Origin of the sequence: Streptomyces ortus (genome assembly GCF_026341275.1) — a bacterium.
Lineage (GTDB): Bacteria > Actinomycetota > Actinomycetes > Streptomycetales > Streptomycetaceae > Streptomyces > Streptomyces ortus.
The window spans coordinates 8,140,047-8,197,717 of sequence record NZ_JAIFZO010000002.1 but is presented as its reverse complement, the minus strand read 5'-3'; the positions used below and the strand labels follow the sequence as shown (position 1 = coordinate 8,197,717).

Annotated in this window: 21 protein-coding genes (2 of these 21 cut by a window edge); 8 read left to right on the top strand and 13 right to left on the bottom strand. The window is 73.8% G+C overall.

The genetic code is table 11. The features are described from left to right. The 4 genes from K3769_RS38810 to K3769_RS38795 all read right to left on the bottom strand — a co-directional run. Positions 1-14,955: the 5' portion of a non-ribosomal peptide synthase/polyketide synthase gene (locus K3769_RS38810; RefSeq protein ID WP_267030900.1), read on the bottom strand. 5,469 nt of this gene lie to the left of the window's left edge; only the first 14,955 of its 20,424 coding nucleotides appear in the window; it begins with the start codon at positions 14,953-14,955; the stop codon falls past the left edge of the window. 13 nt (positions 14,956-14,968) lie between these two features. Continuing rightward, positions 14,969-33,997, bottom strand: a complete 19,029-nt coding sequence (locus K3769_RS38805; RefSeq protein WP_267030899.1) for a non-ribosomal peptide synthetase — start codon at positions 33,995-33,997, stop codon at positions 14,969-14,971. A gap of 124 nt (positions 33,998-34,121) precedes the next feature. Further along, positions 34,122-35,468 carry a serine hydrolase domain-containing protein gene (locus K3769_RS38800; protein ID WP_267030898.1) on the bottom strand — a complete coding sequence of 449 codons (1,347 nt, stop codon included), beginning with the start codon at positions 35,466-35,468 and terminating at the stop codon, positions 34,122-34,124. Positions 35,469-35,574: 106 nt separating this feature from the next. After that, entirely contained in the window at positions 35,575-36,783 is a 1,209-nt protein-coding gene (locus K3769_RS38795; protein WP_267030897.1) for a cytochrome P450, read from the bottom strand. Positions 36,784-37,406: 623 nt separating this feature from the next. Between K3769_RS38795 and K3769_RS38790 the strand changes: the two genes are divergently transcribed. Both K3769_RS38790 and K3769_RS38785 read left to right on the top strand, forming a co-directional pair. After that, on the top strand, positions 37,407-37,976 hold the full coding sequence (locus K3769_RS38790; protein WP_267030896.1) for a hypothetical protein: 570 nt from the start codon (positions 37,407-37,409) through the stop codon (positions 37,974-37,976). A 66-nt stretch (positions 37,977-38,042) separates the two neighbouring features. Beyond that, on the top strand, positions 38,043-38,267 hold the full coding sequence (locus K3769_RS38785; protein WP_267030895.1) for a response regulator transcription factor: 225 nt from the start codon (positions 38,043-38,045) through the stop codon (positions 38,265-38,267). Between the two features lie 36 nt (positions 38,268-38,303). Here the strand turns inward: K3769_RS38785 and K3769_RS38780 are convergent, their stop codons facing one another. Beyond that, the gene (locus K3769_RS38780; protein WP_267030894.1) at positions 38,304-40,769 is read right to left on the bottom strand and encodes an NACHT domain-containing protein; all 2,466 of its coding nucleotides are present in this window, start codon (positions 40,767-40,769) and stop codon (positions 38,304-38,306) included. Positions 40,770-40,959: 190 nt separating this feature from the next. Next, positions 40,960-41,562, bottom strand: a complete 603-nt coding sequence (locus K3769_RS38775) for a TetR/AcrR family transcriptional regulator (RefSeq protein ID WP_267030893.1) — start codon at positions 41,560-41,562, stop codon at positions 40,960-40,962. Between the two features lie 113 nt (positions 41,563-41,675). On the opposite strand from K3769_RS38775, the gene K3769_RS38770 reads away from it, so the two are divergent. Further along, positions 41,676-42,269, top strand: coding sequence for a TetR family transcriptional regulator (locus tag K3769_RS38770; RefSeq protein WP_267030892.1), 594 nt, complete (start codon positions 41,676-41,678; stop codon positions 42,267-42,269). A gap of 15 nt (positions 42,270-42,284) precedes the next feature. Here K3769_RS38770 and K3769_RS38765 read toward each other — a convergent pair whose 3' ends face one another. Continuing rightward, on the bottom strand, positions 42,285-42,755 hold the full coding sequence (locus K3769_RS38765; RefSeq protein ID WP_267030891.1) for an MSMEG_6728 family protein: 471 nt from the start codon (positions 42,753-42,755) through the stop codon (positions 42,285-42,287). 396 nt (positions 42,756-43,151) lie between these two features. Here K3769_RS38765 and K3769_RS38760 point away from each other — a divergent pair, with 396 nt between their 5' ends. Further along, positions 43,152-44,426, top strand: coding sequence for an NAD(P)/FAD-dependent oxidoreductase (locus K3769_RS38760; RefSeq protein ID WP_267030890.1), 1,275 nt, complete (start codon positions 43,152-43,154; stop codon positions 44,424-44,426). A 42-nt stretch (positions 44,427-44,468) separates the two neighbouring features. On the opposite strand, the gene K3769_RS38755 is transcribed toward K3769_RS38760, so the two are convergent. Then, the gene (locus tag K3769_RS38755; protein WP_267030889.1) at positions 44,469-46,496 is read right to left on the bottom strand and encodes an ATP-binding protein; all 2,028 of its coding nucleotides are present in this window, start codon (positions 46,494-46,496) and stop codon (positions 44,469-44,471) included. 553 nt (positions 46,497-47,049) lie between these two features. Between K3769_RS38755 and K3769_RS38750 the strand changes: the two genes are divergently transcribed. Beyond that, entirely contained in the window at positions 47,050-48,174 is a 1,125-nt protein-coding gene (locus tag K3769_RS38750) for a P1 family peptidase (protein ID WP_267030888.1), read from the top strand. A gap of 40 nt (positions 48,175-48,214) precedes the next feature. Here K3769_RS38750 and K3769_RS38745 read toward each other — a convergent pair whose 3' ends face one another. Continuing rightward, positions 48,215-50,191 carry an FHA domain-containing protein gene (locus K3769_RS38745; RefSeq protein ID WP_267030887.1) on the bottom strand — a complete coding sequence of 659 codons (1,977 nt, stop codon included), beginning with the start codon at positions 50,189-50,191 and terminating at the stop codon, positions 48,215-48,217. A gap of 171 nt (positions 50,192-50,362) precedes the next feature. Then, positions 50,363-52,387 carry a serine/threonine-protein kinase gene (locus tag K3769_RS38740; RefSeq protein WP_267030886.1) on the bottom strand — a complete coding sequence of 675 codons (2,025 nt, stop codon included), beginning with the start codon at positions 52,385-52,387 and terminating at the stop codon, positions 50,363-50,365. A 516-nt stretch (positions 52,388-52,903) separates the two neighbouring features. On the opposite strand from K3769_RS38740, the gene K3769_RS38735 reads away from it, so the two are divergent. Continuing rightward, entirely contained in the window at positions 52,904-54,130 is a 1,227-nt protein-coding gene (locus K3769_RS38735; protein WP_267030885.1) for an MFS transporter, read from the top strand. A 142-nt stretch (positions 54,131-54,272) separates the two neighbouring features. Further along, positions 54,273-55,247, top strand: a complete 975-nt coding sequence (locus K3769_RS38730) for an aldo/keto reductase (protein WP_267030884.1) — start codon at positions 54,273-54,275, stop codon at positions 55,245-55,247. Positions 55,248-55,368: 121 nt separating this feature from the next. Here K3769_RS38730 and K3769_RS38725 read toward each other — a convergent pair whose 3' ends face one another. The 3 genes from K3769_RS38725 to K3769_RS38715 form a co-directional block, all read right to left on the bottom strand. Continuing rightward, positions 55,369-55,572 (bottom strand): cold-shock protein, encoded by a 204-nt coding sequence (locus K3769_RS38725; RefSeq protein WP_107014587.1) that lies wholly within the window; start codon positions 55,570-55,572, stop codon positions 55,369-55,371. 200 nt (positions 55,573-55,772) lie between these two features. Next, complete coding sequence (locus K3769_RS38720; RefSeq protein ID WP_267030883.1) at positions 55,773-56,138, bottom strand: hypothetical protein; 366 nt, start codon at positions 56,136-56,138, stop codon at positions 55,773-55,775. A 299-nt stretch (positions 56,139-56,437) separates the two neighbouring features. Next, positions 56,438-57,433 (bottom strand): aldo/keto reductase, encoded by a 996-nt coding sequence (locus tag K3769_RS38715; RefSeq protein WP_267031736.1) that lies wholly within the window; start codon positions 57,431-57,433, stop codon positions 56,438-56,440. Positions 57,434-57,649: 216 nt separating this feature from the next. On the opposite strand from K3769_RS38715, the gene K3769_RS38710 reads away from it, so the two are divergent. Further along, on the top strand, positions 57,650-57,671 hold the beginning of the coding sequence (locus K3769_RS38710; protein ID WP_267030882.1) for a helix-turn-helix transcriptional regulator. The gene runs 839 nt beyond the window's last position; only the first 22 of its 861 coding nucleotides appear in the window; it begins with the start codon at positions 57,650-57,652; its stop codon lies beyond the right edge, outside the window.

The window sequence follows — 57,671 nt, the reverse complement described above, 5'->3', positions numbered from 1 at the left end:
GAGCGGCCTGCCGACGGGGACGGTGTCGGGGACGGCCGCCGGGTCGTCGAGGGCGTGGGAGGTGGCGAAGGTGGTGGTCTCGGTCGGTCCGTAGCCGTCCACCACGATCAGGCCGGGGCAGGCGGCCAGTACGCGTCGTACGGCCGCCGCGGGGACGACGTCGCCGCCGGTCCACACCTGGCGAAGACCCGCGAAGGAGTCGGGCGCGTCCTGCGCCAGCAGCCGGAAGAGCCCGGCCGTCAGCCACAGGGAGGTCAGACCGGCGCCGCCGGGGCGCCCGACGGTCTCGGCGTGCCCGCCTGCACCGTCCGGTCGGACCGGCCCGCCCGGCCCAACCGGTTCGCCCGGCCCAACCGGTTCGTCACCCGCGGCGCGCGCACCCGTGCCGATGAGCCGCCGCAGCAGCGCAGCGTCCACCGTCTCCCCGGGGGCCACGACCACGCAGCCGCCGGTCAGCAGGGGCGCCCACACCTCGAACGTGGCGGCGTCGAACGCGACCGGGGAGTGCAGCGGCACGCGGGCGCACACGCCGTCGCCGAAACGGCTGTCGGTGGCCAGCGACGCCACGTCACGGTGACGTACCGCCACGGCCTTGGGCAGGCCGGTGGATCCGGAGGTGAACATGACGTAGGCCAGCCGGTCGGGATCGGCGGGCACCGCGGCCGCGCCCGTCAGGGGGGTGTGGCGTGCCGCGGCGACGTCCTCGGCGGTGAGGCGGGCCCTGACGTTCGCCTGCGTGAGCATGGTCCGGCGCCGCTCCTCGGGGGCGCGGCCGTCGACGGGCACGTAGGCGCCGCCCGCCTTGAGGACCGCGAGCTGGGCGACGACGAGTTCGGCGCGGCGGTCCATGAGCAGGGCCACCCCGTCCTCGGCGCCGAGGCCGTCGAGGAGCAGCCGGGCCGCCACCCGGTCGGACCAGTCGGCGAGTTCACGGTAGGTGAGCCGCAGGTCGCCGTCCTCCAGGGCGGGCGCGTCCGGGGTGCGGCGGACCTGCTCGGCGAACAGGTCCACCGGACTGCGCGGTTCGGTGCGGCGGTCGGTGGTGTTCCACTCCGCCAGCAGGCGCCGGTCCCCGGGGGTGAGCGGGTCGAGCGCGCCGGCCTCGCCGTCGATGCGGTCGATCCCGTCGGCGAACCGGGTCAGCAGGGTGGCCAGGCGGGCCGTCGCCTGTTCCACCGTCACGCGGTCGAAGAAGGCCGGATCGTAGGCCAGGTCGAAGCCGAGCCGGTCACTCAGATGGGCGCGCAGGCACAGCGGGAAGGTGGTCGCGTCGTCGGCGCGTACCTCGGCGACGCCCACCCCGGTCCGGGCGGTGGCCGACTCGTCGACCGGATAGTTCTCGAACACCACCATGCTGTCGAACAGCGCCTGCCCCGCGGGGACTTCGGTCAGGCCCTGGATACGGGCCAGGGAGAGGAAGTCGAAGCGCCGGTCCTCGCTCTGCGCCTCCTGGAGGTTGCGCAGCCAGGGCAGGACACCGTCGCCCGCGACCCGTACCCGGGTGGGCACGGTGTTGATGAACATGCCGATCATCGTGTCGACGCCGGGCAGTTCGGCGGGCCGGCCGGAGACGGTCGTACCGAACACGACGTCGTCACGCCCGCTGTAACGGGCCAGCAGCAGCGCCCAGGCCCCCTGCACGACGGTGTTGACGGTCAGTCCGGCGCGGGCCGCCGTGTCGCGCAGCCGCCGTGACACGTCCCCGTCCAGCTCGTGGTGGACGGACGCGGCGGAACGGGCCCGGTGCGCCTCGGCGGGGGTGCGGTCGTACGGCAGCGGGGTGCGCTCGGTGACACCGGTGAGAGTGGCGGCCCAGTGGCGCTCGGCCGCGTCCTCGTCCTGTTCCCGCAGCCAGCGCACGAAGTCCGCGAACGGCCGCCGCACGGGCGGGGCGGCGTCCTGGCCGCCGGTGAGGGCGGCATACCGCTCGCACACCTCGGTGAGCAGTTGCCCGGTGCTCCAGCCGTCGAGGATCAGGTGGTGCGAGGACCACAGCAGCAGTACCTCGTCACCGGGCAGCGCGGCCAGCGTGATCCGGGTGAGCGGCGCGGCCGTCAGGTCCATGCCCGCCGCGCGGTCCGCGGCGAGCAGCCGCTCCGTCGCGGCGGCGCGCTCCTCGCGGGTCAGGGTCCGCCAGTCCAGGTGGGTGACGGGCAGTTCCACCTGGTCGTGGACGACCTGGACGGGATGCGGCAGGCCCCGCCAGTGGACGTCCGTGCGCAGGACCGGGGTGCGGTCGACGGCCTCCTGCCAGGCCGCCGCGAACGCCCTCGGGTCACCGACTCCTGTCAGCCGTACGGCCGTACGGTCGAAGTAGGCCCCGGCGGTGTCGACCAGTCCGTGGAAGAGCATGCCGGACTGCAGGGGCGTCAGCGGCAGGACGTCGGCGACGTGCCGTCCGTCACCGACCAGCCGGTCGAGCTGCTGCTGGGAGAGGCCGGCGAGGGGGAAGTCGGAGGGGGTACGGCCGCCCGCGTCCGGCCGCGCGCAGTGGGCCACGATGTCGCGGAGCGCCGCGCACATCCGCTCGGCCAGGTGCCGGACGGTGGACTCGTCGTAGACGGCCGCCGGGTAGGTCCAGCCGAGTTCGAGGCATCCTTCCTGGACCACGCCCGTGATGTCCAGCAGGTAGGGGCGGGTCTCGTCCGGGTCGGCGTCGCGGCCGGCCGGCGGGAGCGCCGTCGCCCGGTACAGGCCGTCCCCGGCGCCGCTGCCCGTGTCCCAGCGGCCGTGGTAGTTGAAGCCGACCCGCGGGTGGGGCGTGTCGGCGAGCGGGCTGTCCGGCAGGAGGTGGCGCAGGGCGCCGTGGCTGAGACCGTGCAGCGGCACCGTCCGCAGTTGTTCCTTGACCGAGCGCAGGGTGGTGCGCCAGTCGGCGTCGGGCGCGACGGTCAGGGCGAGGGGGAACTCGGCGGTGAACCAGCCGACGGTCCGGGACAGGTCCACGTCGTCGAACAGGTCCTCCCGGCCGTGTCCCTCCACCCCGACCAGGACCGTGTCCCGGCCGCACCAGTGGGCCAGCGTCCGGCCGAGCGCGCTGAGCAGTACGTCGTTGACCTGGGTGCGGTAGACCTCGGGGACCCGGCGCAGCAGGGCCTCGGTCTCCTCTTCCGCCAGCGTCACGGTGACGGTGGCGGCGGTGCCGTGGGTGTTGGGGCCCGGCCGCCCGGCGGGCAGGTCGGCGGGAGCGTCGGCGGTGCGGCTCCAGTGCGCCAGGTCGGCGTCCAGAGCGCCGGATCGCGTGTGCCTCTCCAGCCGCCGCGCCCAGCGTCCGTACGAGGTGCCCGCCGGGGCGAGTTCGACGGGACGCCCTGCCTCGGTGGCGCGGTGCGCGGTCTCCAGGTCGGCGAGCAGGATGCGCCAGGAGACGCCGTCGACGGCCACATGGTGCACGGTGAAGAGGAGTTGGGCGGGGTGCTGCGGGCCACGGTCGAAGAGCAGCACGCGTACGACCCGGCCCTCGGTGGGATCGAGCGTCCCCTGTGCGGCGTCCGCGGCGCGCTGCACCCGCGCCTCCAGCTCGGGGGCGTCCAGGTGGGAGGTGTCGTGGCGCGTGCACACGGTGTGCGGCGCCTGCGGCAGCACCTGCTGTCGCCAGCCGTCCCCGGTGTGCCGGAAGCGGGTCCGCAGGGCCGGATGACGGCTGACGACGGCGTCGACCGCCCGCTCCAGCGCCGCCAGGTCGGTGCCGACGGCGAGTTCCAGCCGCTGGGTCATGGTGAACCGCAGCGGGTCACCGGGCCGCCGGCGGTCGAGGTACCAGTGCTGGATGGGTGTCAGCGGGGCCTCGGCGGGCTCGGTGTCGTCCGTACCGGACGTCGGCCGGGGCGCCGATTCGGCGACGCGCAGGGCGAGTTCGGCGACGGTCTGGTGGCGGAAGACGTCCTTGGTGGTCAGGGCGAGGCCCGTCCGGCGGGCCCGGGAGACGATCTGGATGCTGAGGATGGAGTCGCCGCCGAGCGCGAAGAAGTTGTCCCGCGCGCCGACCCGCTCCACGCCGAGCACCTCGGCCCAGATGGCGGCCAGCCGTTCCTCGGTACCGGGGCGGGGTGCCACGTACGGGGTGCCGCTGTCGGGCCGGGCCGGCGGCGCGGGCAGCGCGCGGCGGTCGGTCTTGCCGCCGCTGGTGCGCGGGATGCGGGTCAGCGGCACGAACGCGGTGGGCACCATGTGGTCCGGCAGGGTCCGCCGCAGCCGCACCCGCAGCTCGTCGGCTGAGAGGGCCTGCTCCCCGGCAGGCACGACGTACGCCACGAGCAGCACGCGCCCGGCGTGTTCGCGGGCGGCCACGGCGGCGTCGGTGACGTCCGGCAGCGCGAGCAGCGCGGCCTCCACCTCGCCGGGCTCGATACGGAACCCGCGGATCTTCACCTGCTCGTCGACCCGCCCCAGGAACTCCAGCGCCCCCGACGCGGTCCACCGGGCCCGGTCGCCGGTGCGGTACATCCGCTCCCCCGGCGCCGAAACCGTGCCGGGCGCCCCGAACGGGTCGGCGAGGAAGCGGGCGGCGGTCAGACCGGGCCGGTTCAGGTAGCCGCGTGCGACCTGCGCCCCGGCGAGATACAGCTCGCCGGGTACTCCGGGCGGCACCGGGCGCAGGGCGCGGTCGAGGACGTACGCGCGCAGGTTGCGGCCCGGCCGGCCGATGACGGGACGTTCGCGGTGGTCGGCGGAGCGGCCGTAGACGGCGTCGACGGTCGTCTCCGTGGGACCGTACATGTTGTACGCGGTGACGCCGAAGTCGGCCTGGGCCGCGCACAGTTCGGCCCAGGTGTCGGGGCCGACCGCCTCGCCGCCCACCAGCAGCAGACGGGGATGGTGGCGGCCGGGGGCGAGGAGTCCGGCGGCGGTGAGCTCGCGGAGGAAGGACGGGGTGACGTTCACGAGGTCCAGTTCCCGCGCGTCGACCTGGGCGCAGAACGCCTCCGGGTCCAGGCGTACGTCCTCGTCGACGAGGTGGACCTCCTGGCCGAGGGCGAGCAGCAGCGGCCCCTCCCAGGAGGTGTCGAAGGAGAAGGAGGCGCTGAGCGCGGCCTTGAGGCGTCGCCCGTCGGCGGTGTGCGGGGCGACGAGTCCTTCCCGGTGGTCGTGGCAGAGGTTGACCAGGTGGCGGTGTTCCACCGTGACGCCCTTGGGGCGGCCGGTGGAGCCGGAGGTGTAGATGATGTACGCGGCGTTGTCGGGGCGCAGCGCGGCGAGCCGGTCGGCGTCGGTGGGGTCGTGGGAGGGCAGTTCGTCCCAGGGCGTCCCGCGCAGGGTGTCGGCCGTCAGCATGGTGTGCGGCGCGGCGTCCGCCACGAGGAACGCGACACGCTCCTCGGGCAGGTCCGGGTCGAGGCAGAGCAGGGTGCCGCCCGCCTTGAGCACGGCGAACACGGCCACCGGCAGCTCCGAGGTACGCAGCAGCCGCACGGCGACCACGCGCTCCGGGCCGACGCCCAGCGTGATCAGGTGGTGGGCCAGCCGGTTGGCCCGCTCGTTCAGGGCCGCGAAGGTGAGTGTGCCGTCCCGGGCCACCAGAGCGGTGGCGTGCGGGGCGCGGTCCGCCTGGGCCTCGAACAGGGCGGCGAAGTCGCTGTCCGGCACGGGCAGCCGGTCGCCCTGCCACTCGTCCAGGACCTGCCGCTGCTCGGCGGCCGTCAGCAGCGGCAGCACGCGGGCGTCCAGGTCCGGTTGCGAGACCGCCGCTTCCAGCAGCAACCGCAGCCGTACGGCGAGTCGTTCGGCGGTGTCCGCGTCGAACAGACCGGTGTCGTACTCCAGATAGCCGGTCACGCCACCGTCGCTCGCGTCGTTCTCGACGAAGTCGAAGGCGAGGTCGTAGGCGGCGTGCCGGATCGGGGGCGTGAGCGGTTCGACGTCCAGGCCCGGCAGGTCGAGGGAGTCGGCGCCCAGGTTGTGCAGCGCCACCATCGCCTGGAACAGCGGGGTGCGGCTGGTGTCCCGTTCGGGCCGGAGGGCGTCCACCAGTTTCTCGAAGGGCACGTCCTGGTGGGCGAACGCGTCCAGGACGTCGGCGCGGACCCGTCCCAGCAGCGTACGGAAGGACAGTCCGGGCTCCACCCTGTTGCGCAGCACCAGCGTGTTGACGAACATGCCGACCACGTCGTGGAGTTCGGGCCGTTCACGGCCCGCCGTGACCGTGCCGACGGTGATGTCCTCCTGGTCGGTCCAGCGTGAGAGCAGGATCGTGCAGGCGGTCAGCAGTGTCATGTAGAGGGTGGCGTCGGCCGCCCGGCCCGTCTCCCGCAGCCGCTCGGTGAGCGCGGCGGGGAGCGTGAAGGTCACCAGGGCGCCCTGCCCGCCGCGCACGGCCGGCCGCGGCCGGTCGGTGGGCGGCTCCAGCGGGGTGATTCCGGCCAACGCCGCCCGCCAGTAGTCGAGTTGTTCTTCCAGCTCGTCGGTGCGGGCACGTTGCCAGGCCGCGAAGTCCGCGTACCGCACGGGCAGGTCGGGCAGCCGGGGCGCGCGGCCCTCTTGGGCGGCCGTGTACAGCTCGCCCAGGTCCCGGCCCAGCACACCGGCCGACCAGCCGTCCGTGACGATGTGGTGGACGGCCAGGACGAGGACGTGCTCGTCCTCGGCCAGGCGCACGAGGCGGGCCCGCAGCAGAGGTCCGGCGCCCAGGTCGAAGGGGACGGACGCCTCGCGGGCGACGAGGGCGTCCAGGCGGTCGCGGGCGCCGGTGAGGTCGTCCAGCGGCAGGTCCACCGGGTGGGGCGGGTGCACGATCTGCCGGGCGTGGCCGTCCTGGCGGCCGTTCTGCCTGCGGTCCTGCCTGCCGTCCTGTCCGGCTTCGGTGAATGTGGTGCGCAGGGCCTCGTGCCGGGCGACCAGTCCGTCGAGGGCGGCCCGCAGGGCGTCGGCGTCGAGCGAACCGCGCAGGCGCAGCACGGACAGGGTGGTGTACTCGGTGCTGCCCGGCTCGAAGCGGTCGAGGAACCACAGCCGCTGCTGCGCGTACGACAGCGGTGCCGGGGTGTCCGGGTCCACGGCGGGGATGACGTCGGCCGGCTTGGTCCCGTGCGGCGCCGGGTCGCCGAGTTCGGCGGCCAGGGCGGACAGCGTCGCGTGGGTGAACAGCAGCCGGGGCGAGATCTCCGTACCGAAGGCGGCGCGCAGCCGGGAGACGACCCGGACGGCGAGGATCGAGTCGCCGCCGAGCGCGAAGAAGTCGTCGTCGGCTCCCACCTCGTCGGTGTCGAGGACGTCCGCCCAGGCGGCGGCGACCGCACGTTCGGCGGGTGTGCGGGGCGCGACGCGCTCGGTGTCCGTGGCGAAGCCGTCCGGTCCGGGTGCGGGCAGGGCCCGCCGGTCGAGTTTGCCGTTGACGGTCAGCGGCAGGGCCGCCATGGACACGTAGGCGGCGGGCACCATGTGCGCGGGCAGCAACCGCTCCAGGTGGGCGCGGAGTTCGGCGGCGGACGGCGGTTCGGCGGCGGGCGACTCGGTGGTGTCCCTCGGCTCTCCGCCGCTCCGGCCGACGACGTGGGCCACCAGCCGGCGTGTCCCGGAGCCGTCCTCGTACACGCCCACGGCCGCGTCGCCGACGCCCCCGTGGGTGTGCAGGGCGGCCTCGATCTCGCCGGGCTCGATGCGGTAGCCGCGGATCTTCACCTGCTGGTCGGCGCGGCCCAGGTACTCCAGCGTGCCGTCGGCCCGCCGGCGGGCCCGGTCGCCGGTGCGGTACATCCGCCGCCCCGGCACCCCGGACGCGTCGGACGCCGCGAACGGGTCGGCGAGGAAGCGGGTGGCGGTCAGTCCCGGCCTTCCCAGGTAGCCGCGGGCCAGGCCCTCCCCCGCCACGTACATCTCGCCCACGGCGCCTGGCGGTACGGGGGCCAGGTCGTCGTCGAGGACGTAGATCCGCAGGTCGGGTATGCCGGTGCCGATGGGGCTCGCGGCGCCTGTGCGGGCCGTGGTGCGGTCCAGCGGCTCGTAGGTGACGTGCACGGTGGTCTCGGTGATGCCGTACATGTTGACCAGGCGTGGCGCGGTGTCGGGGTGGTGCGCGTACCACTCGGCGAGCCGGTCGACGTCCAGGGCCTCACCGCCGAACACGACGGTACGCAAGGCGAGTCGGGCCCTGAGTTCGGGGTGCTCGGCGTCGGCGCGGGCCAGGGGGTAGAAGGCGGACGGGGTCTGGTTGAGGACGGTGACCCGTTCGTCGGCGAGCAGCCGCAGGAAGTCCTCCGGGGAGCGGGCGGTGTCGTCGGGGACGACGACGAGCCGGCCGCCGTGCAACAGGGCGCCCCACAGTTCCCAGACGGAGAAGTCGAAGGCGTAGGAGTGGAACAGGGTCCATACGTCGTTCTCGTCGAAGCCGAACCAGTGGCGGGTGCTGCTGAACAAACGCACGACGTTCGCGTGCGGCACGACCACGCCCTTGGGGCGACCGGTGGAGCCGGAGGTGTGGATGGCGTAGGCGGGGCTCTCCGGCAGGGGGCGCCGGGCCTGCACGGGTCCGGTGACGGGGCGGCGGGCGAGGTCGGCACGCACGTCGGGGCTGTCCAGTACGAGGAGGGGGACATCGGTGCCACGCACACGTCCGGCGGCCTCCGTGGTCGTCACCAGCGTCACCGGGGCGGCGTCGTCCAGCAGGTGGGCGACGCGTTCGGCGGGCAGCTTCGGGTCGATGGGCAGATAGGCGGCGCCCGTCTTGAGGACGGCGAGGACCGCCACGACGAGGTCGGTGGAGCGGGGCAGGGCGAGGGCCACGAACCGCTCGGGGCCGGCGCCGGCCTCGGCCAGCAGGTGGGCGAGGCGGCCGGCCGCCGCGTCGAGCGTGGCGTAGTCGAGGCGGTCGGTGCCGCAGGTGACGGCGGTGGCGTCGGGGGTGCGGGCGGCCTGGGCCTCGAACAGGTCCACCAGGGTCTCCGCCGGCCTGCCGTGCTCGGTGCCGTTGAAGTCGACGAGCATGCGCCGCCGTTCCTCGGCGGTCGTCCAGGCCAGGGCGCGCAGGGGCCGGCCGGGATGCCCGGCGATCTCCGCGAGGAGCAGGCGGAGTCGGTCGGCGAGCGCCCGGACCGTTGCGGCGTCGAAGAGTTCCGGGTCGTAGGCCAGGTCGAAGCCGAGCCGTTCACCCTGGTAGGCGCGGAGCACCAGCGGGTAGTTGGTGGCGTCCCGGGAGCTGACGTCCACCAGCCGCACTCCGGAGCCCGAGGTGCGGGCCGCGTCGAAGGGGTAGTTCTCGAAGGCGACCATGCTGTGGAAGAGGGGGGTGCCGGACGGCACATCGCTCAGGGCGGTCAGCTCGGCCAGGGAGGCGGCGGCGAACCGCCGTGACTCGGCCTGTACGTCCTGGAGTTCGCGCAGCCAGTCGGCGGCCGGGCGGTGGCCGTCGACGCGGACGCGGGTGGGCACGGTGTTGATGAACATGCCCACCATCGACTCCACGCCCGGCAGTTCGTCGGGGCGCCCGGAGACGGTGGTGCCGAACACCACGTCCGGCTCGGCGCTGTGGCGGGCCAGCAGCAGCGCCCAGGCGCCCTGCACCACGGTGTTCACGGTCAGCCCCGCGTCGCGCGCGGTGCGGGCCAGCGTCGCGGACACCGCGTCGGACAGTCCGGCCGTGTGGACGTCCGCCGACCGGCTCTCGTGCGTGCCGGTCAGGGGCCGGTCGACGGGCAGCGGCGTCGGAGAGGCGAAGCCGCCGAGGGTCTTGTGCCAGTGCGCCCGCGCGGCCTCGGTGTCCTGCTCGGCCAGCCAGCGCACGTAGTCGGCGAAGGGCCGGCGCACGGGCGGGCTCGGCTCGCCGCCGACGGTGAGTGCCGCGTACTCCTCGCACACCTCCGTCAGCACCTGGGCCAGGCTCCAGCCGTCGAGGATCAGGTGGTGCGAGGTCCACAGCAACTGCAGCCGGGCGTCGGGCAGCCGGACCAGCGTGAGCCGCATCAGCGGTGCCGAGGCGAGGTCGATGCCGCGCGCGAGGTCGTCGGCGCGGAGCCGGTCGAAGCGGTCGGCGCGCTCGCGCGGGTCCAGGTCCCGCCAGTCGAGGTGGGTGAGGGGCAGCCTCACCTCCCGGTGCACGATCTGGAGGGGTACGGGCACGTCCTGCCACACGACCGAGGTCCGCAGCGCGGGTGTGCGGTCGGTGACCCGCTGCCAGGCCAGGCCGAACGTCCGCGGGTCGGCCACCCCGTCCAGCAGGAGAGCGGCCTGGTCCACGTACACGTCGTCGGCGCCGCCGACCAGGCGGTGGAAGAGCATGCCCTCCTGGAGCGGGGTGAGCGGCAGCAGGTCCGCCACCGCGCGGCCGTCGCCGGCGAGCCGGTCAACGGCGGCCTGGTCGAGGCGGGCGAGGGGGAAGTCGGAGGGGGTACGGCCGCCCGCGCCGGGACGGGCGCAGTGCTCCGCGATCGCGGCCAGCGCCGCCACCATGCCCCGCGCCAACTCCCGTACCGTGTCCGCTTCATGGACCTGGTCGCTGTAGTGCCAGGTGATCTCCAGCTCGCCGTCGGCGACCACGGCGGAGATGTCGAGCAGGTGGTCGAGGGGTTCGTCGGCGGCCATGTCCCGGCCGGGCACCTCGGCGGCCGGCGCGAAGTCCGCTCCGCCGGTCGTGTCCCACTGCCCGTGGTAGTTGAAGCACACCTGGGGCAGCGGCGGTTCGCGCAGGGAACGGGCGGCCGGGTCGGGCGAGCCGAGTCGTGCGAGCGCCTCATAGCTCAGCCCCCGCCTCGGCACGGCCCGCAGCCGTTCCTTGACGGCCTTCAGGGTGCCGCCCCAGTCGGGTGCGGCGGGCGTTCCGGCCGGGGTGAGGGTGACCGGGTACTGGGAGGTGAACCAGCCCACCGTGCGGGACAGGTCCACGTCGCCCGGGATCAGGTCCTCACGCCCATGGCCCTCCAGGGCGACGGTCACCCGCTCGGTGCCCGTCCAGTCGGCGAGGACTCGGCTCAGCGCGCCGAGCAGGACGTCGTTGACCTGGGTGCGGTAGGCGGCGGGCACCCCGCGCAGCAACGCCTCGGTGGTGGCGCGGTCCACTCGGGTGCGGACGGTGCGTACGGTTCCGGCGAGCGGGGTTCCCCGGCGGTCCACCGGCAGCGGAGTACGGCTCCTGGCGGCCTCCGCCGTCCAGTACGGCAGGTCGTCGTCCAGGTCACCGGCCCGTACCAGGCGGGAGAGGTGCGCGGCCCAGTCGGCGAACGGGGTCGTCACGGGCTCCAGTTGGATCTCCTCGCCCGCTGACGCCTGACGGTAGGCCTGCCGCAGATCGGTGAGCAGGATCCGCCAGGACACGCTGTCGACGGCCAAATGGTGGGCGGTGACGAACAGTTGAGGGCGTCCGTCGGGTAGGGGCAGGAGCAGGGTGGCGCGCAGCAGGGCACCGGTCGCCGGGTCGAGGGCGGCGCGGGCGGTGTCGGCGGCGGCGAGGGCGGCCTCGGCGGGGTCGGCGGCGGCGGAGAGGTCGTAACGGGTCAGCAACCCCGTGGCCGGCCCTTCACCGGGGTGCTGCCGCCAGGCGCCGCCGATCCGGCCGATGTCACCGATCCGGTCGGTGTCGGTGCCGGTATCTGTGTCGCGGGCGAAGCGGGTGCGCAGGGCCGGGTGGTGGGTGGCGAGCGCTTCCACGGCGCGTTCCAGCGCGGGTTCGTCGACGCCGTACGGCAGGTCGAGCAGCATCGACATGCTGAAGGGCCGCAGGCGGCCGTCCCGGTCGCCGTGGGTGGCGGCGTACCACTCCTGGACCGGGGTCAGCGGGGCGGGCCCTTCCTCGCCCGGCCGGCGGGGCGCGGGTCCGGTGGTGCGCGGGGACGCGGCGGCGGCCAGGTCGGCGACGGTCTGGTGGCGGAAGACGTCCCGTGAGGTCAGGTGCAGGCCGGCCGCGCGGGCCCGGGAGACGGCCTGGATGCTGAGGATGGAGTCGCCGCCGAGTTCGAAGAAGTTGTCGGTGACGCCGACCCGGGTGACGCCCAGGACCTCCGCCCAGACACCGGCCAGCGTCTCCTCCTCGGGAGTGCGCGGTGCCACGAACTCCCGCTCGCACGGCGCCGCTTCGAGGTCGGGAGCGGGCAGGGCGCGGCGGTCCAGCTTGCCGCTGGTGGTCAGCGGCAGCGCGTCGAGCAGGGTGAACGACGAGGGCACCATGGGGGCGGGCAGCACCCGCCGGCAGGCGTCCCGCAGTCGTGCGGCGGTCGGCGGTCCGGCGTCCGCGGCCGGTACGACGTAGGCGGCGAGCCGCAGTTGGCCGTGGGGGCCGGGGTGCGCGGCGACCGCGGCGCCGGTGAGGTCCGGCAGGTCCAGGAGGGCCGCCTCGATCTCGCCCGGTTCGATGCGGTGGCCTCGTACCTTCACCTGGTCGTCGGCCCGTCCGAGGTAGTCGAGACGTCCGTCGGCGGTCCAGCGGGCCAGGTCGCCCGTGCGGTACATGCGGGTTCCGGGCGGGCCGAACGGGTCGGCGAGGAAGCGCGCGGCGGTCAGTCCGGGCCGGCCGGTGTATCCGCGGGCCACCTGCTCGCCGGCCAGGTACAGCTCGCCGCCGACGCCGGGCGGCACGGGCCGGCGGCGGTCGTCGAGGACGTACGCGCGGACGTTGGGCAGCGGCCTGCCCACCAGGGGGCGCCCCTCGCCCTCGATACGGCAGGCCAGGGCGTCCACCGTGCACTCGGTGGGCCCGTAGAAGTTGTACGCGGCCACGCCCCGGTGGCCGGCCAGTTCGCGCCACAGGCCGGGGTCGATCGCCTCGCCGCCGAGCATCAGGACGCGCGGGTGGTGGCGCGGATCGGTGAGCAGTCCGGCGGGGAGGAGTTGGCGCAGGTAGGAGGGGGTCAGGTCGAGGAAGTCGATACGGTGCTCGACGACGTACTCGACCAGCGCGGCGGCGTCGAGGCGGGTCGTCTCGTCGACCAGGTGCAGCGGGTGGCCGTCGGCCATCAGCAGCACACCTTCCAGCGAGGTGTCGAAGGAGAACGACGCGGTCAGCGCCACCCGCAGCGGACCGCCCCCGGCGTCGGCCACGAACCCTTCGCGGTGCGCGGCCAGCAGATGCGCGAGCGACCGATGCGTGACGGCGACACCCTTGGGCCGCCCGGTGGAGCCGGAGGTGTAGATGACGTAGGCGGTGCTGTCCGGGTCGGGGAATGCGGCGGCGAGGGGCGCTTCCGCGTGGCCGGGCCCGGGGTCGGCCCCGGTCCTGGTCCCCGACGCCGCCCTCAACAGCGCCTCGTCCAGCACCACGGCGGGCCGGGCGTCGTCCAGAAGGAAGCGGACGCGTTCCTCCGGGAGGGCGAGGTCCAGGGGGAGGTAGGCCGCGCCGGACTTCCAGACGGCGAGGATCGCCACGATCATGTCGGCGGTACGCGGCAGCCGCAGCGCGACCAGGCGTTCGGGGCCGGCGCCCCGCGCGACGAGGTGGCGGGCCAGCCGGTCGGCCCGGGCGTCGAGCGTCGCGTGGTCGAGGCGGTCCTCCCCCGCGACCAGCGCGGCGGCGTACGGCTTGCGCTCCGCCTGCCGGGAGAGGAGTTCGGGGCAGGTGGCGGCGGGGACGGCCGGCGCGGTGCCGCTCCACTCCTCCGTGATCCGCCGGGCCTCGTCCGGGCCGAGCAGGGGCAGCGAACCCAGTGGCCGGTCCGGCGCCGTCGCCGCGCCCTCCAGCGTGCGTACGAGCTGGTCGGTCAGCCGTTCCGCGGTGGCCGTGTCGAAGAGGTCGGTGCGGTACTCCAGCAGGCCGGTCAGCCCGTCCCCGTCGGGGACGAACTCGACGCTGAGGTCGAAGGTGGCCGCCTGCCGCGGCACGGCGACCGGCGAGGCGGTCAGGTCGCGGAGGGTGGGGGCGGCGGGCGGCGCCGGGTGGAGGAGGACCATCACGTCGAAGAGGGGGTTGCGGCCCGCCTCGCGGGTCACCCCCACCGCCTCCACCAGGCGTTCGAACGGCGTGTCGCCGTGCGCGAAGGCGTCGTTGACGGTGGCCGCGGCGGCCCCGAGCAGGTCGCGGAAGGAGCCGTCCGTGTCCACGGGGGTGCGCAGGACGACGGTGTTGGCGAAGAAGCCGACGGTACGTTCCAGGTCGGTGCGGGACCGGCCGGGGGTGAGCGAGCCGACGGTGATGTCGTCCTGCCCTGACCAGCGGGCCAGCAGGGCCTGGCAGGCGGCGACCAGGGAGGTGAACAGCGTGGTGTGCCGCTCGGCCGCCAGCTCCCGCAGCCGTGCGGTGGTCTGCGCGGGCACGGCGAAGGTGCGTACGGCGCCCGCGCCGGACTCCTCACCGTCCCGGGGGTGGTCCAGCGGCAGCCGGGAGGCGACGGCCCCCGCCAACCGGGTCTTCCAGTACTCCAGTTGGCGCTCCAGCCGGGGGCCGGAGACCTGATCCCGCTGCCATGCCGCGAAGTCCGGGTACTGCGTCGCCACCGGTCCCAGCTCCGGCGACGCGCCCTGCGCGAAGGCGTCGTACGCGGTGCACAGTTCCTCCAGTACGACCCCCATCGACCAGCCGTCGGTGATGATGTGATGGGCCGTCAGCAGCAGGGTGTGCACGGTGTCCGACTCACGCAGGAGCAGGGCCCGCAGCAGCGGACCCGCGCCCAGGTCGAAGGGACGCTCGTACTCCGCGAGCAGCGCCGCCTCCAGGGCGTACGACGGCGTGTCGGTGACCGGGAGCGGCACCGGGGCCGCCGGCCGTACCGTCTGCGCGGGCCGTCCGTCCCTCTCCTCGAAGGTGGTGCGCAGCGCCTCGTGCCGCTCGACGACGGTGTCCAGGGCGCGGGAGAGGGCGGTGCGGTCCAGCGGACCCGTCAGACGCAGGGCGACGGCGCTGTTGTAGCGGGCGTCGCCGGGGCGCAGCCGGTCCAGGAACCACAGCCGCTGCTGGGCGAAGGACAGGGGCAGCGGCCGGATGCGGCCGGCGTGCGGGATGCCCTGGCGGGCGGTGGCGGCCCGGCCGGCGAGGCGGCGACGCATCGCCTCCTGGAGGTCCTGGGGCAGGGCTTTGGCTCGGTCGCGCTTCGAAGACGTCATGGTCTGCAGGTCCTCACCGTTCGTCGTGGTCGCTGTCGCCGCGTACGGCGTCTTCGAGTTCGCTGAGCACCTGTTCCTCCACCAGGTCGGCCAGGGCGGCGACCGTGCGGTGGACCAGGACGTCACGGGGTGTGAGGTGCGTGCCGAAGGCGTCGTTGGCCCGTGAGGAGATGTGGAGGGCGCGCAGGGAGTCGCCGCCCAGATCGAAGTAGTCGTCCTCGGCGCCGACGCGCGTGTCCAGCACCTCTTCCCACAGTGCGGCGAGGATCTCCTCGGTGGGGGTCCGGGGGGCGACATGCTCCGCGGTCCGCGGCGCGTCGGGCGCGGGCAGGGCGGCCCGGTCGGTCTTGCCGTTCTCGGTGAGCGGGAACCGGTCGAGTACGACGTACGCGGTCGGCACCATCGGGCCCGGCAGGGTCGCGGCGGCCAGCGCCCGCAGTTCGGCGGCGGTGGGGATCTCCGCGTCGGGCGCGCGCACCAGGTGGGCGACCAGCCGCGGCAGGCCGGGGTCGTCCTGCCGTACGCTCACCAGGGCGTCCAGCACGGCCGGGTGGCGTACGAGGGTGGCCTCGACCTCGCCCGCCTCGATGCGGTGGCCGCGCAGCTTGAGCTGGTGGTCGGTGCGGCCCAGGTAGTGCAGCTCGCCGCGGGTGTCGCGTCGTACGAGGTCCCCGGTGCGGTACATCCGGGTGCCGGGCGGCCCGAACGGGTCGGCGGTGAAGCGGGTCGCGGTCAGACCGGGCCGGCCCAGGTAGCCGCGGGCCAGCGCCGGTCCGCTCAGCCACAGTTCGCCCGGCACGCCGTCGGGGACCGGCCGCCGTCGGGCGTCCAGGACGTATGCCCCGGTGGCGGGCAGCGGGCGGCCGATGGGCGGGGCGCTGCCGTTGGCCTCCAGCGCGTCCGACCAGGTGGCGACGACGGTCGCCTCGGTCGGGCCGTAGGAGTTGACCAGGCGGTGGTGCGGGGCCCAGCGGGCGACCAGGTCGGCGCCGCACGCGTCGGCTCCCACGGTCAGGGTCTTGAGGTCGGGCAGGGTGCCGGGGGTGTCCGGCGGCAGGGTGCCGAGCGCGGCCGGGGGCAGCAGGGTGTGGGTGATGCGGCCGGTGCGCAGCACGTCGGCGAGTTCGGCCCCGAGGAGCGGGCCGGGGGGCGGGACGACCAGGCGGGCGCCCTGCGGCAGGGACATGCACAGCTCCAGTACGGAGGCGTCGAAGCTGGGCGTGGCGAAAGCCAGCACCCGGTCGTCGGGTGCCACCCGGTAGTGCGCGGCCTCGGCGGCGGCGAAGGCGGCCAGGCCCCGGTGGGTGATCACGACGCCCTTGGGGGTGCCGGTGGAGCCGGAGGTGTAGATGACGTAGGCGGGGTCGTCCAGGTCCAGCGGACGGTGTCGGTCGGCGTCGGTGGGCCGACGGCCGGGAACGCCGCTTTCCCCTTGCCTTTCGGATTCCCCGTGCTCGTCCGCGAGCAGCGCGGACACCTCGGCGGCGTCGAGGGTCACGGCGGGCGCCGCGTCCCGCAGCATGAACGCCACCCGCTCCGGCGGGTAGTCGGGATCCACCGGCAGGAAGGCGGCGCCCGCCTTGGTGACCGCGAGCTGGGCGAGGACCATGTCCGCCGAGCGCGGCAGGACCAGGGCGACGACCGCGCCGGGGCCCGCGCCACGCGCGAGGAGCCGGTGCGCCAGGCGGTTGGCCCGCTCCTCCGTCTCGGCGAAGGTCAGGGACAGGCCGGGCGCACTCAGTGCCGTGGCCGTGGGACGGCGGTCCACGGCCGCCTCGATCAGGGCGGGCAGGGTCGCGGGGGCCACCGGTGCCAGGGTCGGGCGGGCGGGGCCGTGCAGCAGCCGGGCCCGTTCGCCGGGCGGCAGGATGTCGATCGCGTCCAGGCGGTCGGCGTCCTGGGCGGCGGCCAGTTCACGCAGCGTGTGCAGGAGTTGGGCGGCGAGGGAGCCGGCCGTGGCCGCGTCGAAGTGGCGCGGGTCGTAGCCGAGTTCGACGCCGAGCCGTTCGCCGGGCGAGATCACCACGGTGAGGGGGTAGTTGGTCGCCTCCCGGGCGTCGAGGTCGTGGACGCGTACGCCGTGGGCGCCGGCCGTGGCGTCGCCGACCGGATAGTTCTCGAAGACCAGGAGGCTGTCGAACATCGGCGTCCCGGCGGGCAGCCCGCTCCACGCCTGGAGGTCGGTCAGGGGGACGTGGTCGAAGCGGCGGTCCTCGGCCCGTACGGCCTGGGTGTCCCGCAGCCAGGTGCCGCAGGGCGCGCTCCCGTCGACGGTGGCCCGGGCGGGCAGGGTGGTGATGAACAGGCCGGTGATGGTGTCGGCGCCGGGCAGGTCGGCGGGCCGCCCGGAGACGGTGGTGCCGAAGCACACCTCGCGTTCGCCGCTCCACCGCGACAGCAGCAGCGCCCAGGCGCCCTGCGCGACGGTGTTGAGGGTCAGGCGGTTCCGGCGGGCGAAGTCCTCCAGCCGCTTCGTCTCCTCGGTGTCAAGCCACTGGGACAGCCAGGTGTCGGAGCGGGTCGCGGAGCTGTGGGCGGGCCTGCGGTCGTAGGGCAGGGGGGTGGGGGCGGTGAGGTCCGCGAGGGCGCTCCGCCAGTGCTCCTCGGCGGGCGCGGTCTCCCGGGCCGCGAGCCAGGCCGCGTAGTCGCCGAACGGGCGTCGGTCCGGCAGTCGGGGTTCCTCGCCCCGGACGAGCGCCGCGTGCGCGGCCATGACGTCGGACAGGACGTGGAAGACGCTCCAGCCGTCCAGCAGGACGTGGTGGAAGGTCCACACGACCCGCACCTGGTCGGGTCCGAGCCGGATCAGGGCGAGACGCAGCAGCGGGGCCCGGTCCAGGGCCAGGCCGCGGGTCTTGTCCTCGGCGAGCAGCCGTTCCAGTGCCGTGTCGCGCGCGTCCGGGGTCAGGGCGGACCAGTCGTGCTCGGTGACCGGCAGCACGGCGGTGCGGTGCACGGCCTGGAGCGGGGCGGGGACACCGTTCAGGACCACGGTGGTGCGCAGGACGGGCGTGCGGTCGACCACGTGCTGCCAGGCGGCGGCGAGCAGTCGCGGGTCACCTGCCCCGTCCGCGACGAACGTGATCTGCTCGACGTACATGCCCCGGCCCGGCTCGTCCAGGCCGTGCACGACCATGCCGGTCTGGGTGGGGGTGAGGGGGTGGAGGTCCACGATGTCGCGGCCGGTGCCCACCAGCCGGTCCACCGTCGGCTGGTCCAGGGACGCCAGGGGGAAGTCCGACGGGCTACGGCCTCCGGCGCCGGGTTCGGCGCAGTGCCGCACGATGTGCCGCAGTTCGTCGGCCAGTTCGGCGGCCAGCCGGGCGACCGTGTCCCGCTCGTGCACCTCGCGCGAGTACGACCAGGTGAACTCCAGCCGCCTGTCGGTGACATGGCCCAGCACGTCGAGGAGGTGCGGCCGGTCCGCCGCGGGGTCGAGGCCGCCGACGAGTCCGGCGTACGGGGCGTGCAGCAGGCCGTCCACGGTGGTGGTCCTGTCCTGCTGGCCCAGGTAGTTGAAGCCGATCTGCGGCAGTCCCGGCAGGCCGAACTGGTCGCGGTCGGGGTGCAGACGGCGCAGGGCGCCGTAGCCCAGTCCGCCCCTCGGCACGGCCCGCAGGCTCTCCTTGACGGCCTTCAGCGCCGCCCCGGTGCCCGCGTTCCCGGGCACGTCCAGCGCGACGGGGAACATGGTGGTGAACCAGCCGACGGTACGGGCCAGGTCGACGTCGTCGAACAGGTCCTCCCTGCCGTGGCCCTCCAGCGCCACCATGACGCGGTCCCGCCCGGTCCAGCGGGCCAGGACCCGGCCCAGGGCGCACAGCAGGACGTCGTTGACGCGGGTGCGGTAGACGTCCGGTACGTCCTGGAGCAGCCGCCGGGTCTCGTCGGCGTCCAGGCGCACCGTCACCGTCTCCTCGTGGGCGGCCGTGTTGGCGCCGGTGAGGTCGGTCGGCAGGGGGGTGGCGTCGGCGGACAGGCCCTGCCAGTGGGCGAGTTCGTCGTCGAAGCCGCCGGATTCGGTGTGGGTGGCCAGGCGCCGGGCCCACGTCCGGAAGGAGGTGCTTTTGGGGCCGAGCTCGGGCCGCTTCCCGGCACGCAGGGCGCGGTAGGCGGTCTCCAGGTCCTCCAGGATCAGCCGCCAGGACACCGCGTCCACGACCAGGTGGTGGGCGGCCAGCAGCAGCACCGGCCGCCGGTCACCGCCGCGCCGGCACAGGGCGGCCCGGATGAGGGGCCCCTCGGCGAGGTCGAATGCGGCGCACAGGCGGTCGGCGAGGGCGCGTATTGCCGTATCGGAGCCGTCGGAGGCGTCGGACGCCTCACCCGAGGTCGAGGTCGAGGTCGACCCGTGGTGACCGCCCAAGACGTCGTGCACCTCCAGTCGCGGCGCCTCCCCCGGTGCCGTACCGCGCTGCCGCCACCGTCCGTCGCCGGACGGCTCGAAGCGCAGGCGCAGCGCGTCGTGGTGGTCCAGGACGACGGCCAGGGCGGCCCGCACCAGCGACTCGTCGGTGTCGGCGGCCAGGTGGAAGGAGACGGCCTGCGTCAGCCGGGCGGGGTCGCCGGTGAGGTCGTCGAACAGCCAGTGCTGCACGGGGGTCAGCGGTACGTCCCCGGCCACCGGCCCCTGGTCCGCCGGGGTCCGCGGGGCCGCGGGGGTCTCGGCCGCGGCGGCGAGTTCGGCCACGGTCTGGTGGCGGAACAGGTGCCGGGGTGTCAGCGCGAGACCGGCCCTGCGGGCGGCGGAGACGATCTGGATGCCGAGGACGGAGTCACCGCCGAGCGCGAAGTAGTTGTCCCGCGCGCCCACCTCGGGCACGCCCAGCACCTCGGCCCAGATCGCGGCGAGCACCCGCTCGGCCTCGGTGCGCGGCGGGCGGTCCCCGCCCCCGCCGGGCGCCGACCACACGGGGTCGGGCAGTGCGCGCCGGTCCAGCTTGCCGGTGGCTCCGAGGGGCAGCCGTTCCAGCGGCACGACGAGTGCGGGGACCAGGTGGTCGGGGAGCGTACGCGCGAGGAAGGTCCGCAGCTCGGCGGAGCCGGGAAGTCCGGGGCCCTCGGGGACCGCGTACGCCACCAGCCTCTTGTGGCCGTCGTGCTCGACCACGCGGGCAGCCGCCGCGGACACCTCGGGGTGCCGGGTCAACGCGGCCTCCACCTCGCCGAGTTCGATGCGGAAGCCGCGCACCTTCACCTGGTCGTCCGAGCGGCCGAGGTAGACCAGCTCGCCGTCGGCCGTCCACCGTACGAGGTCTCCGGTGCGGTACATCCGGCCGCCGGGCGGGCCGAAGGGGTCGGCCGGGAAACGGGAGGCGGTCAGGCCCGGCCGGTCGAGGTACCCGCGGGCCACCCCGGTCCCGGCCAGGTACAGGTCGCCCGGCACTCCGGCCGGCACCGGGCGCAGCCGGGCGTCCAGGACGTAGGCGCGGGCTCCGCCGACGGGCCGGCCGATGGACGGTACGCGGTCGGGTTCGGCCGGGTCGCAGGTGAAGGCGGTGGCGTAGACGGTGGCCTCGGTGGGGCCGTAGATGTTCATCACCCGGCAGCCGGGGACCGCCGAGCGGACCTGGCGCACGGTCCGCGCGGGCAGCGCCTCGCCGGCGAGGACGACCGTGCCGGCGTCGACGTGGACGGTGTCCTCCGCCAGCAGCCGTCCCAGCGCGGAGGGCACCGCGCTGAGCAGTCCCGCCTGCCAGGGCTCCTCGCGTTCGGCGAGGGCCAGCAGGTCGTGGACGATCTCGACGCGGCCACCGGACAGCAGGGGCGAGAAGATCTCGAACACGGACACGTCGAAGTTGAGCGAGGTGGAGGCCACCACGTGCTCCAGGCCGTGTCCGTCGCCGAACTCGGCGGCGGCCCAGTCGGTCAGGGCCAGCACGGACGCCTGGGAGACGACGACGCCCTTGGGCCGGCCGGTCGAGCCGGAGGTGTGGATGACGTAGGCGGGATGGTCGGGCAGCAGCCGATCGTGCCGGTCGGCGTCGGTGATGTCGTCACCGGCGATGCCGTCACCGGGGATGCCGTAACCGGTGATGCCCTCGCCGGCGGGGTCCTCTGCGGGGTCGTCTTCGGCGTCGGCGGGGTCGTCTGCTGCGCTGTCGGCGTCGGACAGGGCGGCCAGGCGTGCGGCGACGGCGGGGTCGTCGAGGGCGATGCGGGTGAACGGCCCGTCCGGCAGTCGCCCGCCCGTCTCCGCGCGGGTGACGACCGCTTCGGGCCGCACGTCGTCGAAGAGGAAGGCGATGCGCTCGGCCGGGTACCCCGGGTCGACGGGCAGATAGGCGGCGCCGCTCTTGAGGACCGCCAGGAGCGCCACGATCAGGTCCGGGGTGCGCGGCAGGGCGAGCGCGACGAACCGTTCGGGCCCTGCCCCGGCCTCGACGAGCAGTCGGGACACCAGGTCGGAGCGCTCGTCGAGCTGCCGGTAGGTGAGCTGTTCCCGGCCGCCGCCGAGCACGGCCACGGCGTCGGGGGTCCGCGCGACCTGGGCGCGGAAGGCCTCGGGCAGCGTGCGGCACGGGGCCTCGACCACCGGGCCGCCGAAGCGGTCCAGCAACCGTCGGCCCTCCTCGGCGGACACCAGCGGCAGATCGGCCAAGGCACGGTCAGGTCCGGTGGCCATCCCGGTCAGCAGCGTGCGCAGGCTCGCGCCGATGCCGTCCACCGTGGCCGCGTCGAAGGCGGCGGGATCGTAGTCCAGGGTGACGGTGAGGGTGTCGCCGGGCGCGACCACCACGCTGAGCGGGTAGTTGGTCGGCTCCACATCGCGTTCCTGCTCCATGGCGAGGCCGTGCCGGGCCAGGGCGTCCGCGTCGAACGGATAGTTCTCGAAGACCACGATGCTGTCGAACAGCGAGGTGCCGCCGGGTACTTGACTCCAGGTCTGGAGCTGGGCGAGGGGGACGAAGTCGTGGCGCCGGGACTCCGACTGGGCGGCCTGGAGTTCGCCCAGCCAGTCCAGCAGCGGGCGCCCTCCGTCGATCCGCGCCCGGGTGGGCAGGGTGTTGATGAACAGGCCGACCATGGAGGTCACCCCCGGCAGATCGGCGGGCCGCCCCGAGACGGTGGTGCCGAACACCACGTCGTCCCCGCCGCCGTAGCGCGACAGCAGCAGCGCCCAGGCCCCCTGCAGCACGGTGTTGAGGGTCAGCCCGGCCGCCTGCGCCGTCTCCCGCAGCCGCGCCGACACGTCCGCGTCGAGCGTCACCCGCACCGACCCGGAGGACGAGGTGCGGTGCGCCTCGGCGGGCCGCCGGTCGCGCGGCAGAGCGGTCGCCACGGGGAAGCCGGCCAGGGCCTCGCGCCAGTACGCTTCCGCCCGCCCGGTGTCCTGCCGGGCCAGCCAGCCGAGGTAGTCGGCGAAAGCGGCCCGGTCGGGCACGTCCGGGCGGCGGCCCGTCGTGAGGGCCGCGTACCGCTCGCAGACCTCGTCGAAGACCTGGGCCGCGCTCCATCCGTCGAGCAGCAGGTGGTGGAAGGTCCACAGCAGGCGCACCCGGTCGGGCGAGAGCCGGATCAGGGCCAGGCGCATCAGCGGGGCCCTCTCCAGGTCGAGGCCCGTCTGCCGGTCCTCGTCGACCAGCCGCGCGAGTTCCGTCCCGCACCGCTCGGCGGACCAGCCGGACCAGTCGTGGTGCGTGACGGGCACGGTGGCCCGCCGCCGCACGGCCTGCATGGGCTCGGCGGTCTCCTGCCACACCGGATGGGCGCGCAGCATCGGGTTGGCGTCCACCGTCCGCTGCCACGCCTCGGCCAGGGCCTGCGGCTCGGTGATGCCCAACAGCACCAACTGCACCTGATTGACGTAGGTGCGGCTGTCGGGGTCCAGCAGGCTGTGGAACAGCATGCCGGACTGCATAGGCGTCAGGGGGTACAGGTCGTCGACCGTACGGCCGTCGCCCACCACCCGGTCGACGGCGGCCTGTTCGATCCGGACCAGCGGGAAGTCCGACGGCGTACGGCCTCCCGCGTCCGGCCCGGCGCAGTGGGCGACGATGTCCTCCAGGGCCCGCAGCATGTCCGCCGCGAGTCCGTCGACGGTCTCCTGCCGGTGCAGGCGCCTGCTGTAGTGCCAGCCGATCTCCAGTTCGCCGTCCTCGACGCGGGCGACCACGTCGAGCAGGTGCGGGCGTACGGACTCCGGTGCCTCGGCGCCGTCGAGGCCGCCGGGCACGGAACGCACCAGGGCGCCGCCCGGGGCCGACCAGTCGAAGCGTCCCAGGTAGTTGAAGCTGACGCCGGGCACGGGCGCGTCGGCCAGGCGCTCGTCGCGCACCAGGTGGCGCAGGGCTCCGTGGCCCAGGCCCCGCGCGGGCACGGCCCGCAACTGCTCCTTGACGGACTTCAGGGCCGCGCCCCACTCCCCGTCCGGGACGTCCGTGAGGTCGAGGGCGACGGGGAACAGACTGGTGAACCAGCCGACCGTGCGGGACAGGTCGACGTCGTCGAAGAGCTGGTCCTCGCGGCCGTGTCCCTCCAAGCCGACGGCGACGGTCCGCCGTCCGGCCCAGTCGGCGAGCACCCGGCCGAGGGCGGTCAGCAGGACGTCGTCCACGCGGGTGCGGTAGACGGCCGGCACCTCCCGCAGCAGGGCGTCCGTACGCCGCCGGTCGAGGCGTACGGTCACGGTGTCCACGTCGGCCATGGTGTTGCCGCCGTCGCCGTCCACGTCGGTCAGGAGGTCGGCGCCGTCGCCGTCCACCGGCAGGGGTGCGGCACAGTGCCGGGCCACCGTCTCCCAGTGCTCGCGCTGCGCGGCGAAACCGCCCGCCGCGGTGTACGCGCGCAGCCGCCGCGTCCACTCCTGGACGGAGGTCGTCCGCTCCGGCAGGCGTACGGGGTCCCCGGCGAGGGCCTGCCCGTAGGCGGTCTCCAGGTCTTCCAGCAGGACGCGCCAGGAGACGCCGTCGACGACCAGGTGGTGCACGACCAGGAGCAGGCGGGCACCGGCGGCTCCGGTGGTTGCGCCGGTGGTGTCCGTGCTCGCGCCGGTGGTGCCGGTGAACAGGCGGGCCGCCAACATCGGTCCCTGCGCGAGGCGGAAGGAGGCGTGCGCCTCGGCCGTCACCCGGGCCTCGGCCTCCTCGGCCGCCGTCTCACCGAGCCCGCCCACATCGTGAACCGTCAGCAGCTCGGGGGGCTCAGCGCCGACTGCCGGGCACTCCTGATGCCAGGAACCGTCGGCGGACCGGACGAAACGGCAGCGCAGGGCGTCGTGATGCGCGTACACGGCCGCCAGGGCGCGGCGCAGGGCCGCCGCGTCGACGTCGCCGGGCGTCTCCACGACGACGGACTGGTTGAAGAACTCCGGCCGCGGCGGGCCGGGTTCGAGGAACCAGTGCTGGATCGGGGCGAGCGGCACGTCACCGCTGACCGGACCGGTCCCCGCGACCGGTACGGCCGTGCCGGTGGTCGCCGCGGCGGCCAGGGCGGCGACCGTCGGATGCCGGAACAGATCCCTCGGGGTGAGCGCGAGTCCGGCGGCGCGGGCGCGGGAGACGACCTGGATGCTGAGGATCGAATCGCCGCCCAGGGTGAAGAAGTTGGTGTCGGCGCCGACCCGTTCCACTCCGAGCAGCTGCGCCCAGATCCCGGCGAGGGTCCGCTCGGTCTCGGTGCGCGGCGCCCGGTACCCGCTCTCGCCGCCCGCCGTCCAGTCGGGTGCGGGCAGCCGGCGCCGGTCCACCTTGCCGTTGGCCGTCAGGGGCAGCTCGGCCAGTGTGACGAAGGCGGCGGGCGCCATGTAGTCGGGCAGTTCGGCGACGACGTGCGCGCGCAGCTCGTCCGCGGAGGGCACGGCGGCCCGGGGCACGGGCACGAGGTGCGCGGCCAGCCGCTTGCGTCCGGCGTGCTCGTACAGCGAGACGACCGCCTCGGCGACGGCCGGGTGGGCGGTGAGCCGGGCCTCGATCTCGGTGGGTTCGACGCGGAATCCCCTGATCTTGACCTGGTCGTCCGCGCGTCCCACGAAGTGCAGTTCGCCGTCGGCGCTCCACCGCACGATGTCCCCGGTGCGGTACATCCGCCCGCCGGAGGGGCCGAACGGATCCGCCAGGTAGCGTGCGGCGGTCGCACCGGGGCGCCCGGCATAGCCGCGGGCGAGGCCTGCGCCCGCGATGTACAACTCCCCCGGTATGCCGGGCGGTTGCGGCTGGAGGGTGCCGTCCAGCACGTACACGCGCGTGTTGTCGAGCGGCCGTCCGATGGGCAGCACCGGCGGCAGCGGGTCACCGGTGTGGAAGACGCGCCGGGTCGCGAAGGTGGTGGTCTCGGTCGGCCCGTAGCCGTCGACGACGGTGAGGCCGGGGCAGGCGTCGAGCACGCGGCCCACCACCGCGCCGGGTACGGCCTCGCCGCCGGTCCACACCTCGTGGGCGCCGCGCAGGCAGGTGGGGTCCTCCTGGGCGAGCAGCCGGAACAGTCCGGCGGTCAGCCACAGGCAGCGCACTCCCCGCTCGGTGATCGCGCGGCGCACGACGCCGGCGTCGAGGTCGGCCGGCGGGGCCAGTACGGCCGTTCCGCCGCGCAGCAGCGGCACCCACAGCTCGTAGGTGGCGGCGTCGAAGGCGTGCGGGGAGTGCACGAGGACCCGGTCGTGTCCGGCGAAGGCGCTGTCGAGGGCGAGCGCGGCGACGTCCCGCCCGCGCACCGCGACGCCCTTGGGGATGCCGGTGGAGCCGGAGGTGAACATCAGGTACTGGACGTTGTCCGGGTGGATCCGCGCGAGGCGCGCACCCTCACCGTCCGAGCCCGGCGCAGCCGCGCCCAGCACGTCCGCGTCCTGTAAGGCCATGCCCGGTACGTCCGCGCGGAGGAGTTCGGCCACCCGCAGCGTCGTCCCGTCGGGCAGTATCTCCGCCGCTGTGACCTGCCGGCCGGTGTCCGTGTTCGCGTCGGCGTCCGTGTTCGTGGCGTTCGCGTCTGCGTCGGTGAGCAGCAGTCGCGCGCCCGCCTCGGCGAGCATCCGGCGCAGCCGCTCGCGCGGTGCCCGGCTGTCCAGCGGTACGAACACGCCCCCGGTGCGGACCAGCGCGAGCTGGACCACCACGAGGTCGGCCGAACGGTCCATCAGCACGCCGACCGGGACCTCGGCGGCCACACCGAGCGCGGCGAGCCGGCCGGCCAACAGGGCGGCCCGGGCGTCGAGTTCCCGGTAGTTGAGCCGCTCCGCGTCCGTCTCCAGGGCCACGGCGCCCGGCGTGCGCCGGACCTGCGCGGCGAACAGCTCCGCCACCGTGGCCTCGGACCCGGCCCCGGACTCGGACTCGGACGTGCCGGTGGCCGTGTCGTTCCACTCCTCGACCACCTGACGGCGGCGGTCGGCCGTGAGCAACGGCAGTCGGGCGGGCGGCAGTTGGGGGGTCGCCGCCATGTTCGCCAGCAGGACGGTGAGGTACTCGACCATGCGCTCGACGGTGTCCTCGTCGAACAGCCGAGGGTCGTAGCCGAGCCGCAGTCCGAGTCCGGCGCCCGGGTAGGCCACCAGGCTCAGCGGGTAGTTGGTGGTCTCGACGCCGTCCAGGGCGCTCAGCCGCAGCCCGTGCGCGGCGGCCAGTTCGTCGTCGACGGGGTAGTTCTCGAAGACGACGATGCTGTCGAACAGGGCAGCGCGTTCTGGGAGTTCGGTGAACCCCTTCATCCGGGTGAGCGGCACGTGGTCGTGGCGGCGGTCCTCGCTCTGCTCCTGCTGGAGGTCGCGCAGCCAGTCGAGCAGGGACCTGTCGTGGGGCACGGTCACCCGCGTGGGCAGGGTCGTGATGAAGAGCCCGGTCATGGTGTCCGCGCCCGGCAGCTCGGGGGGCCGCCCGGACACGGTCGTGCCGAACACGACGTCGCCGCGGCGGGCCTGACGGCTCAGCAGCAGTGCCCAGGCACCCTGCACGAGGGTGTTGAGGGTGAGCCCGGCCGTCCTGGCCAGTTCCTCCAGTACCCGGGTGGTGGCGGTGTCCACGGTGGTGCGGACCGCCGCGGTGGACTCCGCGCGGTGGCTCTCGCGCGGCTCCCGGTCGTACGGCAGCGCGGTGGCGTCGGCCAGGTCCGCGAGGCGCCGCCGCCAGTGCCGTTCGGCCTCCGCGCCGTCCCGCTCGTGCAGCCAGGCGACGTAGTCCCGGAAGGGGCGCCGGTCGGGCAGCGGCTCGCGCCCGCCCGTGGCGTGCCCGGTGAACACGTCGGACAGCACCTGGAACAGACTCCAGCCGTCCAGCACCAGGTGGTGGAACGACCACACCACCCGTACGCCGCCGTCGGAGGTCCGGGCGAGCACCAGCCGCTGGAGCGGGGCCCGGCCGAGGTCGATGCCCTGCTCGCGGTCCCGGTCGAGGAGGTCCCGCAGCCGGTGCTCGCGCTCCTCCTCGTCCAGGCCGCGCCAGTCCAGGTGGGTCACGGGCACGGTCACGTGCCGCTGCACCACCAGCAGCGGCTCGGGTACGTCCTGCCAGACGACGCGGCCCCGCAGTACGGGCGTGTGGTCGGTGACACGCTGCCAGGCCGCCGCGAGCGCCGCCGGGTCGGGCACACCGTCCAGGTCGAAGGTCAGCTGCTGGAAGTAGACGCCCAGATCGTCCTGGGAGAGCCGGTGGAAGAGCATGCCCGTCTGGGTCGGGGTGAGCGGATGGATGTCCTCCACCGCGTGCGGGTCGTCGCCGACGATCCGGTCCACGGCCGCCTGGTCGAGCCGGGCCAGTGGGAAGTCCGAGGGGGTGCGTCCACCGCTGCCGGGCCGGCGGGCGTGCCGTGCGATGCCGGTCAGCGCGTCGGCGAAGTGCGCGGCCAGTACGGCGACGGTCGTCCGCGTGTGCAGTCCGTCGGAGTAGAACCAGCTGAACTCCAGCGCGTCGCCGTCCAGTCGGCCGACGACCTCCAGGGGGTGCGGGCGCAGGGCGGCGGGGTCGGCGTCCAGTTCCAGGGTGCGGAACGGGCCCTCGTACAGGCCTCCGGTGGTGTCCGGGAGGCCGAACCTGCCCAGGTAGTTGAAGCTGACCTGTGCTTCCGGTGCCTCGGGGAGGGTCCCCGGGCGGGCGAGGTACCGCAGGACGTCGTGTCCGACGCCGTGCCGGGGCACCGCGCGCACCTGTTCCTTGACCTGCTTGAGCACGGCGTCCCAGTCGGCGTCGGGCGGGACTGCCAGGGCGACGGGGTGGCGGGTGGTGAACCAGCCGAGGGTGCGGCTGGTGTCCACGTCGGCGAACAGCTCCTCGCGGCCGTGTCCCTCGACGTCCACCAGGACCCGCTCGTGGCCGGTCCACGCGCACAGCACCCGGCCGAGCGCGCTCAGCAGCACGTCGTTGACCCTGGTGCGGTAGGTCTCCGGCAGGGTACGCAGCAGGGCCGAGGTGTCCTCGGGCGTGAGGCGGACGGTCACCGAGCGGGCGGAGGCGTAGGTGTTGGGGCCGTCGCCGTCGGTGGGCACGGCGGCGCCGGCGTCCGCGACGGCGTCGGTCCAGTACGCGGCCTCGTCGTCGAAGCCGCCGTCGGCGGCGTGGGCGGCCAGTCGCCGGGCCCAGTGCCGCAGCGGTGAACTCTTCGGGGGCAGCGCCGCCCGTCCGCCCCCGCCCTCCCGCCGGGCGCGGTAGGCGCGGTCCAGGTCCTCCATGAGTACGCGCCAGGACACGCCGTCGACGACCAGGTGGTGGACGGACAGGTGCAGGACGCGGGACCGGCCGGGGCCGCGGTCGTGCAGGACCGCGCGCAGCAGCGGGCCGCGGCGCAGGTCGAAGGGGCCGTGGTGCGGCGCGTCGGTGTCCGGGCCGGTGTGGCGGGCGAGACGGACGCGGGGCGCCGTGTCCTCGATGCGCCAGACGGCGGGCGGTGCGGCGCCCTCTGTCCGCTCTCCGCCTGTCTCCTCGCCCCCTGTGTCTGCCGGGAGGAAGCGCGAGCGCAGCGCGTCGTGGTGGGTGACGAGGTCGTTGAGGGCGTCCTCCAGGGCTGTCGGGTCCAGGTCGTCGGGGACCTGGAACGACAGGGTCTGGGCGAAGCGGCCCGCGTGCCGGCCGGCGCTGTCGAACAGCCAGCGCTGGATGGGGGTCAGGGGCGCGGCGCCGGTGGCGGGAACGGGGGCCGGGGCGGTGGGCGCGCGCCCGCCGGCCGCGTCGGCGCAGCGGGCGAGGGCGGCGATCGTCTGGTGGCGGTAGACGTCCCGGGAGGTCAGGGTGAGGCCGGCCTGCCGGGCCTGGGCCACCACCTGGATGCTGAGGATGGAGTCGCCGCCCAGCATGAAGAAGTTGTCGTCCACCCCGATGCGGTCCACGCGCAGGATGTCGGCCCAGACGGTGGCGAGGATGCGTTCGGTGGCCGTACGCGGGGCCACGCGGTGCGTACGGGCGCGGGCGGGTCCCGGGTCCGGGAGGCGGCCCCGGTCCAGCTTGCCGTTGGGGTTGAGGGGCAGCTCCGCCAGGACCGTGACGGCCGTGGGCACCATGTAGTCGGGCAGGGTGCGACCGAGGGTCCGGCGCACCTCCTCCGGTTCGACGCTCGTGTCCGGGGCGGGCACGACATAGCCGACCAGCCGGCGGTGGCCCTCGCTCTCCCACACGGTGGCCGCCGCCTCCGCGACTTCGTCGAGGCCGCGCAGCGCCTCCTCCACCTCGCCCAGTTCGATGCGGAAGCCGCGTACCTTGACCTGCTGGTCGGTGCGGCCCACGTACTCCAGTTCGCCGTCGGCGCTCCACCGGACCAGGTCCCCGGTGCGGTACATGCGGTCACCGGGCACGCCGTAGGGGTCGGCGACGAACCGGGACGCGGTCAGTCCCGGCCGCCCCAGGTAGCCGCGCGCCAGTCCCCCGCCGCCCAGGTACAGCTCTCCCGTCACGCCCGGTGGCTGGAGGCACAGCAAGTGGTCCAGGACATAGGCCCGGGTACGCGCCACGGGCCTGCCGATCGGCGGTGCCTGCCCCGGTGCCTCGTCACCGGCGAACCACGCGGTGGCGTAGACGGTGGCCTCGGTCGGGCCGTAGATGTTGGCGAGGCCGCAGCCGGGCATGACCCGCCGCAAGTCCTGCACGGTCTGGGCGGGAAGGGCCTCGCCGGCCAGGACGACGGTGTCGGCCGTGACGGGCGCGCCGTCCTCGGCGAGCATCCGGGAGATCACCGACGGCACACCGCTGATGAGTCCGGCCCGGCGGGGCTCGGCGGTGTCGACGAGCGCGGCGAGGTCGGGGACCACCTCGATGCCGCCGCCCACGAGCAGGGGGCAGAGCATCTCGAAGACCGACACGTCGAAGTTGAGGGAGGTGGAGGCGACGACGTGGGCCAGTCCTCGCGCTCCGAAGCGTTCCCCCGCCCAGGCCGCGAGGGCCGCGACACCGCGGTGCGTGGCCACGACGCCCTTGGGGCGTCCGGTCGAACCCGAGGTGTGGATGACGTAGGCGGGATGCTCCGGGTCGAGGGGCCGCACCCGGTCGGCGTCGGTGAGGTCGTCCCGGCCGAGGCCCCCGTCGGCAGGGGCGGTGGCGGTGTCCTCCTGCGGAAGACAGTCCTCCAGGAGCAGCGGGACGCAGTCCTCGGGCAGCGCTCCGGCGGTCTCGCGGGTCGCCAGGACCAGGGCGGGAGCCGCGTCGGCGAGCATGAGGCGAATGCGCTCGACCGGGTAGCCGGGGTCGACCGGCAGGTATCCGGCGCCCGCCTTCAATACGGCCCACAGGACCGGCGGCAGGCCGGCAGTCCGCGGCAGGCACAGGGCCACCAGGCTCTCGGGGCCGATACCGCGGGCGGCCAGCAGCCGCGCGAGCCGGTTGGCACGCCGGTTGACCTCGGCGTAGTCCAGGCGTTCGGGTCCGCAGGTCACGGCGGTCCGGTCGGGCGTCCGTGCCACCTGTGCCTCGAACAGGGCGGGCAGGGTACGGGCCGGTGCGCGCCCGGTGTCCTCGGCGGGCGGGTTCCACTCCTCCAGCACGGTGTGCCGTTCGTCGTCCGACAGCAGGGCCAGTTCGCCCACCGTGCGGTGCGGCCCGTCGGCCATGGCCTCCAGGAGCCGGCCGAGCTGGCGGGCCATCCGGGCCACCGTCCGCGCCTCGAACAGGCCGGTGTTGTACTCGACCGTCAGCTCGCAGCCGCCGTCGGTGCGCGGTGTGAACTCCAGCACCAGGTCGAACCGGGCGGCCGGACGGGGCAGCGGCTGCGGTTCGATCCGTACGCCGTCGGCCCCCGGCGGGTCGCTCTGGGCCGTCTGCTGCACCACGAGGACCTGCACCAGCGGGGTACGGCTCGGGTCCCGGGTCGGGGCCAGTTCCTCCACCACCCGGTCGAACGGCACCGCTTCATGGGCGAAGGCGTCCAGCACCGTCGCCCGCATGCTCTCCACGAACCGGTCGACGGTCATGGTGTCGTCCACCTCGCCGCGCAGGACGACGGTGTTGGCGAAGAACCCGGTCACGTCCTCCAGTTCACGGCGTCCCCGCCCGGTGGTGACGGTGCCGAGGGCGATGTCCCGCTGCCCGGAGTACCGGGAGAACAGCACCGCCGCCGCCCCGGCGAACAGGGTGAAGACAGTGGTGCCGCGGCCTCCGGCCAGGTGCCGCAGCCGCGCGACCAGTTCGGTCGGCAGCTGTTGCCGGTGAGCCTCGCCGTCGGTGGTGCGCACCACGGGCCGGGGACGGTCGGTCGGCAGCTCGAGTTGCGGCATGCCGGCCAGCTGCCGCTTCCAGTACGCGAGGTCCGCCGCGTCGCCGTCGCCGGAGCGCTGCCGCCGCTCCCACACGGCGAAGTCCGGGTACTGCACGAGGGGTTCGGGCAGGCCGGACGGCAGGCCGGACGCCTCGGCCCGGTACAGCGCCGCCAGGTCCCGGGTCAGGATGCCCACGGACCAGCCGTCGGTGACGATGTGGTGCTGGGCCAGCAGCAGTACGTGGTCGTCGTCGCCGCGGCGGACGAGCAGGGCCCGGGTGAGGGGACCGGTGGCCAGGTCGAAGGGGCGGCCCAGCTCTTCGGTGAGCAGTCGTTCGACGGCCTCGTCGAGCCCGGCGGCGGGCAGATGGGTCACGTCGGCGGTGCGCAGCGGCAGGTGGGCGTGCGCGTGCACGTGTTGTACGCCCTGGCCGTCCTCGGTGGCGAAGGTCGTGCGCAGGGAGTCGTGGCGGGCGGCCAGCCGGTCCAGGGCGCGGCGCAGCGCCCCGGCGTCCAGGGCGCCGCGCAGCCGCAGCGCCAGACCGGTGTTGTACTCGGTGCCGCCCGGGGTGAGGTCGTCCAGGAACCACAGGCGCCGCTGGGCGCTGGAGAGCGGAAGCGGCCGGTCGCGCGGGACGGCCGGAATGGGGTCCGGGGGCGCCACGAGGGTGGAGGGGCGCAGCAGCCGGGCCAGCGCGGCGACGGTCCGCGCGGTGAACACGTCCCGGACCGACAGCCGTGCGCCGAGTTCCTCGCGGATCCGGGCCAGGGCGCGGGCGGCGAGGATCGAGTCACCGCCCAGGTCGAAGAAGTCGTCCTCGACGCCGACGGCGTCGGTTCCGAGGACGTCCGCCCAGACGCCGGCGAGTATCCGCTCCCGTGCGGTACGGGGCGCCACGTGGCCCGGTGCGACCGTGCGGGCGGGGGCGGGCAGCGCACGCCGGTCGATCTTGTTCTGCGGGGTGAGCGGCAGGGCGTCCAGGACGACCACGGCGGCGGGCACCAGGTGCGGCGGCAGGACGGCGGCGGCGACCGCCCGCAAGTCGGCCGCGTCCGGGGCGTGTTCCGGGTCGGTGGGGGTGACGTATCCGACGAGTCGCCGTCGGCCGGGCTCGTCCTCGCGCACGACGACCACGGCGTCGCGCACCCCGCCGTGGCGCCGCAGCGCCGTCTCGATCTCCCCGGGTTCGATACGGAAGCCGCGCACCTTCACCTGGCGGTCGGCGCGGCCCAGGTACTCCAGTTCACCGTCCGCGTTCCAGCGTGCCCGGTCGCCCGTGCGGTAGAGCCTGGCTCCGGGCGTCCCGAAGGGGCTGGCGACGAAGCGGCCGGCGGTGAGGCCGGGCCGGTTGAGGTATCCGCGGGCCACGCCGACGCCGCCGACGTACAGTTCACCCTCCGCTCCCCGCGGTACGGGCCGCATGGCCGCGTCCAGCACATACGTCCCGGTACCGGTGAGGGGCCGGCCGATGCTCGGGGTGCCGCTTCCCGCGGACAGCGGTCCGGTCCAGGAGGCCACGATGGTCGTCTCGGTGGGACCGTAGGAGTTGATCATCCGGCGGCCGGGCGCCCACTGGTCGACGAGGGCCGCGGGGCATGCCTCGGCTCCCACGATCAGGGTGCTCAGCCGTCCCGGGGCGATCGTCGCGGGGTCGGTCACGGTGGCGAGGGCGGCCGGCGGGATCAGCGCGTGGGTGATGCGGTGCTCGTTCACCACCGCGGCGAGTTCGTCGCCCAGCCAGGGGCCGTCGGGCGGTACGACGAGGGTGGCGCCGGACAGGACGGAGATGAACAGCTCCAGCACAGAGGCGTCGAAGCTGGGCGAGGAGAACTGCAGGACCCGGCCGCCCGGGCCCACGGCGTACTGCCGGGCGGCGCCCGCGGTGAAGGCGGCGATGCCCCGGTGCGTGACGGTCACGCCCTTGGGAGTTCCCGTGGAGCCCGAGGTGTAGATGACGTATGCGGCCTGGTCGGCGTGGACTCGCGGGCCCGGGTCGGCCGGGGCGGGCCCGGCGGCCTCCATGACGGCGCGCAGGCCGGCCGGGTCGTCGAGGACGACGGCGGGCGCCGCGTCCGCCAGCATCAGCGCGCGCCTCTCGGCCGGGTACTGGGGATCCACCGGCAGGAAGGCGGCGCCCGCGCGGGCCGCGGCCAGTTCGGCGGCGATCAGTTCGAGCGAGCGCGGCAGGACCAGCGCCACCGTCCGCTCGGGCCCGGCCCCGCGCCGTACGAGGTCGGCGGCCAGGCGCCCGGTCCGCTCCGCCAGTTCCCGGTAGGACCAGGTCCGCCGGCCGTCGGTCACCGCCGGCGCGGCCGGCGTACGGCTCACCCACGACGCGAACTGCTCACCGAGCGGCAGGGGTTCCACCGTGCCGTCGGCGGGGCCTGGCGTCCGGGCGGAGGGGGACGACGACGCGGGTTCGTTGTGCAGGTCCGTCATGGGAGAGGTCCTTCGCAGGCGGTGGTCGTGCGGGTGCGCGCGGGCGCGGGGAGCCGCCCGGGCGCGCCGGGCCGCACGGGGGCGGCACTGCGGCGCGGGTGGGGTGCGGCGGGACGGCTCGGTGTCAGACGGTGCCGACGCGGCGGGCGGTGCGACCGGAGATCTGTACGCGGTCGACGCTTCCGTCGACGGGATCCCGGTGGAAGCGTCCGCCTGGTTCCCGGAGACCGGTGGCCGGGTCGACCAGATCGCAGCTCAGATCCGGGTAGCAGACCAGGGGCAGCGACAGGTCGCCGTCGATGGACAGCGCGGGCAGGCCGTCGGCGCCGAGACTGATCCGGTACTCGCTCGTCCCGTTGCGGTAGGTCCCCGCGCACTGGGGGAACGGGATTGGTCCGCCCCGGTCCTGGCTCGCGGGAGTGACCGGCACCCGCAGGCCGGTGAGCCGGGTGAGCTGGTCGGCCAGGTCCCGCCAGAGTGCGGTGGCGCCGCCGGCGTTGCCGGTGAAGGCGACCACGACGCCGCTGCGCGGCTCGGCACGCAGATGGCAGGAGGTGCCCTGGGCGTTGCCGTCGTGACCGCACCACCAGCGGTCGTCCTGCTGGTAGAGGGCGGCGCCGAGCCCCCAGGCGTCCGCCAGCGGGCCGGCTTCGGTTCCCTCCTCGGGCCGTCGCATGAGCGCGGCGGTGGTGGACGGGAGGACGGCGGTCCGGCCGATCAGGGTCCTGCCCAGGGCGAGCAGATCGGGGGCGCTCGCCAGCAGGGCGCCGGCCGGGGCCTCGACGGGAGCCAGGCTCTGCCGGGCCGGCCGCACGGCTCCGGTGGCCGTGTTCAGGGTGTGCCCGCCGGCGGTGGGGCGGAGCGGGGCGCGGTCACCGAGGAAGGCGGGCGTGATGCCGAGCGGCTCCAGCAGCAGGACGCGTACGGCTTCGTGCCAGCTCATACCCGTCACCGCTTCGATCAGCCGCCCCGCGGCCACGTAACCGGCGTTGGAGTAGGAGAAGTCCGTGCCGGGGGCGAACAGCGCGTCCTCGGCGGTGCAGACCGCCGCGAGATAGCGGGAGGCCGTCATGCCCGCCGCGGTGTCCGAGTCGGGGCCGGTGGGCAGGCCGGCCGTGTGGGAGAGCAGGTGACGCACGGTCACCTTGGGTAAGTCCTGGAACTCCGGCAGGACATCGGCGACGGACTCGTCCAGATCGAGGTCCTCGTCGTCGATCAGGAGCATGACGGTGGCGGCCGTGCAGGTCTTGGTGACGCTGCCCAGCGGCACGGCGGTGTCGGCGGTGAACGCGGTGCCCCGGACGGCGTCGGCCGTGCCGGTGTGCACACTGACGATCTCCGTCCCGGTGTCCACGGCCAGATGTGCGCCGGGCACGCGGTGGGTCCGCGCGAGGCTGTCGAGGCGGTCCTGCAGGGTTCGGCGCAAGGGGGACGACGCGGAGGCGACTTGAGCGGTGGTGGGGTAAGGCATGTGAAGGGGACTCCCGTGCTGCTTGAGGTGAACGTGACGCCGGGGGCCGGTGGGGATGAGCGGAACGGCTCCCGCGTCGGTGCGGGTGATGATGCGTTCTTGCCTGCTAACTGCGTGCGACTTCGACCGGCAGACGGCGTACGCCGACGATGACGCCGGGGTTCTGGAAGGTGACGTCTCCGTAGGCGGGGACACCCAGATCGGAGAAACGTTCAAGCAGCATCCGGAGGGCGATACGCGCCTCCAGCCGGGCCAGCGGCGCGCCGAAACAGAAGTGGATGCCGTGCCCGAAGGTCAGATGGGGATTGGGGCTGCGGGTCGGCTCGAAGACGTCCGGTGACTCGAAGCGGGAGGGATCACGGTTGGCGGCGCCCAGATGGGCCACCACCATCGCGCCCGCGGGGATGTCCTGCTCGCCGATCACCACGGGCCGGGTGGTGCGTCGGCCGAGTTCGGCGAAGGGAGGCAGCCAGCGCAGCACCTCCTCGACGGCGTCCGGGAGCCGGCCGGGGTCGGCCCGCAGCGCCGGGAGTGTGCCGGGGTGGCGGTCGAATGTGACGACCGCGTTGCCCAGCAGCGCCGTGGTGGTCACATGCCCGGCGACGAGCAGCAGGGCGACGAATCCGACGATCTCCTGGTCCTCCAGGCGGACTCCGTCCACCTCGGCGGCAAGCAGTCTGCTGGTGAGGTCGTTCCCCGGCTGCGCCCGGCAGCGCCGGATGTGGTCCAGGACGTAGCCGTTCATTTCCCGCACGGTGGGCGCGACGGCTTCGAGAGCGCGGGCCAGGTCGTCCATGGTGGGCGCTTCGCCGAGTTCGTCGCCGCCGAAGAGGGTGGCCGCCCATTCCTGGAAAAGCCTGTGGTCGGTTTCCGGTATGCCGAGCAGTTCGGCGATGACGATGATGGGCAGCGGGTAGGCGAGCGCGTCGACCAGATCGAATCGGTCGCGGTCTGCGACATCGTCCAGCAACCGGCCGCACACGTTCTCGATGCGTGGCTGCAATCCGCTCACCATGCGGGGAGTGAATGCCTGACTTACGAGTGTGCGTAGTTTTCGGTGCTCCGGCGGATCCATTCCCACGAAATTGCCCTGCCGGAAGACCGCGAAGTCCTCCTGCGTGGGCGCGATGGAAGAGAAGTCGGAGGAAAATGTCGCCGGGTCCGCCAGAACCGCGGCCACCGACTCGTGATCAACCGCCTGCCAGGCGCTCTGCTGTTCGTCGTAATGCACCGGTCTCATTGCGTGCAACGACTGCCATCTGTCGCTCAGTGCGTCGAAGGGTAAGTGCTCCTGCTCGGATACGTTGCCGGTCACCTGTTCTCCTTAGTGTGGTACGCGGGGACAGCGAAACCACAGGCGGGACGGTGGGCGTCGAGCTCGTGGGGTGAATATCCTCGACCCCGTCGAGCCCGGCGACAGTCTTCATGGTGCATCTACCGAGAGCAACCCCCCGAAGTCGGGTGGAGGGTATATCGGCAAGCCATTGCGCATTGCCTTCGAGCAGCCCGAACTAAAGGCTTCGGTGACGGTCCGGTGTGCTTCACCGCCTCCCACGCGTGCCCAGGAGGCAGATGACTAAACAGCCGATTGCGCAGAACCTGGAACTCCCCTTGCGGGCCCATAGATCACAACTCCCCTCACCTGCGCAGAGAATGGCAGCGGCAGCATCACGAGCATCGGCATAAAAAAGCGGAACACCCCATTCGAAGACGGTCCGAACCCTTGCGGCGTTCGACGCCGTGCCGGGTGACCCACGCACCCGCACCCTCGGCCACCCGACGGGCCCGGCCCCGACTTCGGCCGAATGTCGCCACGTCCCTCCGGGGACGGAGGGCGAGGACGGCCCTCCGCTGCCCCCTCCGCCCGGGTGCGGCGCACCAGGGCACCTTCGACGCCGGGGTGAGGGGAGGCGGACCGCTGTTCTAAGCTGACCGGCCATGGATGCGGGACTCGCTGCGGTGCTCGGCGCGGCCGTCGGGGCCCTGGGCACCGGCGGTGCCGCTCTGCTGACCGGACTCCTGGGCCGCGGACAGGCCAGGACACAACTCAGGGCCGAGCACGTCCGGTTGCTGCGCGAGCCCAGGCGTTCCGCGTACGTGGCGTTCGCCCAGTCGTTCCAGGAAGTACAGGCCCTCCACGCGGAAGCGTTCAAGTCCGCGTCCGCGGCGGCCGGAACGGCGGAACCGGACCGGAGCACGCTGCTGGACGAGGCCGACAGGCTCTACGCGCGGGCCGGTGACAAGCTGTACGGCGAGTTCCAGCAACGGCAGTCGGGCGTCACCGTCGAAGGCCCGCCTCCCCTCACGGCCGCCGCGTTCACCGCGGAGAACGCGCTGCTCACCTTTCGCGGTGAGTTGCACCGTCTGATCCGGGGCCTGCGGCGCGGGCCGGCCGCGGACGAACTCGAACGGGCGGCTGAGGATGCCCTGTTGGCCGTGCACCCGCCCTTGGTGCGGTTTCTGGACGTCGCCTCCGGCACGCTGGCGGACGACGGCCTCGGCGCGTAGCGACCGCACCGCAAACCTGTCCCCCGTCGGAGCACAGAAGGAAGCACCAACAGAAGGAAGCACCACATGACTGAGCGACCCACTGCCGATTCGCCCCGCCCCCCGCTGTCCCGACTGGACATCGATGTTCTCCGCCTGCTGGCGGAGGGGGCACTCATCAGGCATATCTCGGGTCAACTGGGCTTATCACCCCGTACGGTGCACCAGCGCGTCCAGCTGCTCATGACCGCCCTGGGCGCCGCCGATCGCGAGGAGCTGCATGCAAGGGCCAAGCAGCAGGGGTTGATCTGACGGGGCCTGAGGGGGAGGAGGCAGCACCTGTGCGCGCTACCGGGTGTCCGCCGCCTCCGCCAGCCGGTGCTGCAGTTCGATGTGCCGGAACTGGTAGACCGCTCCCACCCGGCGCAGCACACCGCGCTGCTCGTGCGCGTCGGCGAGGAAGGCCAGCAGGTCCAGGGGCAGGCGGACCTGGACCGCCAGGTACAGACGGGCGACCGCGTACCGGCTCCAGGCCGCCTGTCGCATCCCGATCGCCAGCCCCGCCAGCAGGGCCGGGACGAGACCGACCACGTACACCCACAGTCGCCCGTCGCGGGGGTTCGCGCCCCATACGCCCGTCGATCCCCACAGCGCGGCGCACCAGCCCTGGGTGCCGATCACCGCGACGCCGACGACCACCGCCGTCGCCACACAGGTGCTGAGCATGCGGCGGTCGTTGGCCAGCAGTGTCCGTCCGTCGACCGCGGCTCCCAGTTCGACCGGCACGGTGCGCAGGGCGTGCAGGAGCAGACAGGCCACCGCGAAGACCGCGCCCACCTGCCCGGCGCCCCAGGCCGCCGCGACCGGATCGGCGGGTGCGATGTACACCCGGTCCGCCCCGCCCGACAGCACGTCCGCGAACAGCCCCTCCAGCAGGACGCCGCCGCCCAGCAGCATGCCGCCGGCCAGGCCCCGGCACACGCCGCCCGCGCTCCAGTGCCAGCGCACCCGGGCCGCCGGACGAGCGGCCTCCACAGGCGGTCCGTCCCCGACCACGGCCGCCGCCAGGAGTCCGTACAAGAGGGCGCTGACGGTGCCGCAGGCGTTGCCGAATGCCAGCCCGTAGCAGATCGCCGCCCCGATCCCGGTCGCCAGGGCGCGCCGGTTCCACGAGGAGGGGCGGCGGACCCCGAGCCGGTGGCCGAAGGCGAACCCGGAGATGATCACGCCGACGAGCGCCAGCGCGCCACCGTCGGCCAGCCGGTGCAGCACGAGCGCGGCGGTCGTGTCCGGAGCTGCGGCCATCGCGCACAGCAGGGTGACCACGGCGCCCGCGACGAGGCCGCCCGCCAGTCCGCCGCACATTCCCGCCGCCACGACACCGAGCCCGCCCCGTTCCTCCCAGTGCGGCGTGGCGGGCAGTTGCGGGGCGAAGTGGTGGATCAGTTCCATGGTCGAGCCCTCGACCAGCCAGCCGAGCGTGCCCAGCAGTACTCCGGCCAGTACCCGTGGAAGCATGGTCGGGACCGCGTGATGCAGTCGCCACCAGGCCAGTTCGGCCACGCCGTCGCGCCCCTGCTCCATGCGCCGGGCCAGGAAGCCGAGGGCGTCGTGCGCCTGGTCCGCGGTCCATCGGCACGGTCGGCGCGGGTGCGGCCGGTAGGCGGCGGGGACGAACGCGTCGAGGAGGTGGTGCTCGACGGCGGTCCGCGTCGGGAGCCGCAACAGCGCGGCCGGGTCCGGCAGTTGCCCGTCCTCGTCGTCGGGGCGCGGGTTGTACACGGACCGGGCCAGGGACACCGTCAACGGGTTGGTGAGTGCCTGTGCCACCGGCGTCGCCGTCCCCAGCGCGGCCACCACCGGGGCCCAGCGCTCCGCCGCGGGGGTACCGGCTCCGCCCGCGTCGTGCAGGAGGTAGCTCGCGACGCTCGGCCCGTCGAGCGGGTCGAGCCGGATGCCGGCCAGCCCGGCCGGCCGGGCCGGTACCCCGGTACGCGGCCGGAGCGCCGCCAGGTACTCCCTCGGGCGGCTGGACAGCACGAGACCGCAGCCGTACGGCAGTGCCGCGGCGATGCGGTGCAACGCCGACGCACCCGCCCTGTCGGGAAGTTCGTCGAAGCCGTCCAGCACCGGCAGGACGAGCCGCCGCTCCAGGAGCATCCCGGCCAGGGTGCTGTCCCCGTATGCGCCGGACGCCGCCTCGGCCAGGTCCGCGTGATCCTGGATGAGTCTGCGCTCCATCCATGCGCGCAGGTCCTCGGCGGCCGGATTCCAGGAAGCCAGCGGAAAGAGCACGGGCACCGGCTCGCCCCGGCCGCGGCGCTCGGTCAGGGCGAGCAGGAGCCGCACAAGCAGGACCGTCTTGCCCGACCCGGGGCCGCCGAGCACGAGCAGACGACGGCGGGGAAGGTGTTCGGCGAAGAGCGCGCCGAGTTCCCCGTCGCGCCCGGCGAGCCGGCCGGACTCCTCGGTGATCGCGAACTCCGGGTCCGCGCCGCGCCAGGAGACCGGCAGCGGATACGGCTCCGACAGCCGCCGCATCCGTGCCTCGCTCTCCCACTGCCTGGCCACCGCGACGGCGAGCCGGTCGGCGACGGCGCCGGGGTCGTCCACCGCGGCCTCGGCGCGGTCCGCCCGGTAGGCGCACCAGGCGAGGTAGGCCCCGGCTCCGGTCGGCAGCAGGGCCGCGACCACGGTGGCGGGGTCGTCGAGACGAGGGGCGATGACGAGCGCCCCGAGGACGCCTCCGACGAACAGGACCAGGTACACGATCCCGGCCCGCCGTACGCGCGACCTGGGGACGACTCCGCTCACCCGACGAAGAATCGCGCGGCACGACCCCGTCCGGGCGCGGTTCCCTCCTTCTTCCATCCCTGTGGGTGAAAGGTGCCACCGGCACATCGGGGCCGTTGACGACTCGGCGGTCGGCCCTCGCCGACCCGGACGGCCATGGGTTGCGCGTCCTGTCACGACCGTTGAGGTGCTTGAGAGCCTGTGCTTGCGCTCATCTCGCTGCCAGCGCCCGGCGCCAGAACTCGGTGATGTGCGGCCGGAGCCCTTCCGTGTCGACGCCTTCGGGATCGATCAGCCGTTGCATGCCGACACCCCGGAGTTGCGCGACGATGGCGATCGCGGTCTCGCCGGGCGCCACGTCGGGGCGGATGTCGCCGTCGGCGATCCCGGCGGCGAGATCCTCGTACAGGCCCGCGTGGAACGCCTTGTTCCGCTCGCGGAAGAGCGGAGTCAGTTCCGGCGTCGTCGCGGCCTCGGTCCAGAGCTGGAGGAAGACCCTGTTCAGCACGTTCATGCGGCCGAGTCCGCCGATGTAGCCGTCGATCAGCCGCAGGAGGCGGTCCAGACCTGGCGGCAGGTCCTTGAGTCCCGGCACGAATCCGGCCTGCGCCGAGCGCGCCAGCCGTTCGACGAGCGCCTGCTTCGACCCGAAGTAGTGCGTCACGAGTCCGCGGCTGTAACCGGCGCGCTCCCCCACGCCCGCCAGCGTCAGCGCACGTACGCCGTGTTCGTCGACCAACTCCGCGGCAGCCGTGAGCAGGGCGGTCTCGGCTTCTTCACGGCGCTGCTTCTGCGTGCGGCGAGTGGTCGTCATGGAACCGGATTCTACAAGAAACTTGTCAGACGACCAACAAGTACATAAGAATGCGCTGTCGGCGGCGCATGCCCCGAAGGCACGCCGTAGACCGGAACGGGAGGCATCGGGTGATGCGAACCCCTCGTCGTGCGCCGCGATCGGACGCCCTGGAGAACCGCGCCCGCATCATCGAGGCCGCACACGCCGCCTTCGCCGGCGACCCCTCGGTGACCCTGCAGGCGATCGCCAAGGCGGCCGGGGTCGGCCAGGGCACCATGTACCGCCATTTCCCCGACCGCGAGTCCCTGCTGCTGGCCGTCTACCGTGACGAGCTCGAAGCTCTCGTCGCCACCGCTCCGCGCCTGCTGCGGGAGTACGAGCCTCTCGAAGCCCTGCGCCGCTGGTTCGAGCGCTTCGCCGCCGACGGCCGCGTCGAGGGCGGGGCGGCTCTGGCCGTGCGGGCCGCCACCCGGGCCGGCCGTCCGCACCCACCGCTCCTCGCCGCCCTGGACCTGCTGCTCCGTGCGGGCAAGGAAGCCGGGCAGGTGCGCCCGGACGCCGAGGCCGAGGAGATCCTGCTGCTGGGGTCCTGTCTGTGGATGACGGACGGCGGAGTCCCGTGCCCGGAACGCGGTACGCGGATGCTGACCGTCATCATCGACGGTCTGCGCACCGGCACCGGCACCGGTACTGGTACTGGCACCGGCACCGGCACGCGGCGCTGAGGTGCGCGGCTCGCGCTACGAGGCGGAGCGGTCGGAGGCGGGCCAGAGGTAGGGCAGGTCGTCGGGAACGTCCGGGAAGAGCGGCGTGTAGAACTCGGGTGCCTTGCGCACCAACGCCGACCGGTGGCTGCGGTGGAAGGCGGGGTCGCCCAGCCAGGGCGGCAGCTCCCCGTCGTCGGCGAGGTCCCGCTGGACACGGACGGCGGCCCCCGGGCGGGCCAGGGCGAAGTCGGTGACGAGCGTGGTGGCACAGGTGTCGGCACGCCCCTCCGCCACCCATACGGCGCACACGTCCAGGCCGTACCGGACCAGGGCCTCCTCGTACCCGATCCACATACGGACCGCGGGATGGTTCCGCCAGCCGTAGCCGGGCACGGTCAGGCCGCGCAGCACCTGCAGGGCCTCGACCCGCTGCTTGCCGAGGCGCGCCTGGTCCAGGACCGCGGCGGAACGCGTGAAGTCGGCGTACGGAAGAAAGGTCTGCACGCGGCATGCCTACCGCGGCGGGCCCGTTCCCATACTGACCCCGTACCCGCGCTGAACCCGTACGGGCGATGTACGGGCGGCGACGTAGGGGTTCGGTGCGGGTGGTGCACGGGTGATTCGGCCTCGCGTGGCCGGCGGGTGCACCCGCGTGTCCGCGCGCCCCGCATCCGACCGCGCGCCGCCGCCGGAAGATCGGTTGTGGAACGCGCGTACGCGGGTACGCGGGGTCGGGATGCCGACGACGGCCGCGTCGGCGGATTCCACGCGACACACCGGACGCGACACACCGGACGCGGGACACCGGACATCACGGGCCGGACACCGCGGGCCGGACGTCGCGGGCCGGACGTCGCACGCCGCCGGTCGGACATCGCATGCCGAACAAGGAGAGAGCCCATGGCCGCTACTCGCGGAGAACCGGATGTCCTGGTGGTCGGCGGAGGCCTCGCCGGTCTCGCCTGCGCCCGCGACCTGGTGGATGTCGGTCTCGACGTCAAGGTCCTGGAGGCGTCCGACGAGGTCGGCGGGCGCATGCGCTCGGACCGTCACGAGGGCTTCGTCGTCGATCGCGGCTTCCAGGTCTTCAACACCGCCTACCCGCAGGTCCGCCGCCGGCTGTCGCTGCGTGAACTGCGGCTGAGGCCCTTCACCCCCGGCGTCCTGGTGCACTCCGAGGACGGACCGCTGCGCTTCAGCGACCCGACCCGCGGGGCGCGCACGTCCCACATGCCCGGCAGGGCACGCGGTCTGCGCGACCTGCGTCCCGGACGGCTGGCGGGCACCCGCGATCTCGTCGCGCTGGGCGCCCTGTCGGGCCGGGACATGCTCGGGCCCGTACGGCTGCTGAAGCGTGGCCGCGGCGACGACCGCACCACCCGGACCGCGCTCGCGGCGGCGGGGTTCTCCGAGGAGTTCGTCGAGCGCTTCTTCCGGCCCTTCCTCTCCGGCGTCTTCCTGGAGGACGAGCTGGAGACCTCGGCACGCGTCTTCCACCTCGTCTGGCGCAGCATGCTGCGCGGCACGCTCTGCCTGCCCGGCGAGGGCATCGGCGCGGTCCCGCGCGCGCTCGCCGCCGCGCTCCCCCGCGCGACCGTACGCCTCGACGCCCCGGTGGCCGGGCTCACGGACGACGGAGTCGAACTGGCCACCGGCACCGAACTGGCGGCCCGCGCCGTGGTGGTGGCCACAGGGCCCGGCCCGGCCGCCCGTCTGCTGCCGGACCTCGACGTGCCCGCGTACCGCGTGGTGACGACGTACTACCACGCCGCGACCCGTTCCCCGCTCCCCGAGCCCACCCTCGTCACCGACACCCGCAGACGCTTCCTGAACTCCTGTGTCCTCAGCGAGGTCGTCCCCTCGTACGCGCCCGCGGGCATGTCCCTGATCGCGACCTCGGTGCTCGGCGAGGACACCGAGGGCCGTGAGGGGGAGGTCCGGACGGCGCTGGCCGACGTGTACGGCACCGACACCGGTGGCTGGGATCTGCTGACCGTACGCACCGTGCCCGACGCGCTGCCCGTCATGGCGCCTCCGCAGCCCCTCAGCCGGACCTCGCGCATCGCGCCCGGCCGGTACGTGTGCGGCGACCACCGGGCCACCGGCTCGGTACAGGGCGCGCTGGCGTCGGGCGCCCGGGCGGCCCGTGAGGTGGCCCGCGACCTCGGCCGGTAGCCGCGTCGCGAGCGTCGCGGCCCCCTACTCGGGCGTCTCCGTTCAGCCGGTTCTGTCCAGCAGTTCCTGGAGCACCGACTCGGGGTCACGGAGGACCGAGACGAGCAGGGCCTGGTCGTAGGCGGAGTCGCCCAGCAGGGAGCGGGCCGTCGACTCGTACTGGTCCCGTACCGGGCCGAGTTCCGGCGTGCCCCGCTGCGGATGGCCGACGGCGGCCCAGTAGTTCTCGCCGGCGCCGTACGCGGCGACCGCGGGACCGCCGTCGCCCTGCGCGGCGAGCGCCGAGGCGAGCAGGTCCAGGCCGAGGGCGATGCCGAAGCTGTCACCGATGCGGCGCTTGCCGTCGAGCATGGCGGCGGCGTGTCCGGCGGCTTCCTCCGCGCGGTCCTCGAACAACGCGAGCAGCGCCAGTTGGTACTCGGCGTACGACCGGGTCCACCACTCGCCGCGTACGACACACTCCCGACGCAGCTCACCGGCCTCACGGCGGGCCTGTTCGCGCAGTCCCTCACCCGTCAGGGCGAAGACGCGGACCAGACGGCACAGCACGCGGCCCACGGAGTGGGAGGGCCCGCCGTCGGCGCCCCGCAGGGCCGCGTCGACGACGAACCGCGCGGCCATCGGCCGGCCCCGCATCAGATGGACCAGCCCCTGCAGATAGGCGGCGTGCAGCGCCCCCTCGGTCTCCTCCTGGGCCGCGGCCTGTCGCTGGCACGCGAGGGCGAGCCGCTGCGCCGCGTCGTGCTCGCCGGACAGCACCCGGGCGACGCCCAGGGACCACAGGGCCCGGGTGCGCACCGCGCCCGGCTCGTCCGTCAGCGCCAGGGCCTCCTCCAGATAGCCCGTGGCCTCCCGCAGGTGACCGCAGCAGCTCCAGAAGAAGCCCAGCAGCCCGGCCAGTTCGAGCGCCTCCTGCGGCCGGGTGGTGAGGAAGTGGTCGAGCGCGGCGCACAGGTCGGAATGGGCGGCGGAGACCCAGCGGTAGGCGTCGATCTGTGTCGGGCCCAGCCAGTCTGCGTGGGCCCGCCGGGCGCGGCGCAGGAAGTAGGCGGAGTGCCGCCGGGACAGCACCGCGGTCTCGTCCAGTTCCCCGAGCCACATCCGGCCGTACTCGCGCAGGGTGTCGAGCATCCGGAAGCGGCCGTTCACCCGGGTCACCACGGATTTGCGCTCCAGGCCGGCGAGCGCCCGTTCGACGTCCGAGACGCGCAGGGCCTCGTCGGCGCACACCGCGCGCACCGCGTCGGCGTCCACGGCGTCCCTGAACACCGAGAACCGCGCCCACAGCAACCGCTCCGCGGGCTCGCACAGTTCGTGGCTCCAGCCGATCGCGGTGCGCAGCGTCCGCTGCCGGAAATGCACGCGGCCCGCACGCACCGGGTGCTGGGCGGAGAGGTCCAGGCGTACCCGCAGGAGTTCTTCGACCTCGTCGAGCGTGTGGTGGGCCAGTTGGCCGGCCGCCAGTTCCAGCGCGAGCGGGATCCCTTCGAGCCACCCGCACAGCCGGGCGGCGACCACGACGTCCGCCGGGCCCATCGGGCCGGTTCCGGTCGCGGTCGCACGACGGCGGAAGAGTTCCACGGCGTCGGAGTCGGGAGGCAGCGGCTCCACCACGAGGCGGTGCTCGCCGTCCATCCCCAGCGGCTCTCGGCTGGTCGCCAGCACGGTCACTCCCGGGCAGTCGTCGAGGAGCCGGGTGAGCAGGTCGCGGCAGGCCGCCGAGAGGTGCTCGCAGGAGTCCAGCACCAGCAGCACGTCCTTGCCCGCCAGCCACGCGCACAGCGCGTCCAGCGGTCCGGCCGTCGCGTGGTCGGCGAAGTCGAGGGCGTCGGCGACGGTGGCGAGCAGGAGGCGCGGGTTCGTCAGCGGCCACAGGTCGGCCCAGGCGACGCCTCTGGTGCCGGTACGCATCACCTGCCCCGCGGCGTGCAGCGCGAGCCGGCTCTTGCCCACGCCGCCCACACCGGTGAGGACGACCAGGCGGTGCCGGTCCAGGGCGTCGGCGAGGTGCGCCAGTTCCCGGCGTCGTCCGACGAGTTCGTCCGGTGGGTCGGGCAGGTTCCTCAGCACGGTGACCGTCTTTCGTGTGCGGTGCCCGGGCGGCGCCCGGGGCGGTGGTCGAGGGTGGGGCAGATGGTGTGCCTGGCACGCACGGTGCGCATGAGGTTCGCGTAACGCGCGACGCGTCTGGTACGGGGGGTGCGCCTGGTCCCGCGCCGGCACCCCGACGGGCGTCACGCGCACTCCCCACCTCTGATTCCGGCCAACGGAGGCTTTCGGACGCACCGGTTGGCGAAATCCGCGGGGGCGGCGCGCCGGGGCACAACGCGGCCCGCCCGGGGAGGCGAAACGGCCCGGGGAGGCCGCCTCCCCGGCCGGCAGAACCACCTGGCCGGCGGGACGGCCCGGTTCGGCGCGACCCGGGAGCGCGGCCCGGTAGCGGGGACAGGAGCCCGGCCCGGAGCGGCGCGCCCCGGGGACAGGGGCCCGGCCCCGGAGCGGCGCTGCCCGGTAGCGGGGATCCGGGCCGGGCGCGCGGGCCCGGCCCGGCGACGCGCGGCCCTCGGGGGCCAAGCGCCCGGTGGCGTACGTCGGGCCGACGGCGTGCCGATAGCGTGGCGGTATGCACGCGTCACCGCCCGCGCCGCCCCCGTCCGTCCCCGTCCGCAGAGCCCGTGAGCTGGGGATCGTGGTCGGCGACCTGCCCACCGGGACGCACAACGCCCTGACCGATGTGCCCGGGGTCCGCGTCGGGCACACCACGCTCGTCCGGCCGCCGCGGGTGCACAGCGGCGTCACCGCGATCGTGCCGGACGGGGTGGGCCCCGGCAGCCCGCTGCCCGCCGGGGTGTTCGCGGGCAACGGCTACGGCAAGCTCCTCGGCAGCACGCAGCTCGCCGAACTCGGCGCGCTGGAGACACCGGTGCTGCTCACCTCGACCCTGTCCGCCTTCAGGGTCGCGGACGCCCTGGTGGGCTGGGTCCTGGAACGGCCCGAGGGAGCCGCCGCCCGGAGCCTGAACCCGGTCGTGGGCGAGTGCAACGACGGACTCCTGTCGGACATCCGCTCGCGTCCGGTCCGCGAGGCACACGTCCGGGCCGCCCTCGACACCGCGTGCGGCGGACCGGTCGCCGAGGGCAGCGTCGGCGCGGGCACCGGGATGACCGCGCTGGGGTTCAAGGCCGGCATCGGCACCTCGTCGCGACGCGTACCGCTGTCGGGCCCGGACGTGACGCTCGGAGTGCTCGTGCAGGCCAACTTCGGCGGCACGCTACGGGTGTCGGGCCGGGTGGTCACGCCCGCCGACGTCGGCGTACCGGCCACGGACCCGGGCTCCACCGCGGGCGCCGTCCCCGAGGCCGGTTCCTGCATGGTCGTGGTCGCCACCGACGCACCGCTGGACGCCCGCCAGTTGACCCGCCTCGCCCGGCGCGCCGTCTACGGACTGGCCAGGGTCGGCGCCGCGTACGGCCACGGCAGCGGCGACTACGGCCTCGCCTTCGGCACCCGCCCGCTGGGCACACCCGCCGGGCCAGCCGTGCTGCCCGACGACCGGCTGGACCCCCTCTTCGTCGCCGTCCTCGACGCCGTCGAGGAGGCCGTCCTCAACGCGCTGCTCACCGCCACCACGACCACGGGGCCGTACGGCCACACCCGCCACCCCCTGCCCGCGGCACCGCTCCTCGCCCTGCTGGGCCGAGCGGACCCGGGTGCCGCAGGAGGTCCCTGCGGTACGCGTTCTCCATGAGCCCGGCCGTAGTGGGCCTTCTGCGGGCCGGGCGGACCGCTCAGGCCCGGTCGAGTGCCACGGGTCCCGGGGGGCCCGAGTCGGGTCCCGTCACACGGGGGTCCGCGGGGCGGGGGGCGTAGATGGGGGCGTCCGGCTGGTAGAAGAGGTCGATGTCGGCCTCCTCACCGCCGACGATCAGGGTGTCCCACGCACCGCTCTCCTGGAGCACTCGCAGGGTCGACGGCGCGAGCGTGGCGAGGTGTTCGCGCAGTTCCTCGTCCGAGGGCATACCGGGAAGACGGGTCTCCAGCCGGTCGCGTATCGCGCCCATGCGTTCAAGCAGCGCGTCCACGTCGGGCCGCTCCGCCTTGTCCTCGCCTTCGGACGCGCCGGCCTGCGCCACGGCGGCGACCGGGGGCTCGGCCTGCTCCATGCTGCGGGCGATGATGTCCTTGATCGCGCGGGTGGTTCCGTGCTCGTCCGTGGTGACCATGGCGTTCCACGCGCGGCTCTTGTGCCGGTACTGGAGCATGGACATCGCGGCCTCGTGCCGGATGAAGTCGGCGTCGCGCAGCGGCCGGCCCTGCCAGGTGCGGCTGAGTGAGCGGGCCAGGGACACGGCGGAGGCGAGGCCGCTGTTGAGACCGCGCCCCGGCCAGAAGTGGATGGCGTTGGCGGCGTCGCCCAGGAGGAAGCCGTACGTTCCCGGGGTCGTCGCGGTGGAGCGGGTGAGCTGCGCCGTGAACCTGGGGCGCTGCACCATGTCCAGCCGGAACGAGGTGATGGCGCTGAGGTCGTCCTCGGCCACCCCGAACAGCTTGAGTCCCTCCCGGATCCGCTTCCACAGGTGCGAGCCGCGCAGCAGCGCGGGCAGGAAGAGGGTGCCGTGGGTGGGGCAGACGAACTCGTTGTCCTCGTGGCGGCTCATGACGCAGGGGCGTGCGGCGATGCACTCCTCGAAGACCTGGCGGACGGGATCGATGCCGATCACCGCCTTGGTCTCCTCACGGGTGAGCCGCATGTTCAGGAAGCCCTCGCCGCGCAGCGAGTTGAGCAGGAACCTGTTCTGCGACACGGTCAGCAGGACGCTCATCCGGTCCGTGAGGGGCGACTTGACCCGCAGGCCCAGCACCACGTCCTGGAGGTGTTCGCCGTCGAGGGAGTAGATGGACGCGTCGGCCGCGCCGAAGCGGTCGGCGTAGTGCTCGCGGGTGCGGGACCGTCCGCCGTCGCAGATCGCCAGGACATGGTCGTTGGCGACCCGGTGCTCGTGCTCCGAGGGATCGAAGCGCTCGGGCACGAGCCGGATCGCCGACTTGGTGTTGGCCAGCCTCAGCAGCTGGTCCTCGACATAGGCGATCCGGATGTTGCGGGGCGGCCGGCCCTCGACGGAGTCGGGACCGACGGGCCACATCTCGGAGAAGTGCTGGTCGGTCTCGAAGAGCGCGGTCTGCATCTCCTCGGTCAGGGCGAGGTACTGCCGGCTCTGGATGGTCACGACCTGCTGGCGGCGGACGTTGCCGAGTGTCTCGTCCTTCCAGGTCACCGTCGTACCGTTCTTGACCCACCGTCCTTCGTAGACGGTGATGAACACCCGTCCCTTCAGGGCGTTTTCGAGCAGCAGGGCGAAGGCGAGACCGACCGGTCCCCCGCCGGCGACCGTGACGCGGAGCGCGCTGGGGTTCGCCAGGGCCGTGGGGCGCGGCACGTCGAGCTGGGAGAGGTCCATGACCGTCTCCAGCGCCTCCTGCGTCTCGAACAGGAAGGTCTCGTCGCCGATCCGGATGACGTCGCCCGGGGCCAGCGGGTGCCGGGTGACGCGCCGTTCGTTGACGTAGGTGCCGTTCCTGCTGTTGCGGTCGTGCAGGACGAACGTGTCGTCCTCCACGACGATCTCGGCGTGCAGCCGGGAAGCGCTGGTGCTGACGATGATCACGTCGTTGTCGCTCTTGCGACCGAACCGCAGGGCGGCGGTGCCCAGCACCACGCTCTGACCGCTGAAGGGACCCGTGCGTCCCACGATGACCGACGACACTCAAACTCCTTGCAGACATGCCCCGTTGTCCGGACGGACCGCACCGGGCGGCCGGTCCGGCACGAGGGCCAACTGGACCATCACAAGCAGGCGACCGGGGTGCGATCGGGCCGCACCGGGCCGGTCAGTGGGCGGTGGCGCGCCGAGGGTGCACGGCCGCCGCCCGGACCGTCACTGGCATGTCAGCGTGAACGGCACCGTGTCGGAGATGGTCTGCTGCGACGATTTGATCTCCACGCCCATCGCGCTCGCCAGCGTCCCCTCCTGCGCGTACGTCGTCACACGTATCGTCTCCTGGTGGGTGCGGGGGCCGCCCTTGGAGAAGGACAGCGCCCGCCACGTCTTGTCGACCACCGACCCTTCCGCCGAGACCCATCGGTAGGTGAACCGCACGGGCAGCTCCGTCACTTCGAAGGTGGCCGTGAAGGCGGGGGCCTCCCCCTGCGGCGGCGGGCAGGCCCCCGTGTACGTGGTGTTCGTTCCCGTGACCGCCACCGTCACCGGCGGCTGTGCCGCGTCGCCCGAGCCGTCCCCTCCCTCGGAGGGGGAACCGTTCTGCGCCTGCTGTGGGGAGGAACTGGTCTTCGTGCCGGGGCTCTTGCCGTCCGCCCGGTCGTCGTCGTCACGCGTCAGGGCGTAGCCCAGCCCGCCCAGGAGCAGGGCGGACACGGTGGCCAGCGCCACCAGCAGGTAGCCCTTGCGCTTGGTGCGCCGCGGCTCGGCCGCAGCGGGCGTCTCCCCGTTGACCGGGCCGCTCGCCGTCGGGAGCGAGTACGCAGGCGCGGCCTGCGGAGGTGTGATCGATGCGGGCGGATGGGCGGGCCCGAAGGTGCCGGTGGGGGCGATGTGTGCGGTAGGACCGGTGGTGCCTTCGGGGCTGGTGGCGCCGGTACCGTCCGTCGCCGTCGCGCCGAAGGGCGAGGCCTGCGGTGAGCCCTGCGCCTGCCCGGCGGGCGTGTCGACGACGGTCTCCGAGGAGCCGTCCGCGGGGGCGGGCCGCGCGGAGGGGGTCGCCGCCGACGTGGCCTCGGCCGCCGCGGCGTGGGTCACCGCGTCCTGCGCCGCTGTGCTGTGTGCTGCCGCGGTGTGGGCCGCCGCGGCTTCCGTGGCCGCGGTCCGCGTCGCCTCGACGTCCGGATACGAAGCACTCGTCGCGAGGCGCGGATCCTCGGCGGGCGCGTCAAGGGTGACGTCCAAGGTGGCGTCGGCGGCGGAGGGCTGCGCCGCGGGGCCCACCCCGCCGGTCTGCGCGCCGCCGGTCCGGGTGCCGCCGGTCCGCGCGGCGATGTTCTGCGCGGTCACGGTCACCGTCGGTGTGGATTCCGTCGTCGTGACGTCGGCGCCGGGTGTGCCGCCGGCCGCTATCAGCCGCAGGTCCCGCGCCGTCTGCTCGGCGGAGGCGCGCTCGGCGGGGTCCTTGCGCAGCAGACCGTCGATGACAGAGGTCAGGGGACCGGCCCGGTGCGGAGTCGGCGGCTCGTCGTCGACGACGGCACGCAGGGTCCCCAGGGCGCTGTCCTGCCGGAAGGGCGAACGGCCCTGCACGGCGGTGTGCAGCAGGACACCGAGGGACCACAGGTCCGTGGCGGGGCCCAGGGGGCGGCCCAGGGCCTGTTCGGGGGCGAGGTACTCGGGAGAACCGACGACCTCGCCGGTCATGGTGAGCGCGGTGTCACCGATGACCATGGCGATACCGAAGTCGGTGAGGATCACCCTGTCGTCCTCGGCCAGCAGGACATTGGCCGGTTTCACATCGCGGTGCAGCACGTCGGCGGCGTGTGCGGCACGCAGTGCGCTGAGCACCTGGACGCCGATGCGCGCGGTCTCCTGCGGGCTCAACGCCCCCTGCGTCGCGATCAGTTCCGCCAGCGAACGGCCACGGACCAGCTCCATCACGATCCACGGGCGGTCGCCGTCGGTGACGACGTCGTGGACGGTGATCACGCTGGGGGCGGTGATGCGCGCCGCGGCCCATGCCTCCCGCTCCAGCCGGGTGTACATGCGCTCGATCTTCTCGGCGGACAGCCCGGAGGGGGCGCGCACCTCCTTGATGGCGACCTCACGGCGCAGCACCTCGTCGCGGGCGCGCCAGACGGTTCCCATGCCGCCCTCACCGAGGGTGGACAGCAGACGGTAGCGATCAGCGATCAACCGCTCCGGGCTCGCGTCCGGGGACACTGCGTCCTCGTGGTGCATGGGGGCCTATCTCCCTTGTCTTTGGGCATGAATGAGCGCCCGGACCTGTTCCGTCCGAGCGGCACCTCTCACCACCAGGTGCTCTCAGGTATCAACTACACGCGAGACAGAGGCCGTTCGGTTGCTGCAGTCTAGCCCTGACGTCGGTCACGTTCGGACAACGCCAGTCGTATCTTGTCCGTATCTGTTCTGACCTCCCCCATTGGCACGTTTCTGCCACGCCGCGCACCGTGAGCACGGGATTCCCCCTCGTTCGCCCTACGGGTTGAACGCACCCGCCAGTCACTGTCCGTCACGACCGCTCATGGCCGGTCACCACCACCGCGGGACCGTGCCGCGGCGCCGGACTGCGACGGACGCCTGGCTCAGGGGTCCTGTCACCTTCTTATAGGCTTGCCCCGTTCTGGGGCTGCCGGGCAATGGTGCTCAGCGCGAGGGGCCAGGGAAACCGGCAAGGGTTCCGGACCCACCTCGCCTCCCACCACCGGACCCTGTCTGTGAAAGGTCTCCCGCACCATGCCCCTGGCCCTGCTGGCCCTCGCCGTCGTCGCGTTCGGCATCGGCACCACCGAGTTCGCCACGATGGGGCTGCTGCCCCAGATCGCCGACGGGGTAGGGGTGTCCGTGCCGCAGGCCGGCAACCTCGTCTCGGCCTACGCGCTCGGGGTCGTCGTCGGCGCCCCCGTCCTCACGGGCATCGGAGCGCGCGTCCCCCACAAACGGCTGCTGCTGCTCCTGACCGGGCTGTTCGTGGTCGGCAACGCCGCGTCCGCCCTCGCTCCCGACTTCGGCCTGCTCTTCGCCGCGCGCTTCCTGTCGGGGCTGCCGCACGGGGCGCTCTTCGGGGTGGGAGCGGTCGTCGCCTCCCGGCTCGTCGCCCCCGACCGGGCGGCCCGCGCCGTCTCCAAGATGTTCCTCGGGCTGACCGTCGCCAACATCGTCGGCGTACCGGCCAGCACGGCGCTCGGGCAGCAACTGGGCTGGCGCTCCGCGTACTGGACGGTCGCCGTCATCGGGCTCATAGCCCTGGTCTCGCTGGCGCTCTTCGTCCCTCACCAGCCGCGCGGGCAACTGTCCGGCATCCGGCACGAGCTGCGGGCGATGGGCAACAAGCAGGTCGCGATCGGCCTGGCCACGGCCGTCGTCGGGTTCGGCGGTTTCTTCGCCGTCTACAGCTACCTGGTGCCCATGCTGACGCACCTGACGGGCATCTCCGACGCTTCGACCACCCTCGTCCTCGCGCTCTACGGCGTCGGTATGACCGGCGGCACCCTGCTCGCGGGCCCGCTGACGGACCGCGCGCTGCGGCCGACGCTGTACGGGGGACTCGCCCTTCTCGCGGCGGCGCTGGTCATCTTCTACTTCACCGTCCACAGCACCGTGCCCGCCCTGATCACGATCACCTTCATCGGCGCGATGGGTTCCCTGATCACCACGCCCGTGCAGATGCTGCTCATGGCCAAGGCGAAGAACGCCCCGACCATGGCGGCGGCCTCCAACCACTCCGCCTTCAACCTGGCCAACGCGGGCGGTGCCTGGCTCGGCGGCCTGGTCATCTCGGCCGGCTGGGGCTGGGCCGCGCCCAACCTGGTCGGCGCGGCTCTCGCCGTGGCGGGCCTGGGCCTCGCCTTCACCGGGGGCCTCATGGACCGGGGCGGCCACCGCTCCGAAACGATCACCAAGTCCCTGGGAACGGCCGGGGCCTCGGCGGCGGAAGAGGGTACGGAGCACCAGCGCACCTAGCCCGGCAGGCCGGGCACACGTCAGGGAGTCCGCCCCGCCGACGGCCCCGGGCACCGGTTGTCCACAGGTGAACGGCACGGCGTGGTTCCCTGCCGGAGAATGGGCGCCGGCACGTCGGCGGACCACGAGAAGAGGAACAGCGATGAAGCACGTCACACTGCGCGACCTGGACGTCTCCCGTATCGGTCTGGGCGCGATGGGCATGTCCCACGGTTACACCGGCGCCGGAGCCGACGACGCGGAGTCCGTGCGCACCATCCACCGCGCACTGGAACTGGGCGTCACCTTCATCGACACCGCCGAGGTCTACGGCCCGTACATCAACGAGGAACTGGTCGGCCGCGCCCTCAAGGGCCGCCGGGACCAGGTCGTGCTGGCGACCAAGTTCGGCCTGATCTCCCACACGGGTCGCCCGGGGCCCACGGACAGCAGCCCGGACAACGTGCGCGCCGCCGTCGAAGGCTCACTCAAGCGCCTGGGCACCGATCACATCGACCTGTACTACCAGCACCGCGTCGACGCCGGCACGGCGATCGAGGACACGGTCGGGTGCCTGGCCGAGCTCGTCAGCGAGGGCAAGATCGGGCACATCGGCCTCTCCGAGGCGGGGCCCGACACCATCCGCCGCGCCCACGCCGTGCACCCGATCACCGCTGTCCAGTCCGAGTACTCCCTGTTCACCCGCGACCCCGAGGCCCGGGTGCTGCCCGTCCTGCGCGAGCTGAACATCGGCTTCGTCCCCTTCTCGCCCCTCGGCCGCGGCGTCCTGACCGGCACGATCCGCTCCACCGACCAGTTCGACCCCACCGACTTCCGTGCGAACAACCCCCGGTTCACCGACGAGAACTTCCAGCACAACCTCCGGCTGGCCGACCAGGTCGCCGCCGTCGCCGCCGAGATCGGCGTCACGCCGGCCCAGGTCGCCCTCGCCTGGCTGCTGGCGCAGGGCGACGACATCGCGCCCATCCCCGGTACCCGGCGTGTGGCGCGCGTCGAGGAGAACACCGCCGCCGACACCGTCCGCCTCACGCACGAGCAACTCGCCAGGCTCACCGGCCTCCCCCCGGCCGCCGGCGACACCCACACCGAGGCACAGATGCGGATCATGGAACGCTGACACCTGACGCCTGACACCTGACACCGTTCGAGTCCGGCAGCATGTCAGCGCACGTCTGAGCCGGTGCACGCACGGTGGCCCCCGGAACGTGTGTTCCGGGGGCCACCGTCTGGCTGTGGGATCAGGCAGGCGTGATGTTCTCCGCCTGCGGGCCCTTCTGGCCCTGCGTGACGTCGAAGTTCACGACCTGGCCCTCCTGCAGCTCACGGAAGCCGGAGGCGTTGATGTTCGAGTAGTGGGCGAAGACGTCAGGACCGCCGCCCTCCTGCTCGATGAAGCCGAAGCCCTTCTCGGCGTTGAACCACTTCACAGTTCCCTTGGCCATGCTCGTGCCCTTCCAGTCGCTATCGGACCCACACCGCGTGGGCCCGGAGGTGATCGCCCTGGTCCAGCACTGCACAGCAAAATGCCCGCACCGGAGCGCGGGCAGGTACTGCGAACCACGACATCTGAGGATGACGCTACACCGCGAAAGCGCCTTCCACCAGGGAACAACAACCATGATCCGAAGCGCGTCGCGCGGGCTCAGGGGCGGATGCCGGCCACCTCACGGCCGGTGCGGCCGGGGTAGTTGTCCGATGTGCAGCCGGTCGCCTTGAGGACCGACACCGCTTCGGCGCCTCCCTCGGGGTCCGGCCGCACGCTGATGTGCTGACACGTCCAGCCGCTGGACCCGTTGAAGTACCGGACCTTGCCCGGCCCGTCATAGGTGAGCGGCTTCCCGCAGTCGTAACCCTCCACCCGAGAACCGTTGCCGAAGACGTAGACCATCTGGCAGTCGTACGTCCCCCCTTCGTCGGCCTGGGCGGTACCGGAGAACAGCGGTCCCCCGCCGACCAGAGCGGCGGCACCGAGCAGGGACGCGGCCTTCGTGATCAACGAAACGCGCATGAGGGGAGATCCTTTCGTGCGGGAAGCGGGAAGCAGGAAGCAGGAAGCGGCCGGCGGAAAGCGGCGACAGCCGCCGGTCGGTGTCCGGTGTCCGGTGTCCGCAAGCGGAATGCGGGTGGCGGGACGGGCAGGTCCGGCGAGGACCGTGTCAGTGACACGGAACCGCCGCGCATCTTTCCTACCGGCAACGGGGCCGCCCCACGCCTCTCACCGCCCGCGCCACCCGCACGGTCCTGCGAGCCGACCCTCCTGCGCACGCCCCGGGTGACGGTCGTTCGCCCCGGCCGCCCTCCCCGCGGTCAGTTCCCCACACCGAGGCCGGACATGAACGCGGAGGGGTATCGGTCACCTCGCGCCGCCCCCGACGGCACCGCCTTCTCGATCTCGGCCAGGTCGTCCGCGGTGAGGTCCACCTCCAACGCGGGCAGCGCCTCGGCCAGCCGTTCCCGGGTGCGGGCGCCGACCAGCGGCACGATGTCCTCCCCCTGCGCGGCCACCCAGGCGATGGCCAGCTGGGCGACGGTGCACCCCTTGGCTCCGGCGATCCGGCGCAGTGCCTCCACCAGGGTGAGGTTGTGCTCCACATTGCCGCCGGAGAACCGCGGACTGAGGCCGCGGACATCCCCGGGACCCGCGGCACGGCCGGCGGACCAGTGCCCGGAGATGAGACCCCGGCCGAGCACGCCGTACGCGGTCAGTCCGATGCCGAGTTCCCGCAGTGCGGACAGGACGTCCCTCTCCACCGCGCGGGAGATCAGCGAGTACTCGATCTGCAGGTCCGCGACCGGATGCACCGCGTGGGCCCGGCGGACCGTCGCGGCGTCGACCTCGGAGAGGCCGAGGTGCCGTACGTATCCGGCGTCGATCATGTCCTTGACCGCGCCCACCGTCTCCTCGATCGGCACGTCGGGGTCCAGCCGGGCCGGACGGTAGATGTCGATGTGGTCGGTGCCCAGCCGGGTCAGTGAGTAGGCCAGGAAGTTCTTCACCGCTTCAGGGCGGCCGTCGTGCCCGCCGAACCCGGGGCCCGGCGCCCGCAGCATGCCGAACTTGACGCTCAGCCGGTAGCTGTCCCGGTCCCGGCCGCGCAGTGCCTCGGCGAGCAGCAGCTCGTTGTGGCCCATCGCGTAGAAGTCGGCGGTGTCGAACAGCGTGACTCCTGCCTCCAGCGCGGCATGCACGGTGGCGATGCTCTCGGCGCGGTCGGCGGCACCGTAGGCGCCCGACATCCCCATCGCGCCCAGGCCCAGCGCGGAGACGGCCGGCCCGTTGCTCCCCAGGGTCCGTGTCCTCATGCCGTTCTCGGTCATCGCCTCGTTCGGCGTCGTCACGGCGTTCTCCGCCGCCACCGCGTTCTCGTTCGTCACCGCGTTGTCGTTCGTCACGGGGTTCTCCTTCGTCGTCGGTCCGGCACCCACTGTGGGTGGGCGCCGCCGCGTACGGGAGCGGAGCGTTCATCATGGGAGCGCCGCTCCCTGGCTCGGTCCGCCCGCGCGGGGGACCATGGCTTCATGGAACGTGATCAGCTCGCGG

Bases quoted from the DNA above. Each gene is read 5' to 3' on its own strand.
- K3769_RS38775 (WP_267030893.1), bottom strand. From the start codon at position 41,562: ATGACGACCACTCGCCGCACGCAGAAGCAGCGCCGTGAAGAAGCCGAG.
- K3769_RS38790 (WP_267030896.1), top strand. From the start codon at position 37,407: ATGGATGCGGGACTCGCTGCGGTGCTCGGCGCGGCCGTCGGGGCCCTG.
- K3769_RS38770 (WP_267030892.1), top strand. From the start codon at position 41,676: ATGCGAACCCCTCGTCGTGCGCCGCGATCGGACGCCCTGGAGAACCGC.
- K3769_RS38785 (WP_267030895.1), top strand. From the start codon at position 38,043: ATGACTGAGCGACCCACTGCCGATTCGCCCCGCCCCCCGCTGTCCCGA.
- K3769_RS38800 (WP_267030898.1), bottom strand. From the start codon at position 35,468: ATGCCTTACCCCACCACCGCTCAAGTCGCCTCCGCGTCGTCCCCCTTG.
- K3769_RS38750 (WP_267030888.1), top strand. From the start codon at position 47,050: ATGCACGCGTCACCGCCCGCGCCGCCCCCGTCCGTCCCCGTCCGCAGA.
- K3769_RS38725 (WP_107014587.1), bottom strand. From the start codon at position 55,572: ATGGCCAAGGGAACTGTGAAGTGGTTCAACGCCGAGAAGGGCTTCGGC.
- K3769_RS38740 (WP_267030886.1), bottom strand. From the start codon at position 52,387: ATGCACCACGAGGACGCAGTGTCCCCGGACGCGAGCCCGGAGCGGTTG.
- K3769_RS38730 (WP_267030884.1), top strand. From the start codon at position 54,273: ATGAAGCACGTCACACTGCGCGACCTGGACGTCTCCCGTATCGGTCTG.
- K3769_RS38805 (WP_267030899.1), bottom strand. From the start codon at position 33,997: ATGACGGACCTGCACAACGAACCCGCGTCGTCGTCCCCCTCCGCCCGG.
- K3769_RS38720 (WP_267030883.1), bottom strand. From the start codon at position 56,138: ATGCGCGTTTCGTTGATCACGAAGGCCGCGTCCCTGCTCGGTGCCGCC.
- K3769_RS38715 (WP_267031736.1), bottom strand. From the start codon at position 57,433: ATGAGGACACGGACCCTGGGGAGCAACGGGCCGGCCGTCTCCGCGCTG.
- K3769_RS38760 (WP_267030890.1), top strand. From the start codon at position 43,152: ATGGCCGCTACTCGCGGAGAACCGGATGTCCTGGTGGTCGGCGGAGGC.
- K3769_RS38735 (WP_267030885.1), top strand. From the start codon at position 52,904: ATGCCCCTGGCCCTGCTGGCCCTCGCCGTCGTCGCGTTCGGCATCGGC.